The sequence below is a fragment of the Gordonibacter urolithinfaciens genome (genome assembly GCF_900199375.1).
GTDB classification, from domain to species: domain Bacteria; phylum Actinomycetota; class Coriobacteriia; order Coriobacteriales; family Eggerthellaceae; genus Gordonibacter; species Gordonibacter urolithinfaciens.
The window spans coordinates 1,316,551-1,374,221 of the sequence record NZ_LT900217.1 but is presented as its reverse complement, the minus strand read 5'-3'; the positions used below and the strand labels follow the sequence as shown (position 1 = coordinate 1,374,221).

At 66.2% G+C, this 57,671-nt stretch carries 43 protein-coding genes (2 of these 43 only partly in view); 31 read left to right on the top strand and 12 right to left on the bottom strand.

Annotation, left to right across the window (positions count from 1 at the left end; all coding sequences use genetic code 11):
* Positions 1 to 172, top strand: the 3' portion of a protein-coding gene (locus BN3560_RS05975) for a molybdopterin-containing oxidoreductase family protein (RefSeq protein WP_096227387.1). Its footprint begins 1,982 nt before the window's first position; the window shows 172 of its 2,154 coding nt (coding positions 1,983–2,154); its start codon lies off the left edge, out of view; its stop codon occupies positions 170 to 172.
* A 45-nt stretch (positions 173 to 217) separates the two neighbouring features.
* Here BN3560_RS05975 and BN3560_RS05970 read toward each other — a convergent pair whose 3' ends face one another.
* The 3 genes from BN3560_RS05970 to BN3560_RS05960 form a co-directional block, all read right to left on the bottom strand.
* Entirely contained in the window at positions 218 to 925 is a 708-nt protein-coding gene (locus BN3560_RS05970) for an NUDIX hydrolase (RefSeq protein WP_096227386.1), read from the bottom strand.
* A gap of 128 nt (positions 926 to 1,053) precedes the next feature.
* The gene (locus BN3560_RS05965; protein ID WP_096227385.1) at positions 1,054 to 1,803 is read right to left on the bottom strand and encodes an NAD-dependent protein deacylase; all 750 of its coding nucleotides are present in this window, start codon (positions 1,801 to 1,803) and stop codon (positions 1,054 to 1,056) included.
* 102 nt (positions 1,804 to 1,905) lie between these two features.
* Positions 1,906 to 2,370 (bottom strand): Hsp20/alpha crystallin family protein, encoded by a 465-nt coding sequence (locus BN3560_RS05960; RefSeq protein ID WP_087190197.1) that lies wholly within the window; start codon positions 2,368 to 2,370, stop codon positions 1,906 to 1,908.
* A gap of 1,244 nt (positions 2,371 to 3,614) precedes the next feature.
* Between BN3560_RS05960 and BN3560_RS05955 the strand changes: the two genes are divergently transcribed.
* The 5 genes from BN3560_RS05955 to BN3560_RS05935 all read left to right on the top strand — a co-directional run bounded on the left by BN3560_RS05955 (position 3,615) and on the right by BN3560_RS05935 (position 9,689).
* The gene (locus tag BN3560_RS05955; protein WP_096227384.1) at positions 3,615 to 4,310 is read left to right on the top strand and encodes a cytochrome c3 family protein; all 696 of its coding nucleotides are present in this window, start codon (positions 3,615 to 3,617) and stop codon (positions 4,308 to 4,310) included.
* Complete coding sequence (locus BN3560_RS05950) at positions 4,303 to 6,042, top strand: FAD-dependent oxidoreductase (protein ID WP_096227383.1); 1,740 nt, start codon at positions 4,303 to 4,305, stop codon at positions 6,040 to 6,042. Before BN3560_RS05955 ends, BN3560_RS05950 begins: the two co-directional genes overlap by 8 nt.
* Positions 6,043 to 6,300: 258 nt before the next feature.
* Positions 6,301 to 7,761, top strand: a complete 1,461-nt coding sequence (locus BN3560_RS05945) for a helix-turn-helix transcriptional regulator (RefSeq protein ID WP_157780552.1) — start codon at positions 6,301 to 6,303, stop codon at positions 7,759 to 7,761.
* The gene (locus BN3560_RS05940) at positions 7,758 to 8,276 is read left to right on the top strand and encodes a metallophosphoesterase family protein (RefSeq protein ID WP_096227381.1); all 519 of its coding nucleotides are present in this window, start codon (positions 7,758 to 7,760) and stop codon (positions 8,274 to 8,276) included. The genes BN3560_RS05945 and BN3560_RS05940 overlap by 4 nt, the downstream gene beginning before the upstream one ends.
* Positions 8,277 to 8,378: 102 nt before the next feature.
* Positions 8,379 to 9,689 (top strand): hypothetical protein, encoded by a 1,311-nt coding sequence (locus BN3560_RS05935; protein ID WP_096227380.1) that lies wholly within the window; start codon positions 8,379 to 8,381, stop codon positions 9,687 to 9,689.
* 146 nt (positions 9,690 to 9,835) lie between these two features.
* Here BN3560_RS05935 and BN3560_RS05930 read toward each other — a convergent pair whose 3' ends face one another.
* Positions 9,836 to 10,408, bottom strand: coding sequence for a beta-class carbonic anhydrase (locus BN3560_RS05930; RefSeq protein WP_096227379.1), 573 nt, complete (start codon positions 10,406 to 10,408; stop codon positions 9,836 to 9,838).
* Positions 10,409 to 10,730: 322 nt separating this feature from the next.
* Positions 10,731 to 11,339 (bottom strand): nigerythrin, encoded by a 609-nt coding sequence (gene ngr, locus BN3560_RS05925; protein ID WP_096227378.1) that lies wholly within the window; start codon positions 11,337 to 11,339, stop codon positions 10,731 to 10,733.
* A gap of 651 nt (positions 11,340 to 11,990) precedes the next feature.
* Here ngr and BN3560_RS05920 point away from each other — a divergent pair.
* The 4 genes from BN3560_RS05920 (at position 11,991) to BN3560_RS05905 (ending at position 18,369) form a co-directional block, all read left to right on the top strand.
* Entirely contained in the window at positions 11,991 to 13,301 is a 1,311-nt protein-coding gene (locus BN3560_RS05920) for an IS256 family transposase (RefSeq protein ID WP_227115003.1), read from the top strand.
* 194 nt (positions 13,302 to 13,495) lie between these two features.
* Positions 13,496 to 14,974, top strand: coding sequence for an aminopeptidase (locus tag BN3560_RS05915; protein ID WP_096227376.1), 1,479 nt, complete (start codon positions 13,496 to 13,498; stop codon positions 14,972 to 14,974).
* Between the two features lie 167 nt (positions 14,975 to 15,141).
* Entirely contained in the window at positions 15,142 to 16,533 is a 1,392-nt protein-coding gene (locus tag BN3560_RS05910) for a sodium-dependent transporter (protein ID WP_096227375.1), read from the top strand.
* Between the two features lie 315 nt (positions 16,534 to 16,848).
* On the top strand, positions 16,849 to 18,369 hold the full coding sequence (locus BN3560_RS05905; RefSeq protein ID WP_087190187.1) for an IMP dehydrogenase: 1,521 nt from the start codon (positions 16,849 to 16,851) through the stop codon (positions 18,367 to 18,369).
* A 134-nt stretch (positions 18,370 to 18,503) separates the two neighbouring features.
* On the opposite strand, the gene BN3560_RS05900 is transcribed toward BN3560_RS05905, so the two are convergent.
* Positions 18,504 to 19,430: a LysR family transcriptional regulator gene (locus BN3560_RS05900; protein ID WP_096227374.1), complete on the bottom strand. Its 927-nt coding sequence runs from the start codon at positions 19,428 to 19,430 to the stop codon at positions 18,504 to 18,506.
* 626 nt (positions 19,431 to 20,056) lie between these two features.
* On the opposite strand from BN3560_RS05900, the gene BN3560_RS05895 reads away from it, so the two are divergent.
* The 3 genes from BN3560_RS05895 to BN3560_RS05885 all read left to right on the top strand — a co-directional run bounded on the left by BN3560_RS05895 (position 20,057) and on the right by BN3560_RS05885 (position 23,886).
* Entirely contained in the window at positions 20,057 to 21,373 is a 1,317-nt protein-coding gene (locus BN3560_RS05895) for an MFS transporter (RefSeq protein WP_157780551.1), read from the top strand.
* Between the two features lie 315 nt (positions 21,374 to 21,688).
* Positions 21,689 to 23,026 (top strand): phenylacetate--CoA ligase family protein, encoded by a 1,338-nt coding sequence (locus BN3560_RS05890; RefSeq protein ID WP_096227372.1) that lies wholly within the window; start codon positions 21,689 to 21,691, stop codon positions 23,024 to 23,026.
* Between the two features lie 197 nt (positions 23,027 to 23,223).
* Positions 23,224 to 23,886 (top strand): LysR family transcriptional regulator substrate-binding protein, encoded by a 663-nt coding sequence (locus BN3560_RS05885; RefSeq protein WP_096227371.1) that lies wholly within the window; start codon positions 23,224 to 23,226, stop codon positions 23,884 to 23,886.
* Positions 23,887 to 23,961: 75 nt separating this feature from the next.
* On the opposite strand, the gene BN3560_RS05880 is transcribed toward BN3560_RS05885, so the two are convergent.
* Entirely contained in the window at positions 23,962 to 25,839 is a 1,878-nt protein-coding gene (locus BN3560_RS05880) for a lipopolysaccharide biosynthesis protein (RefSeq protein WP_231897354.1), read from the bottom strand.
* Positions 25,840 to 26,373: 534 nt separating this feature from the next.
* Between BN3560_RS05880 and BN3560_RS05875 the strand changes: the two genes are divergently transcribed.
* The 9 genes from BN3560_RS05875 (at position 26,374) to BN3560_RS05835 (ending at position 37,743) form a co-directional block, all read left to right on the top strand.
* Positions 26,374 to 27,315: a 2-oxoacid:acceptor oxidoreductase family protein gene (locus tag BN3560_RS05875; RefSeq protein WP_096227370.1), complete on the top strand. Its 942-nt coding sequence runs from the start codon at positions 26,374 to 26,376 to the stop codon at positions 27,313 to 27,315.
* Positions 27,312 to 28,520 (top strand): pyruvate ferredoxin oxidoreductase, encoded by a 1,209-nt coding sequence (porA, locus tag BN3560_RS05870; RefSeq protein ID WP_096227369.1) that lies wholly within the window; start codon positions 27,312 to 27,314, stop codon positions 28,518 to 28,520. The genes BN3560_RS05875 and porA overlap by 4 nt, the downstream gene beginning before the upstream one ends.
* Before the next feature lie 2 nt (positions 28,521 to 28,522).
* Positions 28,523 to 29,443, top strand: coding sequence for a thiamine pyrophosphate-dependent enzyme (locus tag BN3560_RS05865; protein WP_096227368.1), 921 nt, complete (start codon positions 28,523 to 28,525; stop codon positions 29,441 to 29,443).
* 40 nt (positions 29,444 to 29,483) lie between these two features.
* On the top strand, positions 29,484 to 30,248 hold the full coding sequence (gene yaaA, locus BN3560_RS05860; protein WP_096227367.1) for a peroxide stress protein YaaA: 765 nt from the start codon (positions 29,484 to 29,486) through the stop codon (positions 30,246 to 30,248).
* A 658-nt stretch (positions 30,249 to 30,906) separates the two neighbouring features.
* A complete protein-coding gene (locus BN3560_RS05855) occupies positions 30,907 to 31,713 on the top strand; it encodes a protein kinase domain-containing protein (protein WP_157780550.1) in 807 nt (268 codons plus the stop codon).
* Between the two features lie 86 nt (positions 31,714 to 31,799).
* Positions 31,800 to 32,822, top strand: a complete 1,023-nt coding sequence (locus BN3560_RS14530; RefSeq protein ID WP_197702175.1) for an FHA domain-containing protein — start codon at positions 31,800 to 31,802, stop codon at positions 32,820 to 32,822.
* 215 nt (positions 32,823 to 33,037) lie between these two features.
* The gene (gene leuS / locus BN3560_RS05845; RefSeq protein WP_096227365.1) at positions 33,038 to 35,611 is read left to right on the top strand and encodes a leucine--tRNA ligase; all 2,574 of its coding nucleotides are present in this window, start codon (positions 33,038 to 33,040) and stop codon (positions 35,609 to 35,611) included.
* A gap of 245 nt (positions 35,612 to 35,856) precedes the next feature.
* Positions 35,857 to 36,909: an NADH:flavin oxidoreductase gene (locus BN3560_RS05840; protein WP_096227364.1), complete on the top strand. Its 1,053-nt coding sequence runs from the start codon at positions 35,857 to 35,859 to the stop codon at positions 36,907 to 36,909.
* Positions 36,910 to 37,098: 189 nt separating this feature from the next.
* The gene (locus BN3560_RS05835) at positions 37,099 to 37,743 is read left to right on the top strand and encodes a SanA/YdcF family protein (RefSeq protein ID WP_096227363.1); all 645 of its coding nucleotides are present in this window, start codon (positions 37,099 to 37,101) and stop codon (positions 37,741 to 37,743) included.
* Between the two features lie 98 nt (positions 37,744 to 37,841).
* Here BN3560_RS05835 and nrfD (BN3560_RS05830) read toward each other — a convergent pair whose 3' ends face one another.
* The 4 genes from nrfD (BN3560_RS05830) to BN3560_RS05815 are packed head-to-tail and all read right to left on the bottom strand — an operon-like array spanning position 37,842 to position 42,466.
* Entirely contained in the window at positions 37,842 to 38,723 is an 882-nt protein-coding gene (gene nrfD, locus BN3560_RS05830; protein ID WP_096227362.1) for an NrfD/PsrC family molybdoenzyme membrane anchor subunit, read from the bottom strand.
* A gap of 5 nt (positions 38,724 to 38,728) precedes the next feature.
* Positions 38,729 to 39,355 (bottom strand): 4Fe-4S dicluster domain-containing protein, encoded by a 627-nt coding sequence (locus BN3560_RS05825; protein ID WP_096228602.1) that lies wholly within the window; start codon positions 39,353 to 39,355, stop codon positions 38,729 to 38,731.
* A gap of 12 nt (positions 39,356 to 39,367) precedes the next feature.
* Positions 39,368 to 41,665, bottom strand: coding sequence for a molybdopterin dinucleotide binding domain-containing protein (locus tag BN3560_RS05820; RefSeq protein ID WP_227115052.1), 2,298 nt, complete (start codon positions 41,663 to 41,665; stop codon positions 39,368 to 39,370).
* Between the two features lie 24 nt (positions 41,666 to 41,689).
* Complete coding sequence (locus BN3560_RS05815) at positions 41,690 to 42,466, bottom strand: twin-arginine translocation signal domain-containing protein (RefSeq protein WP_096227360.1); 777 nt, start codon at positions 42,464 to 42,466, stop codon at positions 41,690 to 41,692.
* A 269-nt stretch (positions 42,467 to 42,735) separates the two neighbouring features.
* On the opposite strand from BN3560_RS05815, the gene BN3560_RS05810 reads away from it, so the two are divergent.
* A complete protein-coding gene (locus tag BN3560_RS05810) occupies positions 42,736 to 44,244 on the top strand; it encodes a helix-turn-helix transcriptional regulator (protein ID WP_157780549.1) in 1,509 nt (502 codons plus the stop codon).
* 48 nt (positions 44,245 to 44,292) lie between these two features.
* Here the strand turns inward: BN3560_RS05810 and BN3560_RS05805 are convergent, their stop codons facing one another.
* Positions 44,293 to 45,921, bottom strand: coding sequence for a helix-turn-helix transcriptional regulator (locus tag BN3560_RS05805; protein WP_172623300.1), 1,629 nt, complete (start codon positions 45,919 to 45,921; stop codon positions 44,293 to 44,295).
* A 211-nt stretch (positions 45,922 to 46,132) separates the two neighbouring features.
* Here BN3560_RS05805 and BN3560_RS05800 point away from each other — a divergent pair, with 211 nt between their 5' ends.
* The 8 genes from BN3560_RS05800 to BN3560_RS05765 all read left to right on the top strand — a co-directional run.
* A complete protein-coding gene (locus tag BN3560_RS05800; RefSeq protein ID WP_227115008.1) occupies positions 46,133 to 46,867 on the top strand; it encodes a molecular chaperone TorD family protein in 735 nt (244 codons plus the stop codon).
* Positions 46,868 to 46,967: 100 nt separating this feature from the next.
* Entirely contained in the window at positions 46,968 to 49,169 is a 2,202-nt protein-coding gene (locus BN3560_RS05795) for a molybdopterin-containing oxidoreductase family protein (RefSeq protein WP_096227358.1), read from the top strand.
* A 1-nt stretch (position 49,170) separates the two neighbouring features.
* On the top strand, positions 49,171 to 49,707 hold the full coding sequence (locus BN3560_RS05790) for a 4Fe-4S dicluster domain-containing protein (protein WP_096227357.1): 537 nt from the start codon (positions 49,171 to 49,173) through the stop codon (positions 49,705 to 49,707).
* Between the two features lie 7 nt (positions 49,708 to 49,714).
* A complete protein-coding gene (gene nrfD / locus BN3560_RS05785) occupies positions 49,715 to 50,581 on the top strand; it encodes an NrfD/PsrC family molybdoenzyme membrane anchor subunit (RefSeq protein WP_096227356.1) in 867 nt (288 codons plus the stop codon).
* Positions 50,582 to 50,728: 147 nt separating this feature from the next.
* Entirely contained in the window at positions 50,729 to 51,376 is a 648-nt protein-coding gene (locus BN3560_RS05780; RefSeq protein WP_096227355.1) for a 4Fe-4S dicluster domain-containing protein, read from the top strand.
* 72 nt (positions 51,377 to 51,448) lie between these two features.
* On the top strand, positions 51,449 to 52,894 hold the full coding sequence (gene nrfD / locus BN3560_RS05775) for an NrfD/PsrC family molybdoenzyme membrane anchor subunit (RefSeq protein ID WP_231897353.1): 1,446 nt from the start codon (positions 51,449 to 51,451) through the stop codon (positions 52,892 to 52,894).
* Positions 52,895 to 53,117: 223 nt separating this feature from the next.
* Entirely contained in the window at positions 53,118 to 56,210 is a 3,093-nt protein-coding gene (locus tag BN3560_RS05770) for a molybdopterin dinucleotide binding domain-containing protein (protein WP_231897352.1), read from the top strand.
* A gap of 1,008 nt (positions 56,211 to 57,218) precedes the next feature.
* Positions 57,219 to 57,671: the 5' portion of a DHA2 family efflux MFS transporter permease subunit gene (locus BN3560_RS05765; protein WP_227115012.1), read on the top strand. 1,086 nt of this gene lie beyond the right edge of the window; 453 of the gene's 1,539 nt are visible here — the first part of the coding sequence; the start codon lies at positions 57,219 to 57,221; its stop codon lies off the right edge, out of view.

Below are 57,671 nucleotides of genomic sequence, written 5' to 3'. Positions count from 1 at the left end.
GCCGCACGGCTGGTGGAAGCCCGAGACGGCCCCGGGCGTCGCGGCCGGCTTGAGCGGCGCCTGCCTCCACAACGACGGCATGCTGTTCCCCGATGCGGATTGGAACCTCGATCCCGCCCAGGGCGTTCCGAACCTGCGCGGCGGCATCCATGCCCGCGTGAGGGCGAAGTAGCGGGCGGGCGTCGCTCGCTACTTCGCCCCAGCTGCTCGCGCGCCCCTAGCGGCGGCGTGCGAACGCCTCGAGCACGAGCTGCGCGCGGGTGCCGATGGGCGTGTCGTTCTCGGCGAGGAAGCGCGGGATGTCGGCGATGGGCAGCAGGAACGGCTCGATGAGCTCGGCCGGCTCGGGTTGCGCGTCGGCCACGCGCTCCACCTGTGCGAACACCACCTGCACCGTCTCGTCGGTGAGGCCGGTGGACGAGAAGCCCGCCTGCGGCAGGGGGTCGAGCGCCGCGGCGCCCAAGTCGGCGCGCAGCGCGTAGCCCGTCTCCTCGCGCAGCTCGCGGTCCACGGCTGCCGCCAGGTCCTCGCCCGGGTCCACGAGCCCGGCGGGGAATGCGATGCACCAGCTGTTCAACGGATAGCGGAACTCGCGGATGAGCAGCAGCCGGCCGTCGGGTGTCTGCGGCACGATGCACACGGCGTCGGATGCCGCGCTCTCGCCGCGCGCGTGCGCCTCCAGCTCGGCGCGGTACGCCTCCGGCCCCTTGCGCGAGGCGCTCTCGTACTCATAGGTCGAGCCGTCGGGCATCGTGTACGTCAGCACGTACTTCTTTATCCAGCCGTCGGATACTTGGCGCAGGCCGGCGAACGTGGGCGTGGGCGAAGCGGCGCTGGCGGTGGGGGCATTTGTGGCGCTGGCGGCTGCGCTGGTGGTGCCGTCGATAGTGGGGGCGGCAGGGGCATTGCGGGTGGTCTCGGGCATAGGGTTGCTCCTTCTCGGTAGCTTGACGTACCGTCCCTCTACGTTTCCGGGAGCAGGCGCCGATGTTTCACGTGAAACATTCGTTCGCGTTGCTCGCCGGAGCGCGGGACGACGGGTCGCGGTTGCGGCTAGAAGTCGAACACGTCGCCCACGTTCGCGGCTAGGCAGAGGTCGGCCTGGCGGTCGCGCGGGGTGGGGGTGCGGTTCACGATGACCAGGTGGTCGCCTTGGAAGAAGTCGATGAGGCCCGCGGCTGGGTACACGGCGAGCGACGTGCCTGCCACCACCAGGAGGTCGGCACGGGCGATGGCGTCGACGGATGCCTGGAGCGTGCGCTCGTCGAGCGCTTCCTCGTACAGCACGACGTCGGGCTTCACGATGCCGCCGCACGCGGGGCAGCGCGGCACGCCGTCGGCGGCCTCGTCGCGCAGGCGCAGCAGCTCGTCCACCGGGTATGCCGCACCGCAATCCATGCAGAAGTTCCGCAGCACGCTGCCGTGCAGCTCCAGCACGCGCTTGCTGCCGGCCTTCTGGTGCAGGCCGTCGATGTTCTGCGTGACCACGGCGGACAAGGTGCCCGCCTGCTCCAGCTCCGCCAGCTTCCGGTGCGCGCGGTTCGGCTGGGCGTCCAGCGCGAGCATGCGGTCGCTGTAGAAGGCGAAGAACTCCGCCGGATGCGCGTCGAAGAAGCTGCGCGAGATCATCTGCTCGGGCGGATGGGGGTACTTCTGCGCGTACAGCCCGTCAGGGCTGCGGAAGTCGGGGATGCCGCTCTCGGTGGACACGCCCGCCCCGCCGAAGAACACCATGCGTCCCGGCTTCGTCTCGTCCACCCAGCGCCGGAACGCCTCGATCCCGCGCCGCGTCTCGTCGTCCATGGTTCCTCCTCGATAGTGCTGCGAATGGCTTGCGTCCCATCATAGCAGGAAGGCGACCTTGCGGTCGCCTTCCGTTGCGCACTGGCCGTGTACCTCGCAGAACTAGCCCTCGATGGCGATGGTCTTCTTCTCCTCGAGCTTCGGCTGCTCCTGCTTCTTCGGCACGGCGATCTTCAGCACGCCGTCCTCGAACTTCGCCTTGATGTCGTCTTCCTCCACGTCGTCGCCCACGTAGAACGTGCGGCTGCACTTGCCGCTGAAGCGCTCCTTGCGCACGTAGGTGCCTTCCTCGTCCTTGTCCTCGGACTCGCTCTGCGTCTGCGCGTTGATGGTAAGGTAGCCATCCTTGAGTTCGGCCTGCACGTCATCCTTCTTGAAGCCCGGCAGGTCGATGGTCAGCTCGTAGCCGCCGTCCGTCTCCTTGATGTCGGTGCGCATGAGCGTGGGCGACATCTTCTGCATCGCCTGCATCGGGGCCGAGGCCGCGTTGAAGAACGCGTCGAACGGGTCGGTCATCAGCTCGCTCAGCAGGTTGCGGTTCCTCCGCATGGGTACCATCATGGCCATACTAATCACTCTCCTACGTGTCGTGCGAGGCTCGGGCTCCCTTCGGCGGCGCATCCGGCTTGTCGGTCGGATGTCGGGTCGAATGAGAAAACCTAAGCCTCTATCTGTGCGGTTTTCTCTGTACGAGACTGTTATAAAACGTTGCATTAGCACTGTCAAGCAACGAGTGCTAAAAGTTACGGTTTCGTCAACTTCCGAGTGCGAAAGCGGAGATGCCCGCAACCCTCGCCCCAGAGTATCCCCCGCCGCGCCTGCCTTCCCGCACGTCTATCTGGGGCCGCCAAAGCGAATACCCCTCGCCACATCCCTGTCATGCAGATGCTCCCTTGGGATGAAGGAGAAGGATAGGAGGCGGGGTTGCCGGTCGCGCTCGAGCAACGACTGGCTCTCCTTGGACGGTTCGGGCTTCAGCGGGAATTCGGCTGCCGAAGATGGATGTGAAATATGGGTATAGACGTGCCCAAGGCTTCGATATAAGTGGCACGCGCTTTGGTTTTTTTGCTATCATGCAAGACGAGCCGCAGGGAGCTGCTAACTCCCCACGGCTCTCGAATCGCTTCGGCGGTTTGGCTTTGGTTAGCGCTCCTTGTCCTTACGGACGGGGAGCCTTTCTATTATAGCCGCAGTTAGATGCACTGCGCTGGCGATCAGCTCAAGGATTGCCGTAAGCAAAACCAAATCGGTCATGGTTGCCACCCCCTTCCCGTTTCGCCCTGCAAGAGGGGATAAGGTTGGAGAGGGATGTGGCACCGCGCCGCCTCTGCGCTCCGTTCCCCCATCCTACCGCCGCAACCTTGCCGGGCGACCGTAATATCGCCGTCGGGGAATCGCCCTGATCTTGTCCAATCCTTGTGTATCCGCCGTTCCGATCTTGCCGGTATCTTGCATATCCGCCATGCACACCTTGCCGTTATCTTGCACGCCTCTGGCGCAGTTGCCGCATGGTGCGTCGACACCCCTGCGGCCGTAGGCGAAACGAGGCCCCTCCGCCGCTGTGGCGGGCGGCTTCGGCCGTGCACCCCCCCCGACAACGGGAGGCTTTGGCTGCGCTCTCTCCTCGGCAACGGGCGGCTTCTTCTTCGGAGGGTGGTTTCCCCTCCGTGCCATTCCCTTTCCAATTAAACCTCTCACCAGCAAAAACGTAAAAATGCCCCCACGGGGGTAATGGTCGGTTGCTCCGCTGGCCTGCATCATGCGGCCGAAGGGTTTCATCGATCGAACCAGAGAAGGAGAAGGAGGAGGACATGGTCGACAAGGATAGCGCAGACGGCGCGATCGGGGCTCCGAGTGCCCCGGCTGCTCCCGGTGCCGACAGCGGCCCGGGCGCCTCGAGTGCCCCTGGCACCCCGGCTGCCGGTGCCTCGCAGGATGCCAACCCGGCTGCCCCCGCGCCGAAACGCGCGCGGCGCGGCGTCATCGTGGCGGGCGTCATCGTGGCGGTGGTGCTGGTAGCCGGCATTGGGGCGTGGGTGTGGCACGAGCAGCCCAGCTTCTGCAACGCCATCTGCCACAGCCCCATGGACAAGTACGTGGAGACGTACAGCGAGGGCGACCCGGGCAAGCTGGTCACGCAGCACGCGGCGGCCGGCGACACATGCCTGAGCTGCCACGAGGCCGAGTTCGCCACGCAGGTGTCCGAGGCCATGGCATGGGCGAGCGACAGCTATCCGATGGACGAGGCCACGGGCATGCTGGCCACGGGCAAGGAGTTCGCCTCCGAGGAGTTCTGCGCGCGCAGCGGCTGCCACAGCATGGACGAGGTGGTTGCAGGCACTTGGGGCTTCGAGGGCAACGACGAGAAGTACAACCCGCATTCCAGCCACCAGGACAACGCGCTTGAATGCGGCGACTGCCATAAGGTGCATGAGAAGAGCACGCTCGTGTGCAACGAATGCCATGCGCTGACCGCGCCCGAGGGATGGGAGGCTCCCAATGAGTAACGAGCGCAGCGGGCTCTCGCGCCGCAGCTTCCTCAAGGGGGCGGGCATCACCGCGCTCGGCGCCGCCGCAGCGGGTGCGCTGGCTGGGTGCGGCAACGGCTACGCCGTGGATGCCGCCGCAGCCCCCGCTAACGCACGCGTCGGGGAGACGGGCACGCCAACCTGGCTGGGATCGGCGCCCGAGGTGCCCGAGGCCGATATCGCCGAGACGCTGGACGTGGAGGTGTTGGTGGTGGGCTGCCGCACCGGTGGGCTGCCGGCCATCATCTCCGCCGCCGAGAACGGCGCTCGCGTGCTGGGCATCGACCGCGTGTCCAAGGTGGCGAACCCGCGCGAGGACATCGGCGCCATCGACTCTGCTCTGCAGAAGGCGTCGTTCGCAGAGTATCCCCAGTTCGAGATCGACAAGATGGAGGCCGTGGAGGACATTGTCCGCTATGCCAACGGCTTCATCAACTACGACCTGGTGAAGCTGTGGGCGAACGAGTCCGGCCCCATGCTGGACTGGATCACCGGCATCGTGGAGCGCGACGGCCGCATGGTCATGAACTTCGAGGGCTCCATCGGCACGACGGGACAGGGCGCGCGCGACAAGGCGTGGGCCACCGGCCACAGTCCCGAGAAAACTGCCCTCTCGAAGGACGACAAGAGCTTCAGCTTCGGCGTGTCGCTCATGGAATACGCGCAGGAGAAGGGCGCCGAGTTCCGCTGGAACACCGAGCTGGTGAAGTGCGTGCAGGACAGCTCCGGCCGCGTGACCGGCGTGATCGCCCGCGATGTGAACGACCGCCACTACCTGCGCATCAACGCCAGCAAGGGCGTCATCCTATCAACGGGCGGCTACGGCAACAACCTGGAGATGATGGAGGCCCGCCAGCCGTGGAACCAGGCGCTGCGCATCGCGGCTCCCGGCAAGGGCGGCAACCCCACCGGCGACGGCATCAAGGCGGCTCTGTGGGCAGGCGGCCAGATGGACCCGATCGGCGCGGCGTGCACGTTCAACCGTGCGTGCTGCAAGCCCGACCAGACGGCTGGCAACGGCACGGTGGGCGAGTGGTTCTGGTTCGGCGAGCAGCCGTTCATGAAGGTGAACCTGAACGGCAACCGCTTCTGCAACGAGTCCGGCCCCTACGACTACATGCTGCATTCGGCCTACATGCAGCCGCACCACACGTACTGCGATATCTGGGACGCGAATTACGCCGAGCAGGTGCGCCAGATGAACGAGGTGGGCTGCTGCCGCCTGTACCCGTTCGACAACGGCGCGCCGTCGAACCGCACCATCGAGTCCATGGCCTCCGAGTTCGAGAAGCTCATCGAGGCCGGTTACATCCAGCAGGCCGACACCATGGAGGAGCTGGCCGAGAAGCTGAACATCCCCGTGGAGAACACGGTGAAGTCGTGGCAGCGCTACAACCACCTTGCCGAGCAAGGGCGCGACGAGGACTACAACAAGGAGGCGTACCGCCTGATGAAGCTGGACACGCCGCCGTTCTACGGCGTGCGCACCGGCGCCTGGTTCCTGGCCACGCTCGACGGCGTGATGATCGACACGGATATGCATCCCGTGCGCGAAGACGGCACACCGGTGGAGGGTCTGTACCTGACCGGCGACTGCTCGGGTGGCTTCTTCAGCGTGAGCTATCCGAACCTGTTCACGGGCCTGGCCTGTGGTCGCACGATGACCTTCGGCCGCCGCGCCGGCATGTTGGCCGCCACCGGCCAGGCATAGAGCTTGTGGCCGTGCCCGCCGGCAACCGCAGCCGGCTGGGCCTTCCCGCGGCTTCCGGGCGGCGCGTTCCCTTTCGCGCCGTCCGTGCCACCCACCAACCCCTGCGGCAGGCTCGGACTCTTTCCCTCTTTCACCCGAGCCTGCCGCTTTCCCTCCCTTCGGCGACGCCCCGCTACTCCTCCGGGGCGTCGCCGTCTGCTGTGCCTTGCCGGCAGCTGCGCACCTGTTGGGGAAGCCGTGCATGCTACAATGGCGGGCATGACCGCTTCCCCGGAACAATCCCCCTCCCTGTTCGCCGCGCCGTTCTGGCGGGTGTGTGCGGCGCTTCTGTGCGTGCTGCTCACCACGTCGCTCATGAATGTGGTGGTGTTCCCGCGCTTTGACGCGGTGTTCACCTACGCTCGCGACGTGTCCGTGCTGGCCAATGCCGCTACGCTCATTGCGGTGGGCCTTGTGGCCACGTTTAGGCCGCCGCTTCTGCGCATGCGGGCGCTCACGGCGGGTTGCCTCGTGCTGCTTGCGGTGGGCTCGGCACTGCTGCCGGCAGGGCTGTACGCCGGCAGCGCGGTGGCGCTTACCGCCGCAGCTTGCGCGCTGTCCATCGGGCGTGGATGGGCCATCGTGATGGTGGGTGCGGCAGCCTCGCGCTTGGAGGTGCGCCAGGCGGGAGCTTGCATTGCGTTGGCGTTCGTCGCGGAATACGCGGTGACGGCCCTGGTGTGGGTGATTCCGGCGGGGGCGGGCACGGTGCTGTTCGCGCTGCTGCCCTTCGCCACGGTGGCCCTGGTGTGGCGCTTGGCGCAGCCCGTGCTTCAAGCTACGGAGTGTGGCGAGGCGCCGGCCGATTTCTCCGTCACCCAGCCCTCCACGTTTCTGCCGCTGGCCAGCCAATTGTTCGTGTGCCTGTTCCTGTTCCGCGTGGCGTTCGGCTACTCGTTGCGCTTCGGCGAGGTGGGCGGCGTGCCGGTATCCGACTTCCTGGGTATCGTTCCCGTGGCGACGGTGGCGCTGTATGTGCTGTTGTCGCGCCGAACGTTTCCGGCCGATCTGCTGGCGCAGGTTTCTGTGCTGCTGGTGGTGGCTGGGTTCCTGGTGGTGTCGGCCGGCGGCGCATACGCGGCTGTGGGAAGCGTGACGCTGCTCGCGGCCGGCAACGCGCTGTTCGACATGGTGGCGTGGCTCGTGCTCATTGCCGTGGCGGGGCGCAACCCGCGTGCGGCCGTGGCCACGTTCGCCTGGGGCCGCGGTGTGTCCGGGCTGGGTTCCACCGCGGGTGCAGCGCTGGGCGTGTGGTCGAACGACCTGTTCGGCGCAAGGTCTCCGGCGGTCGATTTCGTCACGGGCACGCTGATCCTCGTGTTCGTGGGCTATGCGCTCATCGGGCTCAAGCACTTCAGCTTCGCCGAGACTATCGCGGGCGTCACGCCGGTGGACCAGGCGGTTGCGAAGTCGCCCGAGCAGGAGTTCGCGGAGCGTTGCCACACGCTGGCCGAGCGCTACGGCTTGAGCCCGCGCGAGCTGGAGGTATTCATGATGCTGGCGCGCGGGCGCGACCGCGCCTACATCCAAGAACAGCTGGTCGTGTCGCGCAACACCGTGAAGGCCCACGTCAAGCACGTGTACGCCAAGCTGGATATCCACACGCACCAGGATTTGATCGACCTGGTGGAGGAGGAGCGCGCCGAAAGCGGGCGCGCGTCGGAAAGGAGTGCGCTATGACCGTCATCGGCATCATCTCGGATACGCACGGACAGCTGTCGGAGGCGGCGTATGCGGCCTTGGCCGACAGCGACCACATCATCCACGCGGGCGACATCGGCAACCCGCCCATCCTCCGCGAGCTGGAAACGCTGGCGCCCGTGACGGCGGTGCTGGGGAACAACGACTTCGACGAGTACGGGCAGGCGGTCAGCCGTTTCGCGCATCCCGTCATCGACGGCGTGAGGTTCCTGGTGGCCCACTACCCGCGCGACGTGAAGATAAACTTCGCGGGCTCGGGGGCGCTCGCGCCGGGCGATCCCATTCCCCAGGTGTGCGTCCACGGGCATACGCACGTGCCCGAGATCGTCACCGGCCCCGAGGCACGGCCGGCCACGTACGTCGTGTGCCCCGGAGCCGCGTTCCGCCCGCGCGGCGGTTTTCCCCGCTGCATCGCCAAGATCGACGTGGCCGACGGCCGCGTGAACAGCGTGCGTGTGGAAGCGCTAACGGGCGAGGTGCTGCTGGAGGCGTGAGGCGGGCGGCGGGGAGCCGCTATAATAGGCTCCGAAAGGCATGCCGCACGATGGAAGGGCCGTGGCGGCGGAGCGCGAAACGCAACAACGAGAGGCGGCGGCATGGCGGAAGGGTACAGCGCGATTGCGCGCACGGTTGCTCATATTATGGAGGCGGACTACGCGGGACAGCCCGAGTGCGCCCCGTGCGGTGGAGCGTGGTCGTGGCTGGCCGCGCTCGCGGAGGCCGAAGCGGCGGGTGCGCTCGACGACGAGCTGTTCGTGCAAGGCGTGAGGCGCTACTTGGCAGGGTTCCAAGATCCAGGCCTGGCATTCGAGGCGTCTGCAAAGGCTGATTTTCGACCGACGACGTGCGGTTTCTCGGTGCGTCGCCATGGCGACGCACTCTACGTGACCGAGGTGCGCGAAGACGACCGCCTCGCGCCCGGCGACGCCGTGGGCCTGCTGGACGGTCGGACGCCGGACGAGCACTTGGCAAGCCTGCCGGGCAACCCCGTGAACGGCGACGATCCCGAGCGCCAGCTCTGGGACGAGGAAGTCGCGCGGTGCATGCGCGTGCTGGTGCGCCATGCCGACGGCGCCGAGGAGGACCTGCCGGTGGAGCGCTTCCCGCGCCCTGGTCTCGCGGCGAGCCTGCGGCCTCCGACCATCGAGCTGCATGAGGGCGCAGGACCGCGCGGCGACGAGCGCGCGGTCGTCATCGCCGCTCACCATTTCGTGGATGCGTCGGTGCTGCAGGCGATGCAGCTCCGCTTCGACGACATCCAGCGCGCCGACCGGGTGATCGTGGACATCCGCGATGCGGGGGAGGGCATGATCGGCAACGCGTTCGGCCTGATGGCGCTTTTCTTCGACCGAGAGGTCAACCTGAGGGACCTCATGGGCCAGCAGATCGTCTACACGCGCTACACCGAGCGCAACGCGCGGCTGCGCGCACGTCAGCTCGCGCGCCTGCTGGATATGAGCGACGAGGCGGGGAGGGCCTGGGTGCAGGCCGAGATCGACCACGTGGCCGCCTGCGCGGGCCAAGGCTTCGTGAAGGAGGCGGAGCTCGAGGAGGACATGCTGTTCCCGCCGGCCCCCGCGGGGCAGAGGACGCTGCTGCTCACCGACGTGCGCACGAGCGGTCCGGCCGAGCGGCTGGCGGCCATCGCGCGCCGCGCCGCCGCGCAGGGGTGCGGCAAGGTGCGCTCCGTGGGCCGCGCGACGCGGGGCAGCCTGGACTACGCGAACCTCGTGGTCGCGCCGCTCGACGAGATATTCTCGCTCGTGTATCCCATAGCCAAGACGGAGGACGCCCACGAGGGTCGCGGCCTGCGGGGCCGGGGTCTCGCGCCTGACGTGCACGTGCCGTTCACGCCCGAGGAATGCACGCGTGACCTGGTGTTGGAGCAGGCGCTTGTCGAGCCGTAGGCCGAAGGGTAGGGAAACGCGAACGAACACGCGGGATGCGAACCGGCGGGCGGGATGCGAGCGGGCGTGCGACGCCGAGGGAGAGCGCGGTGAGATGGATACGGAAGGCGCACAAGCCGTTTGCCCAGGCTCCTCGCTTGTGTCTGCTACGCCACTGCCACCAGCTCGCCGGTGACGGAGTCCATCACGAAGCCGGCTACGCGCACGTGGGGCGGCATGACGGGGTGTTTGCGGATGAGGTCGACGCTCTTGCGCACGGACTCCTCGGTGTCGCCGAAGCCGGCGAGCCAGCGGTCGAAGTCGATGCCGCAGTGGCGCGCGAACTCGATGCGCTGCTCCGACACGCCCAAGCGGCGCATGCTGTCGATCATGGCCGCCCCGCTCATATGCTGTGCCCCGCAATTCGTGTGCGCCACGACCATGATATCCTCCACGCCCAGCTCGCACACGGCGATCAGCAGCGAGCGCATGACGCTGCCGAAGGGGTGGGCCACCTCGGCGCCGGCCACCTTGATGATCTTCGCATCGCCGTTCTTCAGCCCGAGCGCCGCCGCCAGAAGCTCGGTGAGCCGCGTGTCCATGCACGAGACCACGGCCAACTTCTTGTCGGGGTACTTGTCGGTCGCATAGCGCGCGAACTCGCCGCCTTCCACGAACGCCCGGTTGTGCGCGAGCACGCTGTCGATGGTCCCGCTCCCGGTTCCGTCCTCCTGGCCCATGATGCCGCCTTCCCTCCGTTTTTTCGGTCGCCTCCATGGTAGCCCATTTGCCGTGCGGCAAAAGAAGAACAGATGTTTCACGTGAAACATCTGGAAAGATGGCGGCGGAACACGGCCCGAAAAGGTGCTTGCGACTTCGGGGATGCGACCTCGCGATCGGGACGATGGTGCGGAGGGGCCATTGTGCGGGCAAGTTGCTCCCAGTAGATACGAGGCTTAGCAGCGCTTGCAACTCCGCGCATACGAGAGCGACCGCCGGCAGGCGGTCGCTCTCGGGGAAATGTGCGCTCGGCGGGAAGGCGAGCGCGGTTGCTCGCGCGGCTTAGAACGCGGTGAACGTGGCCTTCGGGCAGAAGCAGATGGGGCACTTTTCGAAATCCTCGCCCTTGTGGATGTAGCCGCAGATGGGGCAGAGGTAGAACGCGTCGTCGTCAGCGGCGTCGAGGTCGTTGTACGCGGCCAGGTAGCGCTCGGCATGCACGGACTCGGCCAGCTTGGCGCGGGTGAACACCTGGACGGCCTTCGCATTGCCCTCTTCCTGGGCCTTCTTGATGAACGCCGGGTACATGTCGGACGTCTCGTAGATCTCGCCGCAGGCGCCGGAGATGAGGTTCAGGTCCGTGGCCTCGCCAGAGCAGTCGGGGGCGGCGGGCTTCTCAAAGTCGGGCTCGACCTCGCTCACGAGGGCGTACTCGAGGCCGATGTGGATCTGCTCGGCGGCCGACGTGGCCTCGAACAGGCGAGCGATCTGGTCGTAGCCCTGCTCCTTGGCGGCCTTGGCGAAGGCGGCGTACTTGGCGGAGGCGCCGGTCTCGCCACCGATGGCGGCCTTCAGGTTGTCGAGCGTGGTGCCGACGGCGGTTTCGCTGCCGGTGGCGATGCTGAAGTTATTGCAGTTGTCAGCGGTGGGAATCTGGGCGCGTACCTTCATAGGTGCATTCTCCTTCTCGTCTGTTCGTGCTCTCATTGTTTCTCTTAATGAGAATCAATCTCAATAAGCATCATACCGCGGACGAGAATCCGATGCAAGAGGATAATCGAATTCGCTCGCGCCTCCTTGGAACATTCACAGTTTGACCCTGAGGAAGAGCGCGGGCAGGGTGGCAAGAGGAGGTGCGGAAAGGTGAGCGCGAGAGGACGGGCGTGGTGAGAGCGGGCGAAAGGAAGCAGGTGCGGAAGGGTGGCGCGAGGAGGGAGCGCGAGGAGAAACGGGCGCGGGCTTAGGTTGCTCCGAGGAGGCGCCCTGCGGCTCCTTGCCTTCTTTCGGCACAATAATGACAGCTTTTATACCGGTAGCCCGTTGGAAACGGTTCTGTGGCATGCGATGGGATATAAACGTTAGGTGTTTTCCCTGTTCGTAGAGAACAGGTTTGATGGTCAGGCGATTGGCATGTCAAAAACCGGTGAAAACTGTGTTTGAAACGCCATATGGCGCGGCTTGGTACGTCGCGAAGGTAGCGTCCCGAATGTTGGTGTATCAATCCGGATTTGGAGGGCAGGCGAAGCCTGCCCGAGAAAAACGGCCATCGTCTAGAATCGTTCTCACCACAAGTAACGAATTCAGGGAAAGGCGATGACCGTCATGGACACTGTACTATTCAACGACCCGGAAGTGAAGGGGCTCGCCCTCGAGGCCCTCGAGGAGTGCACGGACCTGCAGGCGTTCGGCCGCAGGTGCCTGGAGATCCTCTTGAACGCGCTCATCTCGGCGAAGGCCGACGAGGCCTGCGGGGCGGCCTACGGCGAGCGCAGCCCCGAGCGCTCGAACAGCCGAAACGGCTACCGCGAGCGAAGCCTGCTCACCTCGGTCGGCGACCTCAAGGTGAGGATCCCGAAGCTGAGGACCGGCGCCTTCTTCCCCGATGACCTCATCGAGCGCTACTGCCGGGTGGACCGCGCGCTCGTGGCCGCCGTGGCCGAGATGTACGTCATGGGGATATCCACCCGCAAGGTCGAGGAGGTGGCCGGCGCCCTCGGCGTCTCCTCGATGTCGAAGTCGCAGGTGTCGCGCCTGTGCGAGTGCCTGGACGCGGAGGTGGGGGCGTTCCGCCGGCAGCGCTTCGACGGAGTGAGGTTCGCCTACCTGTGGCTCGACGCGACCTACGTGAAGTGCCGGGTGGAGGGCCGCTCGGTCTCCCAGGCGGTCGTGACCGCCATCGGGCTGGACGACACCGGCCACAAGCGCTTCTTGGGCGTGGACTGCGTCGACACGGAGTCCCATGCCGATTGGAGGGCGTTCCTCGCCGACCTGCGCGCCCGCGGAGTGGCCGCCGGGAAGGACGGCGTGCAGCTCGTCGTCTCCGACGCCCACGAGGGGCTGCGCAAGGCGATCGCGGAGACGTTCCAGGGCGCGGCCTGGCAGAGGTGCGTCACGCACCTGATGCGCGACGTCGTCGGCCACATCCACAACAAGGAGGGACAGGGGCTCGCGCGCGAGGCGATGAGGGCCGCTTTCGCCCAGAAGAGCCCGATCGTGGCGCGGGCGTGCTACCAGAGGGCGGCCGAGGAGGTCATGAAGGTCTCCCGGACGGCGGGCGAGGTGCTCCTGGAGGCGGAGGAGGAGGCGCTCGCCTACCTCGCCTTCCCGGCGTCGCACAGGACCAAGATCCGCACCAACAACGTCCAGGAGCGGGCCAACCGCGAGATCAAGCGGCGCACGGGCGTCGTGCAGGGCTTCCCCTCGCGCGAATCGCTGATACGCCTGGTGGGGGCGGCGCTCATCGAGGCGGACGAGGAGTGGTCGGCGCGCTGCGTCATCTCGAAGCCCTCGCTCGCGCACGCCTGGAGGCGCGAGGAGCGGCCGGCCCCCGACGAGGCCTCGGTGCTCGAGGCGAGGCAGGTCGCGGACAGGATAATCTCGACGGCGATTGACCCGGAGGAGGGCCAGGGGTAGGATTCGGAGGGCAAGGGTGCCGGCGGTTCCGGCGATGGCCCTTGATACACCACAAATCGGGACGCGATCGTCGCGAAACAGACGGCGCCTTTCCTCTGCAAAGAAACGATGGCAATCAGCATTTCGGCGGTGCATTTGGCGGATAATAGGCGCGATCGAAGAAAACCGGCGCACCCGATGCGAAAGGAAGCAGCATGGAACACGACGTGGCATGGAAGAAGTACGACGAGGCCGACCTCGAGGCGCTCGAGCAGCTGGCGTCCGAGTACATCGACTTCATCTCGGACAACAAGACGGAGCGCGAATGCGCCGCCGCCGCAATCGCGCTGGCCGAGGAGCGTGGCTACCGCCCGCTCGACGAGGCGGTACGCGAGGGCCGCGCGCTGCGAGCCGGCGACAAGGTGTGGGCGCAGGCGCACGGCAAGGCGCTCATCTTGGCGCACCTGGGCTCGGCGCCGCTTGCGGAGGGCTTCAACATCCTGGGCGCGCACATCGACTCCCCGCGCCTCGACCTCAAGCAAAACCCGTTCTCGGAGAGCAACGGCCTGGCGCACCTCGACACGCACTATTACGGTGGCATCAAGAACTACCAGTGGGTCACGCTGCCGCTTGCGCTGCACGGCGTGATTGCCAAGACGGACGGCACCGTGGTCGAGGTGAACGTGGGCGAGGACGCGGGCGACCCCGTGTTCTGCGTGACCGACCTGCTCATCCACCTGGCGGGCAAGCAGATGGGCAAGAAGGCGAGCGAGGTCGTGGAAGGCGAGGACCTGGACATCCTGATAGGGAACCGCCCGCTGGTCATCGAGAAGGACGAGGCTGACGGAGATGCCGCCGCGGGCGCCGACCCCGCTGCCACTGAGGCCGACGCTGCCGACAGGCCGGTGTACGAGAAGCTGGCCGAGAAGGAACCGGTGAAGGCGTTCGCGCTCAAGCTGCTGGCCGAGAAGTACGGCATTGCGGAAGAGGACTTCCTGTCGGCCGAGATCGAGGCCGTGCCGGCCGGGCGCGCCCGCGATCTCGGGTTCGACCGCAGCATGGTCATCGGCTACGGGCAGGACGACCGCGTGTGCGCTTACACGTCGCTCGCAGCGCAGCTTGCGCTAGCCGACGCCGCGCTGGAGAAGACCGGCATGTGCGTGCTGGTGGACAAGGAGGAGATCGGCAGCGTGGGCGCCACGGGCATGGCGTCGCAGTTCTTCGAGAACACCGTCGCCGAGATCATGGAGCTGGCCGACGAGGGCGGCCCGCTGCCGCTGCGCCGCGCGCTGGTGGCGTCGAGCATGCTGTCGTCCGACGTGTCCGCGGGCTTCGACCCCGCTTACGCCGCCGCGTTCGAGGCGAAGAACAGCGCGTATCTGGGCCGTGGCCTCGTGTTCAACAAGTACACGGGCTCGCGCGGCAAGAGCGGCTCCAACGACGCGAGCGCCGAGTACGTTGCGCGCATCCGCCGCGTCATGGGCGATGCGGGCGTGTCGTTCCAGACCGCCGAGCTGGGCAAGGTCGACGTGGGCGGCGGCGGAACCATCGCCTACATCCCTGCCAAGTACGGCATGGACGTCATCGACTCGGGCGTGCCGGTCCTCTCGATGCACGCCCCGTGGGAGGTCACGAGCAAGGCCGACATCTACGAGGCCTTCAAGGGCTACGAGGCGTTCCTGAAGAACGCGTAGGTTCGTTTGGCGGCCTGGCATGCGGGCTTCCGCCCGCATGCCAAGCCGTTTGCTGTGTCCTCGGCTCGCGCGTTGGCCCGGCAGGCGTTTTCCGCTACACTTTCCCGGTTGCATTCGTGCGCTCGGCGAGGTGGAACCGCCGGGCGCTTTTCGATAAGCGAGGATTCATGGTTCGAGAAAAATTCGGCTCGCGCCTGGGGTTCATCCTGATCAGCGCGGGTTGTGCGATCGGGTTGGGCAACGTGTGGCGCTTCCCCTACATCACCGGCGAGTACGGCGGGGCGGCGTTCGTGCTCATGTACCTGCTGTTCTTGGTGGTGTTCGCGCTGCCCATCCTGGTGATGGAGTTCGCGGTGGGGCGCGCCAGCCAGAAGGGCATCGCGCGCAGCTTCGACGAGTTGGAGTCGGCGGGCACGAAGTGGCGCCGTTTCAAGTGGCCGGCGCTCGCGGGCAACTACCTGCTCATGATGTTCTACACCACGGTGGCTGGCTGGATGATCGCGTTCATGCTGTTCAGCGGCGCGGGGACGTTCGAGGGCCTGGATGCGGGCGGCGTGGCGGGCGTGTTCGACGGCATGCTGGCCGACCCGGTGCAGATGGTCGCGTTCATGCTGGCCGTGGTGCTGATCGGCGTGCTGGTGACGCGCGCCGGCCTGCGCAACGGCGTGGAGCGCATCACGAAGGTGATGATGATCGCGCTGTTCGCCGTGCTCTCGGTGCTCGTGGTGCGGGCGGTCACGCTGCCGGGCGCGCAGGAGGGCCTCGCATTCTACCTCATGCCCGATTTCGGCAAGCTGTTCGCGGGAGGCTGGGGAACGTTCGCCGACGCCGTGTTCGCGGCCATGGGGCAGGCGTTCTTCACCGTGTCGGTGGGCGTGGGCTCCATGTCCATCTTCGGCAGCTATATCGACAAGCGCTACCGCCTCACGGGCGAGGCGCTGCGCATCGCGGGGCTCGACACGCTCGTGGCGTTCATGGCCGGCCTCATCATCTTCCCCGCGTGCTTCGCGTTCGGCGTGGAGCCGGGAAGCGGCCCGGGCCTCGTGTTCATCACGCTGCCGAGCGTGTTCTCGCAGATGCCGTTCGGGCAGCTGTGGGGCACGCTGTTCTTCCTGTTCATGAGCTTCGCGGCGCTCTCCACGGTCATCGCGGTGTTCGAGAACATCATGAGCTTCAGCATGGACGAGTGGGGCTGGTCGCGCAACAAGGCGTGCCTGGTGAACGGCGTGGCGCTGGCGCTGCTGTCGCTGCCGTGCGTGCTGGGCTTCAACGTGTGGGCGGGCGTGGAGGTGCCGGGCATCGGCAACATCCAGGCCATCGAGGACTTCCTCATGTCGAACAACGTGCTGCCGCTGGGCGCGCTCGTGTTCCTGCTGTTCTGCACCACGCGCCGCGGCTGGGGCTGGGACGCGTTTGTGCGCGAGGCCGACACGGGCGAAGGCGCGCGCTTCCCCCGCTGGGCCCGCGGCTACGTGCGCTTCGCGCTGCCGGCGCTCATCCTGGCCGTGTTCGTGGCGGGATACGTGCCCATCGTGCAGGTGTGGCTGGGGATGGTGTAGGAGCTTTGCCTCACCTGCTTGCGCGCCAAGAGCTGGCCGATCGCGTGAGGGCCTACGCAAACAGCGGGGAGCTCGCAACGCCATGAGCGTCGCCCTGTGGGCCCTTGTCCTCTCGCTGCGGCTCGTCCTGCGCGAATATTTCTTCATATTCGGCGCTCTTGCCCTCGGTTGCCGTTCGACCGTGGCTATAATAGCGGGTAACACCTAAGCAACGGATGCTTGACGGGGTGTCGGCGGTATGTGCCGCGCGGCGCCGATCGCATCCGCGCCGCAACCCGCCCGCGCAGACCGCGCCGACCGCAGATGGAGGAGTTCATGGCCTACTATTTCGATGAGCCGTCCCGCACGTTCAACGAGTACCTGCTGGTACCCGGTTACTCGTCGGCAAAATGCATCCCGCAGGATGTGAGCCTGAAGACGCCGCTCGTGAAGTACCGCCGTGGCGAGGAGCCGGCCATCTCGCTGAACATCCCCATGGTGTCCGCCATCATGCAGGCCGTGTCCGACGACGGCATGGCCATCGCGCTGGCCACCGAGGGCGGCCTGTCGTTCATCTACGGCTCGCAGAGCATCGAGGACCAGGCGGCCATGGTCGCCCGCGTGAAGGACTACAAGGCCGGCTTCGTGACGAGCGACGCGAACCTCTCGCCCGAGATGACGCTTGCCGACGTGGTGGCCCTCAAGGACAAGCACGGCCACTCCACCATGCCCGTGACCGAGGACGGTACGGCGCACGGCAAGCTGGTGGGCGTGGTGACGGACCGCGACTACCGTCTGTCGCGTATGTCCATGGACGAGAAGGTGGCCAGCTTCATGACGCCGCGCGAGAACATGATCGTGGCGCCCATGGATACCAGCCTGAAGGTTGCCAACGACATCATCTGGGACAACAAGCTGAACTCGCTGCCCGTGGTGGATGACGAGGACCACTTGATGTACCTGGTGTTCCGCAAGGACTACGACTCGCACAAGTCCAATCCCAACGAGATGCTGGACGCGCACAAGCGCTACCAGGTGGGCGCGGGCATCAACACGCGCGACTACGCCGAGCGCGTGCCGGCGCTGGTGGAGGCCGGTGCCGACGTGCTGTGCATCGACTCGTCGGAGGGCTACTCGGATTGGCAGAAGTTCACGCTGGAATGGATTCGCGAGCATTACGGCGACTCCGTGAAGGTGGGCGCGGGCAACGTGGTGGACGCCGAGGGCTTCCGCTTCCTGGCCGACGCGGGTGCCGACTTCATCAAGATCGGCATCGGCGGCGGCTCCATCTGCATCACGCGCGAGCAGAAGGGCATCGGCCGCGGCCAGGCCACGGCCACCATCGAGGTGGCGAAGGCCCGCGACGAGTACTTCGAGGAGACGGGCGTCTACATTCCCATCTGCTCTGACGGCGGCATCGTGTACGACCATCACCTGACCCTGGCCCTGGCCATGGGCGCCGACTTCGTCATGCTGGGCCGCTACTTCGCCCGTTTCGACGAGAGCCCCACGAACAAGGTGAACATCAACGGCTCCTACATGAAGGAGTACTGGGGCGAAGGCTCCGCGCGTGCCCGCAACTGGCAGCGCTACGACCTGGGCGGCGACAAGAAGGGCATGTCGTTCGAGGAGGGCGTGGACAGCTACGTGCCCTACGCCGGCACGCTCAAGGACAACGTGGACCTCACGCTGTCGAAGGTGAAGTCCACCATGTGCAACTGCGGCGCGCTGACCATTCCCGAGCTGCAGCAGAAGGCGAAGCTCACCGTGGTGTCGTCCACGTCCATCGTCGAGGGCGGCGCCCACGACGTGGTGCTCAAGGACAAGACGCCCTATGTGAGCAGCTCTATCCACTAGGCGAGACCTTCCCCCCTCCGGGAAGTTCTGCACAACAGCGTGTGGCCCGCCGGCCTCGGTTCCCGACCGAACACGGCGGGCCACACGCGCTTCATGGGCTTTGCAGCTGCAGACCGGAGAGGCGCCGTGCTCCTCTACGCAGGGCGCGCCTCCACGCTCGGGTTCGCCTTGATGATGGCGTGCAGTTCGTCGATGTAGCGCAGCAGCAGGGGGCTCGGGCGGCGCTCGTTGTGCATGATATAGCCCACCTGCATGCGCTCGTCCACGTCGAGGGGGATGCTGGCGATGCCCGACTGCATTTCGGCCGACAGCACGCCCGTGGACAGCGTATAGCCGTTATGGCTGGTCAGTAAGTTAGTGAGCGTGCCGCGATCCGAGATGCGGATGTTGCGCGCATGGGGCAGGTACGAAAGCGGCTCCTCCGAGTAGTAGAACGAGTTCGCCGTGCCCTGCTCGAACGAGTAGCGCGGGAAGGGCTCCAAGTCCTCGGGCGCCAGCAGCTGCGCGCCCGCCAGCGGGTGGTGCTCGCCTACGAATACGTGCACGTGCGCGTCGAACAGCGGGGCGTACGCCACGTCGGCGTCGGCGAAGGCCTTCTGCAGCACGCGCCGGTTGAAGCCGTCGGTGTAGAGCACGCCCACCTCGCTGCGGAACGTGCGCACGTCGTCGATGATCTCGCCGGTGCTGCTCTCGCGCAGGATGAACTCGTAGTCGTCTCCCTCGCACTGCTCCACGACGTTCACGAACGCCTGCACGCTGAACGCGTAGTGCTGCGTGGACACGGCCAGCCGCAGGTGCTTGTCCGTGCCGGTGGCGTAGCGCCGCTCCAGCATGTCGGCCTGCTCGATGACCTGATGCGCGTAGCCCAGAAGCTCCGTGCCGTCGTTCGTGAGCGTGACGCCGCGGTTGCTGCGCGTGAACACGGTGATGCCCAGCTCCTGCTCCAGCTCCTTGATGGCCGTGGACAGGTTCGATTGCGAGGCGTACAGGTTCTGTGCCGCCGCGTTGATGGAGCCGTACTCGGCAATGGCGATGAGGTAGCGAAGCTGCTGAAGGGTCATGGTGGGCTTCCTTTTCTTGTGGCGGTTGGCGACTCGGGGGAAGGCGTCCAGTCGCTCGGCAGTCCTGCTCGCTCGGACAGCCCACTGGGCTGTCCGGCTCGTGCGGAACTCGCTTGGTGGACGCCTTCCCCCGAGTCGCCTTCAACCTGAAGGAATGCTGCAGAAACGGGGGTTCAGCTGCTTGCGCTGGAGGTGAGGGGGTCAACCTGCGAGAGTCTTTTTATTCTAGCTTGTTATCTGATGAAGCGGTAGCGGGATTGAGGGTTTTTACGGTAACTTAGGGGGAGCTCACGTGAAGTGGGCGCTTATGCCGTACGGTTTCACTGGCTGTGAGTGCGCGAGATACGAGGCGCGCGGCTTGGCGATCGGCCTGGCGGCGGCGATCGCCGTGGCGTGGGCGCTCCATCAGGCCACGGCTTTGGCTCGCTTTTTTATTCTGTGTGCTCTCTAGCTACCCCTGTATGAAAGCGCGGTTTCTCACTCTGAACGCCATATGGCTCGGCGGAGAATTCGGTGACAATGCGAGGGAAGGATTGCCGCTCCGCGGCCGTTCGACGTTTTTCGTCGCGGTCGGGGCAAAGGGGGCCTGCAAGGGGCGGCGTCAACTCGCACGGAGGGGGAGCACTATGTCCGAAACGACGGTTGCCCGGGTCAAGTCCGAGCGCATGCGCACGCTGGCGTGCTCGACGTTCGCCTTGCTGTTCTTAGGGCTCATCTACGCGTTCTCCATGTTCGCAGCGCCCATGGGCGCCGCGTTCGAACTGGAGAAGGGGGCTGTCGGCCTCACGTTCAACATCATGATGATAGCGTTCTGCATCGGCGCCGTGATAGGCTCCCAAGTGGAGCGGCGGATCGGCGTGAAGGGGACCATCGTCATCGCGGCCGTGCTGTTCTTCGTCGGATTCGCGGGCACCGGGCTGTTCGCGAAGGGGAGCATTGCGGTGGTATACCTATGTTACGGCACGCTGGGCGGTTTGGGCGTGGGCATGGGGTACAACACCATCGTGTCCACGACGAATCTGTGGTTCCCTGACAAGGTGGGGTTCTCGTCGGGTGTGCTCATGATGGGGTTCGGCCTGGGGTCGCTCATCCTGGGGACGCTCTCGGTGAACCTCGTGCCGCTGTTCGGCCTGGGCCCTGTGTTCGTGGGCGTGGGCGCGGCCGGCGGCGTGGTGGCGGCAGCTGCGGCGCTTATGCTGCGCCGTCCGCCCGAGAACATCGTGGCGCTCATGGCGCCCGAGCAGGCGGCAGCCGGCGGTGCGGCGGGCGGGGATGGCGCCGACGAGCCGTTCCTGCTCAAGACGCCCATCCTGTACCTGTTCTGGATCTGGGCCGTTATCGTGGTGGCCATCGGCTTGGCCACTATCGGCAACTGTGCGGCCAACGCGCAGCTCGTGGGCATCGACGCCGCCTTCGCCACGCTGCTCGTGGGCCTGGTGTCCACCTGCAACGGCCTGGCGCGCGTGGTGGTGGGCATGATCTACGACCGCACGAACGTGAAGGTCACCATGTTCGTGGACGGCGCGGTGGCAGCTCTGGCCTGCGCCTGCATCATCGGCGCGTTCGCCACGGGCACCCCGGCGCTCTACATCGCCGGCGCGCTGTGCTGCGGCTTCGCCTACGGCGGCGAGCCGGTGGTGGCGTCGGCCTTCGCCCGCCAGCGCTACGGGTCGGCGAAGTACCCGCTCAACCTGTCCGTTATCAACACGTCCATCATCTACGGCTCGTTGCTCAGCATGGCCGCGCAGGCGCTGGCCGGCGGCGTGGACAGCCCGCTGGCCGTGTTCACCATCCTGGGCGTGCTCTCGGTGGTAGCGCTGGTGGACGTGCTGCCGTTCTCGAAGAAATGGGACGCCGACCTGCGGGCGCGGTGGGCAGGTGGATCGCGCCCGCAGGTCGGCGCAGACGCTGCGGCAGCGGAGGAGGCGCTGGGCGCGAAGTAGCTTGTGCGAAGCGAGCGCGGGCGATTAGATACGTTCACTTCCGCATCTTGCTAAGCTATCTGTTTTAGCGATAGCAAAGCATCAGAACATCGAATGGCTTAGAAGGTTGTATTCGCCGCCCGTTAGTGGTTTCATGCAATGTGCTGCTTTTACCTGCGAGAGCCCAGATAGCGAACGAATGTTACATGTGAAACGTTCGGCGCGGGCAGGCAGGCGCGGAAACCCCAAGCGGGCGCTCGGCGTTCGGTCGTGCAGGCGTTGTCCGCCGCGGGCGTGCAAGCAGCGGAGGAAACGAGAACCGATCAAGGAGCAACCATGGCGAAGGACATCCCCGTATCCCAGAAATACTACGATCCGGAGATCGAATGCATGCCGCGGCCCGAGCTCGAGGCGCTGCAGCTGCAGCGCCTGAAGGACATGGTGGCCTACGCATACGAGAACACGGCGTACTACCGCCGCGCGTTCGACGAGGCCGGCGTGGCGCCGGGCGATATCGAAACGCTCGACGATATCGCCAAGTTCCCGTTCATCGACAAGAAGACGGAGCGCGAGACGCAGCACGTGGGCAGCTTCTTCGGCGAGATGTGCTCCGTACCCGAGGAGGAGGTCATCTTCATGGCCACCTCGTCCGGCTCCACGGGCGTCCCCACGGTGAGCCCCTTCACGCAGGAGGACTTCGACCTGTGGCAGGATACCGAGGCGCGCCTGTTCTGGCAGGCCGGCATGCGCCCGAACGACCGCTACGTGCATGCGCTCAACTTCGCGCTGTACGTGGGCGGCCCCGACGTCATCGGCGCGCAGCGCCTGGGCGCGCTGGCCATCTGGGTGGGCGCCGTGCCCTCGGACCGCCTGCTGTTCGTGCTGAAGCAGTACCAGCCCACCGTCATCTGGACGTCGCCGTCCTACGCGTGGCACCTGGGCGAGGTGGCGAAGGAGAAGGGCTACGACCCGCGCACCGATTTCAACATCCACACCATCATCGTGGCCGGCGAGGCGGGCGGCTCCATCCCGTCTACGCGCGAGAGCATCGAGAACCTCTGGGGCGCGAAGGTCGTGGACTTCTACGGCCTGTCCGACATCTACGGCGCCTGCGCCGCCGCGTGCGAAGCGCACGACGGCCTGCATATCGTGGAGGACCAGATACTCGTGGAGACGGTGGACCCGACGACCGGCGAGGTGCTGGATCCGGGCGAGACGGGCGAGCTGGTGTACACCACGCTCATGAAGAAGGCGCGTCCCATGATCCGCTTCCGCACGGGCGACATCGGCTACGTGTCCACCGACACGTGCGAGTGCGGGCGCACGCTGGCGCGCATCCACGTGACCGGGCGCAAGGACGAGATGTTCATCGTGAGCGCCGTGAACGTGTTCCCCACCGACATCGAGTTTGTGGTGCGCGGGCTGGAGGGCCTGACCGGCGAGTATTCCATCCGCGTGTACGAGAAGGACTTCACCTGCAAGTACGAGGTGTCCGTGGAGCGCGCGCTGGGCAGCGACGAGCCCTACGACGAGGTGGCGAAGCGCACCATGGCCGCCATCAAGGCCCACGTGGGGGTGCGCCCGCAGAAGGTTATCGTGTATGATGCGGGCAAGCTGGGCACGTCGTCCGAGCACAAGGCGTCGCGCTTCATCGACGAACGCGGCTGCCAGTAGGTTCCGACGGCTTGTCAGCCGTCGGAACGGGCCGACGCTGCGGCTGCCCGTGGCACCGAATCTTCGCGCGTTGGCGAAGCCTCACGTACCGAAGTACGTTTCACCTTCGCCAACCCACGAATCTCCGGCACCACGGGCACCCTCGCTGACTGATTTTGGACCCGCGAGAAGGAAATCTTGTTGAAAGGATTCCACCTATGACCACCACCGAAACCACGTTCGCCGTCTCCGGCCAGCACTACCTGTTCAACGTGCAGACGTTCGCCCACACCGTGTTGGCGTTGGGCGGCGACTCCTTCGCCTATGCGCTGCGCGACCGCACGACCCAGGGCGTCATCGACGACGTCGCCAGCGGGAAGAGCGAGCTGGGCGTGCTGTTCGAGACCTCGGCCACGGCCGACGAGGTGAACGCCGCGCTCGACGCGGCGGGCCTCGAGTTCGTGGAGCTCATCCAGTCGGCGCCGCGCGTCGCGCTGCCGGCGAGCCACCCCATGGTGAACGCCGCGAGCCTCACGCTCGAGGACATGGAGGACTACCCGTACCTCTACTTCGAGCAGGACGAGGACTCCCCGGTCGCCTTCGCCGAGGAGGCGCTGGCCGGCGTGCCGCGCGCCAAGTCCATCGCCTGCACCGACCGCGCCTCGCTCTCCGAGCTGATCGTGGCCCTGAACGGCTACACGGTGACGAGCGGCATCCTCGTGGGCATCTCCGATGGCGCCGGCTTGAACACCGTGCCCCTTGAAACCGACGTGCGGCTGCATTTGGGCTACGTCGTGCGCAAGGGTGGGCAGCTGGGCGAAGTGGGCCAGCGCTTCGTGGACACCCTGAAGAAGAACCTGGAGAGGTACGCACGGTTCTAGGGTTCCGCCAAGTCATCACCGCCGAGGTTCGCGCGGAAGGGGTTTGCTGCACGCCGACTGAAAATCGATCCTCGCCTACTGCGGCAGTGGGCTCTCGTCGTCGGGGGTGCCGGCCGCTCCGAGGACATCCGCCGCAGCTCCCTCCTCGGCGCGCGCCCGCGCCTTCGCGTGGGCGGCTGCGCGGGCGGGGGACATGCCGCGTGCGGTCTCGCCCTCGGCTTCCAGCTCGGCCTCGATCGCGCGCACGCGGGCCTTCTCGTGGGCGGCGGCGCGTGCGGTCGTGGAGCGTCCGTGCGCGCTCGGGCTGGGGGCTATGGCGCTGGCCTCGGTTTCCGTCTCCTTGGAGAAGCCCAGGCGGATGCTCACGTACTCGCTCACCAGCAGCACCAGCAGGATGCACATCACAATGAGGTAGCCGATGACCGCGCCCGGCAGCCCCGTGAAGTTCACCAGCAGAAGCGGCACGAACAGCGAGAATCCGAACGTGATGACGTAGAGCTTCGTCACGGCGCGCTGCCGCCTCAGCACGGTGATCACCTGGTACAGAAAATCGATGGCCGCCGTCACGCCGCCCGCGGCGATCATGATGAACAGGAGGCCGCGGAACTGCTCGAAGTCCAGCCCGTACAGGAAGCTCATGACGGGGATGCCGATCCATCCCATGACAAGGGCCGTCGCTCCCGTGTACGCCACAATGATCACCATGATAAGGACGATGATCAGGTCGAACTTTCGCCGCTTCTCGGGGTCGCTCCACGCCTCCGCCATGCGCACGAGCAGTGGCTTGTAGATGAGCCCGATGGTCAGCAGGATGCCCTGCGCCGGGAAGTACAGCGCATTGAAATACAGCTGGTTGTCGTAGGAGAGCACGCCCTCCATGACGAACTTCGGCATGTTGTCGATGAGCGCGTACAGGAACAGCGCCAGGAACAGCGGGAAGCACTGCTTGAACAGCCGCGCGACGCTGGAAGGACTTACGCGGCGCGACTTCGGCGTTTCGAACAGGGCCAGCGGGAACGTGAGCACCACGAACGACAGGGCTGCGGCCACGGCCATGACGATGCAGGCCACCGGCAGGTTGCGAGTGATGAGCAGGCACAACGAGAACGCCACGAGCACCACTACCGAGCGGAACGCCTGTGAGGCGCCGGCCAGGTACAGCTTGTCCACCTGCTGCAGCCGCCCCTCGTATACGTCGGCCAGGCCGTCCACCATCTTGTACACGTACACACCTAGGCTGATGGTGAACATGTCCTGCGCGTACCCGCGTATCGAGCAGTACGCCACGCCCACTGCCACCATGAGGGCGCAGGTTATCCAGCGGTTCAGCTGGTAGTCCGAGAAGGAGTGCGCCTCGTCCAGGTCCGACACCTGGTAGGTGCGCACGCCGTAGTTGGCCAGGAACATGAGCAGCATGCCCGTGACGAACGCCATGGAGAACATGCCGGCCTGCTCCACGCCCACGAGCTGCGTGACCACCACGGTGAGCACGGGGAACACCATGCCCCACGCGCCGATGCCCAGGGAGTTCCATACGTAGTCGCGCGTGGTGCGATGCGCGGCGTACTGCTCTTCCTGGGCGGCCAGCGAGCGCTCCGACACGGCGCCGAGCAGCCGGTTGCACCAGTGGTTCACCGTGCGCGTGACGAAGTTGGGCTTGCGGGGCTTGCGTGCCTTGGCGTCGCGGGCTCCCCGTCCTGCTTGGTCGCGGTCGCTTTCGCCGCGCAGCACGTCGCCGGGTGTTTCGACGTGCCCTTCCTGCGCGCTGGGCCCGGGAGTGCGTCGGCCATGCTTGCCGCGAGGGCTCTGCGCGCCCTCGCCCGAGGGCGCCTGCTCGGCGTTGTTGGCGGTCGGCAGGACGCGCGTTTCGACCTCGCCGGAACCTGCAGGTTCCCGATGCGTCGCCGGGCGCTTCTTGCCAAACGTGGGGCGGTCCATCACGGTGCTCGCCAACTCCTTCGCGGTGCCTTCTCGTCGGTTCTCTCTCCGAGCATTATATAGTTCGTGCACGGCCGCGCCCCGAAGATTCATAGCAGCAGCAAACAGCGAGTTGAGGGCGGGCTTGCGGCGTTGAAAGGCGGTCGAGGAGGGGGTGGAAGGGGGGCGGATATGGGCTGAAGCGCTTTTCGCCGGGAAGTGCCAAGAAAGGGCTGGTTTGGCAATCGTGGGCGCCTGTTTTTTGGGCTGTTGTGCGGCGTGCGACGCCGATGGCGACATATCGCCTGATCGCGCCTCGGCCTGTCGGGGAGCTTCCAGCGCTCGGATTGCCAAACCGGCCTTTTCTCGGCAGTATCGGCCGGGAAAGCGTCATCCGGGCGAGAAATGCATCCCTTCCGGCAAAGGACAGCGCGACGAGGCGGGCTGGCATGATGGGCGGATCGCTGCCCATTTGCTGAAGAATGCGGGCAGGCCGGCCGCCGCGCCGCCGTCTCGGCACGGCCGCAGCGCTATACTGGCACGATCAAATGCAAGAGAACGGGAGACTGCATGATCGAGGTATTGTGGCACGGCCGCGGCGGGCAGGGCGCGTTCACGGCGGCGCGGCTTCTGGGCGCGGCGGCGTCGATGGCGGACGGAAGGCACGCGCTCGCGTTCCCCTCGTTCGGCCCCGAGCGGCGCGGCGCGCCCATGCGGGCGTTCACCAAGATGGCCGACGCGCCCATCGGCGACCGCAGCGCCATCGCGCAGGCCGACTACGTGGTGTACCTGGACGACACGCTGCTCGGCGACGGGTGGGAGCGCGAGCTCAAGCCCGGCGGGCTGGTGTTGGCGAACAGCACGCGCACGTTCGACGACCCGCGCATCGTGGCTCTCGACGCCGACGGCATCTCGAGCGCGGTTCTGGGCAGGCCCATTCCCAACACGGTGTTCTTGGGCGCGTTGGCGGCGCTGTGCGAGAGGGTTGAGCTGGCCGACGTCGAGGGGGCCATCCGCCAGTACATGCCCGCGAAGCTGCATGCGAAGAACATCGAGATCGTGCGGGCTGCGAGCGAGGCGGTGTCCCGCCGCGAAGAAGGCGGGCCGGCTTGTCAACCTGAGCGGGCGGAGCGAGCCGAAGAATCCGCTACGGTGCCAGTGGAAGGCGACCGGCCCCTGCGCCCCGTATCCGCCATCCCCACGCTGCGCTCCGACGCGCTCGATCCCGCCGAGTTCGCGCATTCCACGTGCTTCGAAGGCGGCTATCTCACGGTGAAGAACGCGGGCTGGCGCAACATCCGACCTGTGATCGACCCGGCCGCCTGCACGGGCTGCCTCCAGTGCTACCTCTACTGTCCTGACGGCACGGTCTTCAAAGTGCCCGACCCCGCTCCCGGCGGCGCCCCCGTCGCCATCGACTACGACTTCTGCAAGGGCTGCGGCGTGTGCGCGAAGGCGTGCCGGTTCGGTGCCATCACGATGATCCCCGAAAGCGAGGCGGATGCCCGATGAAGCGGTTCCTTTCCGGCGACGAGGCCCTTGCCGAGGGCGTGCGGCTGGCGCGCCCGCAGGTGATCAGCGCGTATCCCATCACGCCGCAGACGGTGGTGGTGGAGCGCTTGAGCGAGATGGTGGAGGACGGCTCGCTCGCCGCCGAGTACGTGCACGTGGAAAGCGAGCATTCGGCGCTCTCGTGCGCCATCGGCGCGTCGGCCACGGGCGCGCGCACGTTCACGGCCACGTCGAGCCAGGGCCTGCTGTACATGGCCGAGTGCCTGACCTACGCGTCGGGCGGCCGGTTCCCCATCGTCATGATGAACGCGAACCGCGCGACCGCCCTGCCGTGGAACATCTACGGCGACCAGCGCGACTCGCTCTCGCTTCTGGACCACGGCTGGATCCAAGTGTATGCCGAGAACAACCAGGAGGCGCTCGACCTGGCCCTCATGGCCTACGCCGTGGCCGAGGACCCTGCCGTGCGCACGCCGGTGATGGTGAACCTCGACGGCTTCGCGCTCACGCACACCTACGAGACGGTGGACGTGCCCACCTCCGAGCAGGCCGACGCGTTCCTGCCGCCCTACGACGGCGCGGGCAACAGCTTCGACTTCGAGAACCCGGTGAGCATCGGCTTCTCGGCGGGGCCGGACTACGACCGTTACTTCAAGTACTGGGAGCACCACGACATGCGGGAGGCCGCGCCGCGCGCCATCAAGGAAGCGGAGGCGCGCTTCGCCGAGGTGTTCGGGCGGCGCTACACCGGCATGATCGAGTGCGTGGACTGCGACGACGCCGACGTGGTGTTGGTGACGCTCGGGTCGGTGGCGGGCCTCGTACGCGGCGTGGTTGCCAAGCTGCGCGCGCAGGGCGTGCGCGCCGGCATGCTGCGCATCCGCTATCTGCGCCCCATGCCGAGCGTGCTCATTGCCACCGCGCTCGCCGGCGCGAAGGCCGTGGGCGTGCTGGAGAAGGACGTCTCGTTCGGCGCTGAGGGCACGGTGTACACCAACGTGAACTCGGCGCTGCAGCAGGCGGGAGTGCGCGTTCCCTCGTACAACTTCATCGGCGGCCTGGGCGGCGACGACATCTCGGAAGCCCAGGTTGAAGGAATGTTCCGCGTCCTCGCGCAGGCGGCCGAGGGCACGGCCGACCTGCCGCATGTGTCGTTTTTGGGGATCGACTCGCCGGCGGATGCCGTCTCGGAAGGAGGCCGATAGCCATGGCCGTCACCGCTAAGAACATGACCGACGACGAGCTGTTCTTCGGGCACAAGGCGTGCGCGGGCTGCGGCGGGTCGCTCGCCCTGCGCGCGGCGCTCAAAGTGCTGGGGCCGAACGCCGTGGCCGCGCTGCCCGCGGGCTGCATGAGCGCCGTCGGGTTCAACTTCCCGCAGCTCGCCTTCGCCAACAACGCGATGATCACGCCGTTCGCTGCCACGGCCAGCGTGCTCACCGGCATCGAGGCCGGCCTGCGCGCGCAGGGCAAGAAGCCCGACGACTGCACGGTGGTGGGCTTCGCCGGCGACGGCGGCACGGCCGACATCGGCCTGCAGGCGCTCTCGGGCGCCATCGACCGCAACGACGACGTGCTCTATATCTGCTACGACAACGAGGCGTACATGAACACGGGCATCCAGAAGAGCTCGCTCACCCCGTTCGGCGCCAAGACCACCACCACGCCGGCCGGCTCGAACGTGCACGGATGCCTCACGCAGAAGAAGAACCTGTTCGAGATCGTGGCGGCGCACGGCATCCCCTACGCTGCCACGGCAAGCGTCGGCTACCTGAACGACTTCATCCGCAAGGTGGAGCGGGCGCGCGACATCCGCGGCACCCGCTACATCCACGTGATTGCCCCGTGCCCCACCGGCTGGGGCTGCGGCGTGGACGAGATGGCGGACATCGCGAAGGATATCGTGGACACGGGGCTCTGGTACCTCGCCGAATACGAGGGAGAGCAGGTGTCCGGCCAGCCCGGAGGCCGCTTCCGCCTGAACCGCGACCCCAAGCAGTTCGCCAGCGTCGAGGCCTACCTGCGCCGCCAAGGCCGTTTCCGCGCGCTTTCGGACGACGAGATGGCCGCCGTCGAAGCCGCCCGCGACGCGAAGTGGGAGGTCATGCGGAGGGAGTGGCGCGACTGACGCCCGAATCGTGCAGCGGAAACAACGAAAGGGAGGAGCCATGCGCTTCATCGTTTCGCCGGCCAAGAAGATGAACGTGGTAGACGACGCCTTTGCGTGGCACGGTCTGCCTCGGTTTATCGACGATGCGGAGCAGTTGCTCGAAGCGTTGCGCTCGCTGTCGTACGGCGAGGCGAAGGCGCTCTGGGGATGCAGCGATATGCTGGCGGAGCTCAACTTCGAGCGGGTGCGCACCATGGACCTGCGGGCCGAGGGCGCGCTGACACCGGCGGTGGTCGCCTACGAGGGCATCCAGTACCAGCACCTAGCGCCGCGCGTCATGAACGAGGCGCAGCTGGCCTACGTGCAGGAGCACCTGCGCATCCTCTCGGGCTTCTACGGGATGCTGCACCCCCTTGACGGCGTGGTGCCGTACCGCCTGGAAATGCAGGCGAAGCTAGCTGCAGGCGGCGCGCCTGACCTCTACGCCTTCTGGGGCGACCGTCTCTATCGCGCGCTTGCCGACGAGGCCGACATCATCGTGAACCTCGCATCCGTCGAATACGCCAAGGCCGTCCTCCCGCACGCCAAAATCGCGGGCGCGCGGGCGCCGCGCATCGTGACCTGCCTGTTCGGCACCGTCGACACGCAAGGCCGCCTCAAGCAGCGTGCCACCGCCGCCAAGGCCGCTCGCGGCTCGATGGTGCGCTGGTGCGCCGAGCGCAACGTCCAATGCCCCGAGGACCTGCGCGCCTTCGATCAGCTCGGCCACGTCTACGACGGGGCCCGCTCCACCGACGACTGTTTCGTGTTCGTGCAAGGTTGAGCTTGCGGGGCTCTTCCTTGGCTTCGCTAGGCTGTTCCCAGCGAACTTCATTTCGCCGGAAAGTGTCTCCGCGCGATTCCATTTGAATCCTTCGTCGGCGTTAGCACCGACGCTCCGTAAAGTTGCGCAACCCGTACAGGCGCCTCAACAGGCTATAGTGCGATAAAGGAAGGCTCCCGAAAACCAAACGGCCCGCATGGTCGACCATAACTCCAGAGCAACCTAAAGCGGTTCACGTGCGACCGCCTGCGTTAGCGCCCCTTGCTAGAGACGAGCCTGCGTAAGGGCCCTGTACGGAGCACGCGTCTTGACGGCTGATGGCGCGTCGGCGAAATGGAGGGTGGGTATGCATGTCCATTCTGCGCATCATCTCGATACCCCCGCCGTGCCCCAGCCTTTCCTGTCGATCGAGCTCGTGTCGAGAAGCAGCCGTTCAAGCGTGCATGTATGCCGCTTCTCGGACATGCTTCAGAGCCGCGCCTACTGCCTGAAAACACTGCGAGCGGACGGCCGCTACTTGGAGCATCAGAGAAGCCTTCTCGCGCGGTTGGTTGCGGGGTCGCGTAAAGCCGCGTCAGAGGAGAGAGGAGCTGGCGCGGTAGCGAGCAGGCGCGCGGCGAACGGAGAAACTGCTAGCGGCGACACCGAAGAAAGAGGAGTGACGGCATTCGGTGCACGCTTCGCTGCGACCGGGGTGCTTCGCGACTCGCGCTTGCGCCCTTCGCACGGGAAGTGGCTCTACTTGGTTTCTGCCTGGGCTGAAGGCGCTCCTCTTTCTCGTATTATTACGCAGCGTGCTCGCGAGCGTCGGCCGCTTCTTCTGGCGGACTCGTTGTCGCTGCTGCTCGCAGTGGCGACCGACCTGCACGATCTGGGACGCTGCGGGGGCTCCGGCGCCGCCCTCATCCATCAAGATCTCAAGCCCTCGAACATCATCGTATCGCCTTCTCCCGTCGAGCGAGCTACCGTCATCGATCTCGATACGGCCTTCTTTCTGGGCGAGCCGACGGACGCCGTGCCCTGCGGCTCATATGGCTACACGGCTCCGGAGGGTATCATGCGCACGCCCGGATGGGAAAACGAGAACCTGGACGTGTTCTCTTTCGGCATTGTGGCGCACGAAGTGCTCACGGGTCGCTGGCCGTATCCCTTTCCGCCGCGCCTGCGTGACGACTTCTCTTTCTGGTCGGCGTACTTCCGCGGGGGAGGCGTTCCGCGCGTCGATCCCTGCCTGCCCGATGATGTGCGCCAACTGGTTCGGTCGTGCGTTGCGCTCGATCCGGGCCTGCGTCCGAGCTCGTCCGAACTGATCGAGCAGGTGGGTCGGTTGGCGGCTCTTTATGCTGGTTCCGGCGCGTCTTGCCCCCTTGCCGCTGCCGCCGCACCGCTTCCTACGCCAGCGTCGACTGCCTTTCCCCTGCTTGATTTACCGCCCGATGAGCCAAGCAATAGTGTTGCGCAATAGGCCGACCTCGCCAAGACGAATAACCTAATAACGATTTACCGGTGCAAACGTATGCTTGACAAAGCAGTTGAGATAAAGGGGACAAGGTGCGGCTGACGACGAACACCGAACAGGCACGGTCATTCGACGTGTCGGGCGAGGATCGGGGATGGCACACGGCGTTGTACTATTTTGCCGAGCATATCCGATCGCTCTCGCGCGGCCGGGTGAACCACAAGGTCCTCTATTCCTACCTTGGGACGAACGGCCACTACATCAACCATGACAATCCCACCATCAGGAAGCGCACTGCGGCGGTGCTGTCGCGACTCGTCCACTCGCGACGCTATGTGGAGGACTTCCGTGCCAGCTACGAGAGAAACCCGCAGGTGTTCGACGATGCGGCGCGGCTGCTGAGCGCCGATCTCTGCAATGGCCCCGATTGCACTGTCGGGGACCTTGTCATTTACTTCTGCGGTCCCTTGTGGACCGACGTGCAGCGCGGGTTGGAGCATGAGCGCGAGGACGGGCGTGTGGAGCTGCGTCTCGATCGCATCGCGAACGAGATGAACTCGCTGTTCGTTTGGTGCGAGCAGCAGCCTGCTGTGCGTAGCGAAGATATGCTGGTTGTGCTCGCATCCTCGTACTTCCACCTCATGACGTTCGGCCATTTGGACGAGCGCTTCGTGTGCGAGCTGGCCGATGAGACGCCTCTCACCATCCCAGATGGCAAGGGCAACGATCCGGATCGAGCCGTTCGGCGCGAAGGCTGTGCCTGCCTCGTCAAGTACGCGAGCGACGAGCCTGATGCCTTGGGCAACTGGTGGACAGTCGCATCCGACCGCCCGTTCTCCATCGGCCGTTACACCGATTGCGACATCATTGAGACGGATCCCTGCGTTTCGCGTCGGCATTGTCGTATCGTAGGGGAGGGTGGAAGATGGCTTCTGGAGGACCAAGGCTCGGTCCATGGGAGCCGCGTTCTGCGCGAGGGCCGCGTTGTGTACGACAGCGCCCGCGACGGTGCCGAGCCGTTCGAGCTCGAGTTCGGCGACCACCTTGTGCTGGCCGGTGCATCTTCGTACTGGTTCGGAGCCCTGCTCGCCGATGATCGCCACGCGCGGCGCTGATCAAGGTTCCTGCGATCCCCAATCTACTCGGAACCCGGGGACTTTGCCCCGCCTGATCGGCTCGAATTTGCGTGGAGAACCCCCGGTGCAGGGGAAAATCACTATAATGGGAGCATTCGCGAATCGAGCCCCCTGCGCGGACGCGCGCGGGCGGCATCGCCTTGCCGTGGCGCTCCCGTCCGACAGGGCGAGACCTGACGAGGAAAGACACCGCCATGAAACCTTACAACCCGCATGAGATCGAGCCCCGCTGGCAGAAGGCGTGGGCCGACGCCGACCTGTACAAAGTGACCGAGGACGCCTCCAAGCCGAAGCGCTACGTGCTCGAGATGTTCCCGTACCCCTCGGGCGACATCCACATGGGGCACGTGCGCAACTACACCATCGGCGACGTCATCGCGCGCTACTCCAAGATGCGCGGCTTCGACGTGCTGCACCCCATGGGCTGGGACGCGTTCGGCCTGCCGGCGGAGAACGCGGCTATCAAGCACCACAACCATCCGGCGAAGTGGACCTACGAGAACATCGATACGCAGAAGGCGTCGTTCAAGCGCATGGGCTTCAGCTACGACTGGGACCGCACCGTGGTGGCGTGCGACCCCGAGTACTACCGCTGGGGCCAGTGGATCTTCCTCAAGATGTGGGAGAAGGGCCTGGTGGAGCGCCGCAACAGCCCGGTGAACTGGTGCCCCAACTGCGAGACGGTGCTCGCGAACGAGCAGGTCACCGAAGGCGAGTGCTGGCGCTGCCACGGCGCGGTGGAGAAGCGCGACCTCACGCAGTGGTACCTCAAGATCACCGACTACGCCCAGGAGCTGCTGGACGACCTCGACCAGCTGGACGGCTGGCCCGAGCGCGTCAAGCAGATGCAGGCGAACTGGATCGGCCGCTCCGAGGGCGCCGAGGTCACGTTCACGCTGTGCGGGCCCGACGGCGAAGCGCCCGCCGAGCCGACTGAGGACGACCTCATCACCGTGTTCACCACGCGCCCTGACACGCTGTTCGGCTGCTCGTTCTTCCTGCTGGCCCCCGAGTACAAGGGCCTCATGGACCTCGTGGCCGGCACCGAGTATGAGGCCGGCGTGCGCGAGGTGGTGGAGCAGGCCGCCAAGGTGAGCGCCGTGGAGCGCGCCCAGGGCGACCGCGAGAAGCACGGCGCGTTCACCGGGCGCTACATGGTGAACCCCGTCAACGGCGAGAAAGTGCCCGTGTGGGTGGCCGACTACATCGTGAGCGACTACGGCACCGGCGCGGTCATGGCCGTGCCCTGCGGCGACCAGCGCGACTTCGAATTCGCGCGCAAGTACGACCTGCCCATCATCCCCATCATCTTGGGCGAGGACGATCCGCTGTTTCCCGAGCTCGACGGCGTGCAGGAGCGTCGCGTGACGAGCGTTGACTGGGATCACGCCTACGACGCCGAGGGCGTCCTCGTGCAGTCCGGCAAGTACACCGGCATGACAGGCGGCAAGCACAGCCCGGCCGTGGACGCCATCATCGCCGACCTCGAGGCGCAGGGCCTCGGCCGCACGAAGGTGGAGTTCCGCCTGCGCGACTGGCTCATCAGCCGCCAGCGCTACTGGGGCAATCCCATTCCGGCCGTCCACTGCCCGGAGTGCGGCCTGGTACCCGTGCCGGAAAGCGACCTGCCGGTGCGCCTGCCCGAGGATATCGACCTCGCCGCCGGCGAGACGCTGGCCACGCACGAGGCGTTCGTGAACACCACGTGCCCCGTGTGCGGCGGCCCGGCCAAGCGCGAGACGGACACCATGGACACGTTCACGTGCTCCAGCTGGTACTACCTGCGCTACACCGACCCGCACAACGACGAGCTGCCGTTCGCGCCCGAGAAGGCGAACCGCTGGCTGCCGGTGGACCAGTACATAGGCGGCATCGAGCACGCCATCCTGCACTTGCTGTACAGCCGCTTCTTTACGAAGGTGCTGCGCGACCTGGGAATGGTCGACTTCGACGAGCCGTTCGCGAACCTTCTGTGCCAGGGCATGGTGAAGGACGAGCACGGCGAGACCATGAGCAAGTCGAAGGGCAACGTCATCGCTCCCGAGGACATGATCGCCGAGTACGGCGCGGACGCCGTGCGCGCCTACATCCTGTTCATGGCCCCGCCCGACAAGGATCTGCTGTGGGACGAGGGCGGCTTGGCCGGCATCTACAAGTTCATGAACCGCGCGTGGCGCATCGTGTGCGACCTGGTGGGCCAAGCGGGCGACGAGACGCTCTACCAGCCGGGCGCGAGCGAGGCCGAGGGCGTCGAGGCGCTCAAGACCCTCGTGCGCGAGCGGCACCGCGTGGCGGGCAAGGTGGTCGACGACTTCGACCGCAACAACTTCAACACCGCCATCGCCGCCATCATGGAGCTGTGCAACGCGGCGGCCGACTACCTGCGCAAGTGCTCGCCCGAGGAGCGTGCGGCCTGCGAGGGCTCCCGCGCCATCGACCCGGAGGTGGCCGAGGTCATCGTGAAGCTCATGGCCCCCATCGCCCCGCACTGGGCCGAGGAGCTGTGGAGCGCGGTGCTGGGCCGCGAGGGCTCCGTGCACACGCAGCCGTGGCCCGAGTTTGACCCCGAGCAGGCCAAGGCCGACGAGGTGGAGCTGGCCGTGCAGGTGAACGGCAAGGTGAAGGCCAAGATCACGGTGGCCGCCGATGCTGCGGAGGACGACGTGAAGGCCGCCGGCCTCGCCGCCGTGGAGGCGGCGCTCGCAGGCAAGGACGTGAAGAAGGTCGTCCTCGTCCCCGGCCGCCTGGTGAACATCGTGGCGAAGTAGCGGGCATCCTGTTTCGTATTCTGGCTGCAGAGGGCATCCCGGGCGTGTTCGGGATGCCCTCTTCCTCTTCAGGCAGGGGAGCTTGCACCATGAACCGCCCTCGGGAGCAAGTGGCAGTTCTTGAAGCCCGGCATAGGCGGTGTCTTGACGTACGTGGCTCCCGATTACATGCCGCCTTGCGCGGCGAACTGCTAGAATCATTGCATTAATCCGCTGAAAACGGGCACGAGGAGAGCGAGGGCATCATGGGCACGCTGTTCGAGGAGATGTGCATCGGGAGCCTGCGGGCGAGGAACCGGTTGGTGCGGGCGGCGACCTACGAGGGGTTGGCCACCGACGACGGGCACCTCACGCCGGAGCTGGCGGCGGTTTGCGAGGATCTGGCGGCCGGCGGGGCGGGCACCGTCATCTTGGGGTACGCGTACGTGACGCCCGACGAGCAGCCGAACCCGCGCATGCTGGGAATCTACGACGACTCGTTCGTGCCGGAGTACCGCGAGCTGGTAGAACGCCTCCATTCCTACGGCGCGCGCGTTGTCTCGCAGATCGTGTACGGAGGCTCCGCAACGAAGCTCGATCCCCCGAGCGCGCGCATCCTGGGTCCGTCGGCGGTGCCCAACCCCAAGACGGGCATCGTCCCCGTCGAGGCCTCGAGGGGCGACATCCGCCTGCTCGTGGAGTCGTTCGCCGCGGCAGCCCGTCGTGCGCGCGACGCGGGGTTCGACGGGGTGGAGCTGCATGCCGCCCACGGCTACCTGCTGAGCCAGTTCCTGAACCCGCTGCTCAACCGTAGGACGGACGAGTACGGCGGCCCTGTTGAGAACCGCGCGCGCATCGTCGTGGAGGCGCTCGCGGCCATTCGGCGGGAGGCAGGCGCGGAATATCCCGTGCTCGTGAAGCTGAACAGCTCGGACGGCGTGGAGGGCGGCCTGACCGAGGACGACAGCCTGGAGGCGGCGCAGCTGCTGGTGGAAGCCGGCGTTTCGGCCATCGAGGTGAGCGGTCCGTGGCGTGCCTGCCGCGCGCGCGATTTCGCCGGCGAGCCGTTCTTCGCCGCCTACGCGCGGCGGCTGGCGCGGGCCGTGCCGGTGCCGGTGATCCTCACGGGCGGCAACCGCCGCGTCGACGCGATGGAGCGCTTGGCCGACGAGGGTATTGCCGGGTTCGGCCTGTGCCGTCCCCTCATCTGCGAGCCCGACCTGCCGAACCGCTGGGCGGCCGACCCGCAGGCGGTTTCGCGCTGTGTCTCATGCAACGGCTGCAGCGCCACGCCGGGCCACCGGTGCGTGCTGCGCTAGCTGGCTGCGCGAGGAGCGGCCGGGCGCCGCAGAGCGTTCTTGCCGGCATCGAGGCATCGGTTCAACCGTTGTTTGTGGACAAGTCCGTGAGATTCGATGGCGGCCGTGTTGCGGCAGCCTGCCGCTTGCGTGCGTTTGCTATCATCAAACCTTATGACACGTAACAAGAAACATGGATGGTTGAGGCGTATGGTCGGGTTCGTGGTCGGGTGCGCGGTCGTTGCGGCGTTGGTCGTGGCGGGAACGAACCTCGCCACGGTTACCACGACGAAGGACGCCATCGTCGACACCGAGACGGCCGCGGCTTTCGGTGCCGATGCCATCGTGGTGCTGGGCGCCTCCGTGTTCGCCGACGGCACGCCGTCGGGCATCCTCCAGGACCGCCTGGACGACGGCATCGCGCTGTACCGTGCGGGCGCCGCGCCCAAGATGATCATGAGCGGCGACAACTCCACGGTGTCGTACAACGAGGTGAAGGCCATGAAGGACTACGCCATCGCCCAAGGCGTCCCCAGCGAGGATATCTTCTGCGACCATGCGGGCTTCTCCACTTACGAGAGCATGTACCGCGCCAAGCACGTGTTCGGTGCCGAGCGCATCGTGGTGGCCACGCAGACCTACCATCTGTACCGGGCCCTCTACTCCGCCCAGGGTCTGGGCGTCGAGGCCCTGGGCGTGCCGAGCGACTACCACGCCTACAGCAAGCAGGCCCAGTACGACCTGCGCGAGATCCCCGCGCGCACGAAGGACTTCTTCAAGACGTTGTTCAAGGCCCCCTCGACGTTCGTGGGCGATCCCATCAGCCTGAACCAGTCGGGCGACGTGACGAACTAGCGCGCCAGGTGCCCCAAAGACAGCATCCGCAGCCGCCGCGGGAGGGAGAAGCCGGCGGCTGCGGACGTGTCGAGCGAAAAGCTCGCCAGATCGGGGTGCTAGAACAGCACCACCGGCACGGCGGCCATGATAACCAGGTAGCGCAGCAGGAAGCCGCCCACCAGCACGCCAACCTCGCCGGTGACGGCAAGGCCGGTCGAACCCGAGCCGTCATTCGCAGCCTTCTTGGCCTTGGACGCTTGGAGCAGCTCCAGGCAGAAGGGCAGCGCCAGCCCCACCAGAACCAATCCCAGCCAGAACGGCACGGCGTACGCGCCGAACGCCAAGCTGGCAACCGAGGCCGCTGCGGCAAGCGCCGCGCTGCCGCCCGTGCCGGACACGACGCCCAGAAGCGCGGCGATCAGCACGGCCTCGACAACGGGAAGCACGAGCCCCGCCTTCCTCAAAAAACCGAGGGATTCCAAGCCCTCCGCCTTCATGAGGTGCGCGACCAGGAGTACGGCCGCGAAGCCGGTCGACGTCGCCGAGACCAGGAACAGCAGCGGCAGCACGATGGGGTTCCACAGCGGGAAGCCGGGGGCGTCGCCCAGCAGCATGCCGGTGTACACGGCCACGGCTACGGCGCACACGAGGCCCACGACGTCCAGCGCCTTGGGCGTGGCCTTCTTCACGAGCATGACCACCAACGCGATCGCGCTCACCGCCATGAACGCGACGAGGATGACCACGCCCCACGCCATGATGGACGAGAAGTTGCCCAGCAGCCCGAAGAAGCGCAGCGGGTTCATGAGCCCCGCCTTGGCATCCACCATGAGCAGCACCGTGCCCACGCCCACCGCGATGGGCGCGATGACGTAGCCGATGGTGCGCAGCTTCACGGCATCGGGTCTCACGAAGCCCGCGAGCGCGGCGAGCGCGAACGCGCCGGCGCCCAATCCTGCCAGAAACAGGTACGTTGCGATGATTCCATCCCATACCATGCTGATCACCCCTCGTACGGCTTGACGACGTTGCCGCCACGGTGGATGGCGGATGTTGCGGGCAGGCCCTCAACCTGCGAAAGTCCCACGTAGAGAACCGACGGGTTCAATCCGAGGTCGGCGAAGAGCGCTTCGCCCCCGACGTCCGCGACCTTTTTCGCTATATCGCTCGACGGGTCGTCCAGGTCGCCGAAGTAACGTGCGCGGGTTACGCAGGTGGACACGCAGGCAGGCAGCAGGCCGTGTGCGGTACGGTGGTGGCAGAATGTGCACTTGCCCACCTCGCCCGTGTCGTCATCGACCCATCGCGCCTGGTAAGGACAGGCGGCCATGCAGTACTTGCAGCCGATGCACTTCTCGGCGTCAACCAGCACCACGCCGTCCTCCGTGCGGTAGCTGGCGCCTGTCGGGCACACCTTCACGCAAGGGGCATCGGCGCAATGGTTGCACAGCTTCGGTTGGTTGGCGCGGCGAGCCTGCTCGCCGGTTCCCACGTCCCAGCTTTCCACCCAGGTGTTGAACTTCGTGAGCGGCACGCCGTTCTCCTGCTTGCAGGCGACGGCGCACGCGTTGCAGCCGATGCAGAGGGATAGGTCGATCAGCATGCCGAAACGCTTCGTTGAGGTGCTCATGATCACTCCCTCCTATGCCTTCTCGATCCGGTACATTCCGCCGCTGCGGCCGGGCGAGCCGGCATCGCTGTCGACGTGGGGGTAGATGACCCCCTCCTCGAGCGTCGGGTCGAGCATCGTCTGCAGATGGATGCCGGCGCCGATGGCGGGGTCGCCCTTCGCCAGCGTGCCGTCGACCTCGCGATCCTGGGTTCCATAAGCGCGATGCCCGTAGCCGAAAGCCACGCCGAACGTGCCGCGCGCAATGCCGGCGCGTACCATGGCCTCGCCTTCCATTATGTCGCCCGTGGGGTTCGCGATACGCACGATGTCGCCGTCCCCGATGCCCAGCGCCGCCGCGTCCTCCAGGTTGAGTTCCAGGTAGTTCTTCTCGCACAGGTCGCGCATGAGCGGGCTGTTCGCCTGCATGGATATCGAGCGGAATCGGGGTTTGTAATTCGTGGATCGGAACGGCCATTCCTTTTCGTCGTACACGTCGGCGATGGGGGTTCGGTCGCAGAAATCCTCGGGCACGTAGCGCAGGGCCGCGTCAGGATAGGCACCTGAATAGGGGTTCTTGTTCAAGGCCTTCTTCTCGCTGTAGTACTGCACCAGGTACTCCTTGGCGTACGCGCTGCGGCCGTCCTTTTGGCTGGTCTCGATGGGCCAGAAGCGCCCGCCGCGGGATAGCACGTTCAGGACCTTCGGCCACTCCTCGGCCGTGACCGCGTCTTGCCATGAGGCGGGGAGTTCATCGAGCGCCTGCAACCGCACGTCCTCGTCGCTCACATCGGCCACCGGCTCGATGGCGTAGGCCAGGTTGGCCACGGCCTTCAAGAAGAAGTCGGCTGCATCGTTCAATGGATAGAAGGTGCCGTCTGCGCTCTCGATAGCGTTCTCGCCGAAGCCGGGAAGGTTGCAGGCACGTGCAACGTCGACGCAGAAGGCCTCGAAGCTTGCGAAGCGGCCGTCGGCAAGCTCGACGGTGCTTGGCGGTTTCGCTTGCCACCGCACCGTGTTGCCCTGGCCGCGCCAGTAGCCCTCTTGCGTGACTACGCCGAAGCTCTCGAACGGCGTGGTGTCGGGCACGATATAGTCTGCCAATTGCGCATGCTCGCCGATGAATGCGTCGCAGGCAATGTGGAGCGGCACCACATCGGGGTCCTTGAGCTTCTCGATGACGCTGTCGCGCAGGGCGCCCGAGGTGGCCTGCAGCGTGTTCGTCATCCAGGAGACGAGTATCTTCGCGCGGTAGGGGTACTCGTTCACGATGGAGACGAGCGCCTGGTTATCCGAGGTGGAGGGAACGTTGAGCCAAGGAAGCTTGGGCTTCGGGTCCTTCTCGCCCGCCGCTACGCGCGCCTTGTACTCGTCGGTCTGCGAGAACAGCTTCTGGGTGCGGCAAAGGTACGTGGCGTTCTTGGTGGAAACGGCTGGCTTGCCCTTGACGGTGGCCAGCTTGTAACGGGCCCCGTCGGCCGTGGTCTTCACGCCTATGCGGTAGCAGTTGCATCCGCCGGTCATCTGGTCGGAGCCGATGAGCCCGTTGAGCGCCGGATAGGCCAGCACGCCCTGGGTGCCGTTGGCAGTGGCTGTCCCGCCGAACCCGAGGCGCGCCGACGCCCTGGTCCCATGTGCGGTGAACTCTTTCGCTATACGTTCCATGGTGGCGACTGACGTGCCTGTGATCTGGGCGTACTCATCCATCGTGTGCTCGTAGGCGTTGTCTTTCAAGAAGAGGAAGCTGCTGCGCACCTTCACGCCGTTTACCTCGCCCTCGTACTCGATGGTTGCGGCGTCGCATTGGGTGTGCAGGGCGGGTTGCCCCGTGGCCTGGTCGATGACGACATAATGTTGGACGGGAGCGGTGGCTTTCGGGTCGGGTGCCGGCTCCTCGAGCCCCGCGTCGGCGGCGCGCATGAGCTTGCGGTAGTTCGGGTGGTCCTCGTCTACGATGACGAGGTGGCTCGCGTTCGTGTACGAGGCGAAACCGCCTGCGAACGCGCTCTGGTAGTTCGGGTAGGATAGGAACGTGGCGTTGTAGGTCTTGTCATCGAGTATCTTCTGGATGATGCCGAGTGCGAATGCTGCGTTCGTTGCCGTTTTGATGGGTATCCAGGTGATACCCTCGACGGTGGGGGTCACGCAGCCGTTGCCCAGCACCGGGTCCACCACGTCGATGGTGCATTTGCCGGTTTTCAGGCGATCGAGGGTTCGCTTGGCGATTCCCTGGAAGCTCTTGCCGTTTGCTCCGGGGAATGCTCCTATGAATAAGACGTACTCGCCCTCCTCCAGGTCGGGTTGGGTGTTGTTCGAAGCGGTCTCTGCCAGCGCACGCGCTGTTTGGGAGCCGCCTCAAGTGGAGCCGTGGCCATACTGGTTTAGCGAGCCGAAGCAGTTGGTGAAACGGGTTCCGATGGTGGTGCGGCCGTCGCCTCGTCCGCCCAGCATGACGAACTGGTTCGACACCGGTCCCAGGTCGGGGCAGTCGGGGTTCAAAGGCGTCACGGTATCATGGAGAGCTTTGAAGCCCTCGACCTCGCGATCCTCGCCCGCGTCGGCGAACAGCTTGCCGCCCTCGGTGACCTCCTTGATAAGGTCGTCCCAGGTGATTGCCTTCCATTTGCCTTCGCCGCGCTTGCCGGCGCGCTTGAGCGGCGCGGTAATGCGGTCGGGTTGCGCGTATACGTCCTGGGTTGCCTGCCCCCGGCCGCACACGGTGCCGCGGGTGAGGTTTCCCTTGCCGGGTGCGAACCCCATGGCCTGGTAGGCCTCGCTGAGCGGCTCGTCGAAGTTCAAGAACGGGTATGCGCAGCTCGGGTGATAAGGGTTTCCGCCCACCGAGATGAGGCGACCCGTTTGCCGGTCCAGCTTGAGACGGTTGCCGCACGAGCTATAGCAGCCGAGGCATGCGCTGTAGCGCACGATCACGTCCTCGTTGACCTCAAGCTTGCCCGTCACGGTATCGACGGTTGCCTCGAGGGGCTGACCGTTCTGCTGTTCGGGAAACGCGGTTTCCTCTGCTTGTGCCTTAGGCACCTGGCCGGCGATCCCCACGCCAGCGATCGACAGGGCGCCGAGGCCGCCAGCAGCTTTCAGAAAGCTCCTGCGATCTAGGTTGGTCCTTGCCATACTCCCTCCTTCTCCTCTGTTGAGTGCGTCGGTTGCGCTTGCATCCGACCCTGTCATCATCCACGGCAGGGAGCCCGCGCGCATCACCGCATTGCCGTAATGCTTGGCGCAGAAGGCCTCGCAGGCCTAATCATGATGTGACTATTTTCGCATCGTCCCAGGTGGGCAGTTGCCACGCCACCGACATTCTTGCCAGTTTGCGCTACTATTGGATGGGGAAGAGGTCGTGCGCCGAACCTCGGAGATCTGCCTTGAGGGGGGACAACGGCATGGTTCAGTATCTTGCAGGGCACATGAAGGGGTACCGGAAGCAGGCGATAGGGTTCGCTTTCTTCTTGGCGTGGAACTACTTTTCCTTCTTCTCGTGCGGGCTGGTTCCCGTTATCCGCGTGGTGCGCAGCAGCGAGCGTGTTTGGGTTTGGGCGGGCCTGCTCATTGCCGTGGCGTCCCTTGTGCTCATGGTTGCCTCCTCGCGAACGCGGCTTGCGGGCAAGAAATCGTTCGGGGTAGTGGCGGCCCTTTTCGCCTCGGTGGGGACCGTGGTTATCTGGACGAGCTTCTTCTACGAGTCGACGTACCAGACGGTATCTGCCGTTGGCGGCATGGTTGCCGGCGTCGGCTTCGCTATGATGGCGTTGGTCTGGGGAGACCGGATGAGCCGCTACAACGAGGCTGCCATAGAATTCTCTGCGCCGGCTTCGTTTATCCTGTCGTTTTTCCTTTACTTCATCCTCCTTGCCCTTAAAGGGCCCGCATCGATGGCAGTGAACGCCTTGCTCCCCCTGCTTTCCATGTACTTCGCCTTTCGTGCTGCCGATTTGTCCACGGGTGGGGCGGATGTGGGCGTCAAAGTAGATCGGCTGATAGATGGACGCGAGCTTGCTTCCGCTCTGGCGGGAGTCGCAACGTTGAGCCTGCTGTTCGCGATGCTCTGGTTCCAGTTCGCGTATTTTCGGCTGCTCTCGACGCCTGATGTGGTAGGCGATCGGTTCCTGCACTACCTCGTGCCGTTCTCGTGCTCGTCCGTGCTCTCCATCATCGCCCTGCTGTCGTGCATCAAGCTGTCGCGCCAGCTTAACTTCACGCTCATGTTTCGCTGGGGGCTGCCGCTCCTGCTGCTCAGCTATGCGCTGCTGTACTACGACTACGACGACCCGGTGCAGCGGATCGTGGCGTATACGGTGAACTTCATCGGCATGTTCGGCGTGCAGTTCAGTTTCTGGATTGCCGCCCCGAAGTTCGTTCGGCGTTCCAATGTTCCTGCTTACCTGCTGTTCGGCGCGTTGTTCGCTGCCGAAGGGGTGGGGATATTCGTCGGCACATGGTACGGACTGGCCGTTATCGACGGCGTTACCGCTGCGAACGTGATGAACGAGTCGCTGCTGTTCTTCGTGGCTGTGCTGCTGGTTGCCATGGTGGTGGGCTTCAATCCGCGCTGGTCGTTCTTCCGCATGAGTCCGCGCTGGTCGGGCCGCGATGATAAGGCGGAGGGCGGGGCTGCTGACAGTACGTCCACTGCCGACGACATCAGCGCCTTGTTCGCGCAGCAGGCGGAGGAGCTGCGGGCGACCTATGGCCTGTCGAACAGGGAGACGGAGGTGGCAGAGCTGCTGCTGGCCGGAAGGAGTCGGCCTTACATTCGCGATGAGCTCATCATTTCCTTGAACACCTTGCATGCGCATGCGCGCAATATCTACGCCAAATGCGGAGTACATTCTCAGCAGGAGTTCATGGATCTACTGCGGCCGGCCGGGAAGCGGGAGGGAACCGAAGGGTGACGGGGCGGGCATGCAGCGGGCGCGATGCGCGCCCGTGCTGGCGCCTTGCTACCCGTACCGCTCGATCAGGTCGATGACCTGCTGCTTCGAATGAAGGTCGGTCTTTTCCAATATGCGGCGGATGTGGGTGCGCACGGTGCTCTCGGACACGAAGAGGGCCTCGGCGATCACCTTGGCGGAGCGGCCGCGAGCCAGGAAGGGCAGCACCTCGGCCTCGCGGCGGGTGAGGCCGTAGTCTTCTGCGATGGCGGTGTAGAGGACCTGCTCGGCATCGTCGGCGGCCGTCGGGGTAGGGGCTTCGGGTGCGGCAGGTGACGGTGCCGGTTCCGGTGCTGCGGAAGCGGTCGCGGCTGGCATGGCGGGCGCGTGCGCGGCCGCGGTGGCGGGCACCGCAGGTGCGAAGACGGCCGCAGCATCTGCGGGAGTGGCGACGGGCGCGGGCGCCCCTCCGACCTGCGGCGGGACTGCCACTCCGTCCAAGTACGCATCGTCCCGGTTCTTGCCGTCGCCTGCCGCCAGGCGGCGCTTGCGGCGCAGCGCGTTGAACAGCCCCAACATGACCAGCACGTACAGCGCGCCGATGGACACGCCCACGATGAGCGCCGACGGCTTGCCCGGCACGAGCGTGATGAGGAACCCGATGCCCATGCCCACCAGGCGCAGCAGCACGGACAGCGAGCGCACGATGCCGCCCACGATGTAGCCCGACACGGCGAAGTCGTAGGAACAGGCCGCCACGAGCGACCAGATGATGACGTCGAACAAGCCGTAGCTGGCGCTCATGATGATGTTGAGCGCCACGGGGTTCGTCTCCCAGAAGAACGGCAGCACGGCGAACAGCACCACGATCACCGGCACGATGATGCGGTAAGCCAGGTCCAGGTTGATGCGCGTGCGCGCGTACAGCACGAGGCCCACGAGCGCCGCAGCCACCGCAAGGTTGGCCACGAGAGGGCTGAGGTGCGCCTCGTTCACCGACCCCACCGAGAACACGGTGAGCTCCCATACGAAGCCGAACAGGCACGAGAGTACCAGGCTGGCCACTATCAACCCCAGCAGCGAGCCCAGCGCGGCAAGCGAGCGGCGCGTCCCGCCCGAGGGCGCGGCGCGACCGTCCGGCTGCTCCGCTCGGCATCGCAGCAGGCATGCGTACGAAGCCAAGGGCAGCGGCAGCATGAGCACGATGGCGGGCACGCCCAGGTTCTCGCTCAAGAGCGACACGGCCAGGAACAGCGCAGCGGTGAGCAGGAACGTCACCGGCAGGTAGAACGACGTGCGCGCCGGATGCATGCGCCCGTAGCAGTCGGCCCAGCTTCCCCAGAACAGGCCGTAGCCAACACCCGCCACCACGGCCCCTCCCAACAGCAGCGGCAGCAGCGCGCCGCCTCCTGCGCGCCCGGCGGCGAACACCAGCAGCAGGCCGGCGACCACGAGCACGGGCAGGGGCCAGATGGGCAGGCGGTCGATGCGCACGGGGTCGTTCTCGACCCAGGCGGCCACCGCCAGCATGGTGGTCATGTTAGCAACGAACGACACGATGACCACCAGCGACTCGTATTCCGGCGTGTTGGCGGAGCCCGACAACAGGATGGAGCTGCGGAACGTGAGCATGCTGCAGGCCCAGAAGAAACCCATGCCCACATGGCGCAGGCGCATCGTCTTCCACACCATGCGCATGCTGCGCCGATCGCGTGCGACGGACACCGGTTCCCCTATCTCGTATGGTGCCGTAGAGGTGACGAGCGCGTAACGCCTTCGCTTCGCCCGTTTCGGCACGTTGCTTTCAACAAAGCGTTTAGCAGGGGAAAGGGGCAAATCATCAATTATTGATGACAACCGTTTCCCGCCTCGCGCCTACGATGGGGGCATCGAGGAAAGGATACCCGCCGTGGACGCGACTTCGAACGTAGTCACCGTATTATCGCTCATTGCGCCTTTGTTTTCCGTTCTCACCGAAGCGGAATACGGCGACGTATCCAAAATCGCCATGCAGCCGGAGGCGCACGATGCGGCAACGATGCTCCTCGATGGGGCGGGCCGGAAAGCAGTGTGCGCGGCCGAGGACGATGCATCGAGCCCGTTTCCCGACGCGGCGTTCCCAGGCGGAGCCGGAGGCGCCCTCTTCCCGCATCCTTTCGCGCTGCCTTCGTGGGAGGTGCGCTCAACGCTGCAGAACGAGGTGCTCCTGCCCGGCATGCCGCTGGCGGCGCTGCCGGTGGAATCGCTCTACAAGCCGTGGTCGTCCGCACCGGGCAACGCCTTCGGCGCCCAGCGCGGCCTGTACCTGGGCGATGCGGCGCGCCACCTGCAAAGCGTGTACGCGACGCTCCAGATAGAGGTTCCCGCGCATTTCGCCGCCACGCCCGACCATCTGGCGCTCACGCTCGACCTGCTGGCCCTGTTTTTGCAGAACGGCAATGCCCAGGCGGCGTCCGACGTCGCCCGCGACCACCTGGACTGGCTGGACGACTACGACGCCGCGCTGTGCCGCAGCGCCGATGGGGCCGCCCGCTCCGAGCGGCTCGACAACGCCCGCCGTGCGGCGCTCGCGGAGGGCATCGCCCACCTGCGCGCCCTCGTCGCGCTGGCCGGGCGGGCTGCGACGAAGACAGGTGCAGGGTGAGGCAGGGGGACGGGATGATGCTCCGTCGTGGATAGGGCGTCATCCCGCCCCCTGCCTCACCAAAACCGATCAGCATGAAAAGACGAAAGGGAGGAATGGGATGTTCGAAGACGTTTCAAGGCGAACGTTTCTGAAGGGGACGGCCGCCACGGCCGCCCTCGCCGCCGCGGGGTCGCTCTCGCTCGGCGCCTGGCGCGCCGAGGCGCAGGCCGCCGAGGCGGATGGCGCGGCGTCCGGCGAGGTGAAGACGGCGCCGTCGCTCTGCAACGGTTGCTCCAGCAAATGCGGCCTCGTGGCTACCACGGTGGGCGGCAGGCTGTACACGCTCAAGGGCAGCGAGGTGCACCCCTACTCGAAGGGCCGCATCTGCGGCCGCGGCCATGGCTTGGCCCAGTTGGCGTACTCGGACGAGCGCGTCACGCAGCCCCTGCGCCGCAAGGAGGGCGGCGAGTTCGAGCCCATCGACTGGGACACGGCCTTCCGTGAGATCGGCGAGAAGGTGCAGGCCATCATCGCCAAGGACGGCCCCGAGTCCCTCGCCATCATCCAGGATCCGCGCCCGTCGGGCAAGTACTACTCCAAGCGCTTCATGAACGCGCTGGGCAGTCCGAACGTGTACGCGCACTCCTCGTCGTGCAACCTGTCGAAGGAGAGCGCCTACCAGCAGACCATGGGCGCGTCGAACTACTCCACCGACTTCGCCAACGCGAAGATGGTCATGTTCATCGGCCGCAGCTACGGCGACGGCATCCGCCCCTCGTCCGTGCAGAGCCTCGCATCGGCCAAGGAAGCCGGTACGCGCATCGTGAGCGTTGACCCGCGCCTCAACAACTCCGGCATCTTCTCGAGCGACTGGGTACCCATCAACCCGGGCACCGACCTGGCGTTCATCCTGGCGCTCTGCAACGTGCTCATCGAGGAGGACCTCTACGACCACGGCTTCGTGGAGCAGAGCACCGCGGGCTTCGACGAGTTCGCCGCCCAGGCCAGGAACTACACGCCCGAGTGGGCCGCCAAGATCACCGACGTGCCCGCCGAGCGCATCCGGGAGTTGGCGCGCGCCATGGCGAAGGCCGCCCCCGCCGCCTCCATCGAGGCGGGCTGGCGCGCCGTCATCGGCTGCTCGTACCAGAACTCTTTCGAGACGGCCCGTGCCGCCTCGGCCGTGAACGCGCTCCTGGGCTCCTACGGCGCCAAGGGCGGCGCGCTGCTCACGTCGTCGCCGGCGGCCGGCAAGCTGGCTGACGCCCGCTTCGCCGACCCGCCGAAGCCCCAGGCCAAGCGCGTGGGCAACAAGGAGTACCCGCTCGCCCTCGACAGCGCCGGCACGAACCTGGCCGCCCTCAAGGCGGCGCTCGACGGAACCATCAAGGGCCTCTTCTTCTACAACTCCAACGCCGCGAAGGGCTACGCGCAGCCGAAGATGTGGACGGAGGCGCTGCAGAAAGCCGAGCTCGCCGTGACCATCGACGTGCAGATGTCCGAGACGGCGCTGCAGTCCGACTACGTGCTGCCCGAGGTCACGTACCTGGAGCGCCTGGAGCTGCCCGAGTGGATCGGCGGCAAGAAGCACTTCGTGGGCATGCGCACCGTGGCCATCGACAAGGTGCTGCCAGACGCCAAGACCTGCGACGAGATATTCAACGGCCTGGCCGAGGCCTGCGGCGTGGGCGAGTACTTCCAGTTCACAGCCGAGGACCTGGCCGCCGCCCAGCTGGCCACCGTGGGCGTGGACCTCGACACCATGAAGCGGGAGGGCGTGGTGGAGCTGCCCGACCCCAACTTCCAGTACGGCACGCCGAAGTTCAAGACGCCGTCGGGCGAGTTCGAGTTCTCCTCCGAGGCCGTGGGCGCTGCGGGCCTGAACCCGGTCATCGGGTGGATCCCGCGCAAGGTTACGCCGAAGGATGGCGAGTTCGCCATCGTGGGCGGCAAGCAGGGCATCCACTCCCATACCATGACGCAGAACATCGCCTGCCTGAACGCCATCTCGCGCGAGTACCACATGGAGCGCCTGTGGATATCCGCCCAGGACGCCGAGGATTTGGGCGTGCAGACGGGCGACACCGTGGAAGTGGCATCGAGCGAGCACGTGGGCCAGGTGGAGGCCCGTGTGACGCAGCGCCTCAAGCCCGGCGTGGTGTTCCTGCCCACGCACTACGGCGGCGACTCGCCGGCCCAGACGCGCGCGTACCGCTACGGCATCGCGCTCACGGATTTCATCCCGTTCGACATGGAACCGGGCGTGGGCTCCATGATGAGCCAGGAGGTTGCGGTTACGGTGAAGAAGGTGGAGGCATAACATGGCACGCTACGGAATGCTTATCAACACGAAGAAGTGCGTGGGCTGCTACGCCTGCCGCCTGGCCTGCCAGGCCAAGAACCATCTGGAGCCCGGAGAGTCGTTCATCAAGTTCCACGAGCTGGAGACCGGCACGTACCCGAACGTGTACAACGAGATCGTGCCCACCCAGTGCCAGCACTGCGAGGACGCGCCCTGCGCGGCCGTGTGCCCCACGCATGCCACGTACGTCACGGACTCCGGCGTGGTGCTGGTGGACCCGGAGAAGTGCATCGGCTGCAAGTACTGCATGGCCGCGTGCCCGTACCAGGCCCGCATCGTGCAGGAGTCGACCGGCGTGGTGGAGAAGTGCCGCTTCTGCTGGGAAAACGGTGAGCCGGGCAACCCGCCCGCCTGCGTGGGGACGTGCATATCCGGGGCGCGCGTGTTCGGCGACCTGGACGACCCCGAGAGCGACATCTCGCAGGCTATCGCGCAGTACCATGCGCAACCGCTCGCAAGCAACCTGACCGCTTCCAAGATCTACTACGTGAGGTGATGAAACCATGGTTTGGGGACCTTTGATCGCATGGTATCTGTTTCTGGCCGGCGCCTCGGCCGGAGCGTTTCTGACGGCCGCGTTCGTAGAGGCCAAGTATCCCGACAGCAACAAGATGCGCATCGCCGGTCGTATCATCGCGCCCGTGTTCTTAGGGCTCGGCCTGCTCATGCTCATGATCGACGCCGAAGCCGGCCTGCACAACCCGCTGCGCTTCTTCTGGCTCGTGTCGAACCCCGGCTCCGTCATGACGCTGGGCGTGTACTTCATCTGCGTCTATATGCCGGTAGCCTTGGCGGCGGCCGTGCTCGAGATACTGAAGAAGAAGGTGCCGAAGTGGCTCACGTGGATCGGCATCGTGTTCGCGTTCGCTGTGGCGGCCTACACCGGCTTCCTGCTGGGCGTTGTGAAGGCGTACCCGTTGTGGAACAACGCCATCCTGCCCATCCTGTTCGTGGTGTCGGCGCTGTCGGCGGGCCTCGCGGCCACGTCGCTTGTGGGCCTCGTCACCGATCGCGAGCGCTTCGAGCACATGTGGCTCATCAAGAAGTCGCACGTCATCCTCTCGGCTATTGAGATGGTGGTGTTGTTCACCATGCTCGTCATCGTGAGCGCCGGCAGCTTCGAGGGTGCGGCATCGGTGCACTCCCTGATAGCGGGGCAGTATGCTCCGGCGTTCTGGGGCGGTATCGTCGTCTTGGGCTTGGTGGCGCCGTTCTGCATCGAGGGCTATCCGGTGTTCATTGCGAAGCGGGTGGAAACGTCTACCACGTCGCTGGTGGTGAGCCTCATCGGTGAGGCGGGCGTGCTCGTGGGCGGTTTCCTTCTGCGCCTGCTGGTCATCTTGGCGGCGTTGCCGGTGCTGTTCCTCTGACCTTTCTCGGCCTCGGCCCGCATTCCCCTCGGCAGCCGATGGCCGTTACCGCAGGCGGTCTCCTTCCCCCTGGGACCGCCTGTTCTCCTTTGGAGCACCGCGGCCCTCTCGGGTCGTGGTGCTCCCCGTTAGGAAAGTAGGTGCCGCATGGAAGATTCCTCCCGCCCGCATTGGGGCATGGTCATCGATCTGGCGAAATGCGTCGGGTGCGACTCGTGCACCGTGGCGTGCAAGGCCGAGAACCGCACGCCGCCCGGCGTTACGTACAACGTGGTGCTCGAGCAGGAGACGGGGACGTTCCCCAACGTGCGCATACAGGCGGTGCCGCGCCCGTGCATGCAGTGCGAGAACCCGGCGTGCGTGTCGGTGTGTCCCGTGCAGGCCACGTACCGCGGTGAGGACGGCATCGTGGTCATCGACGCCGATCGCTGCATCGGCTGCAAGTACTGTATCGCCGCCTGCCCCTACGGCGCACGGTCGGCCGACGAAGGCTCGTCGTACGCCGTCGAGATGCAGGCGGCCGACCAGGTGACCGCGCCCGAGTACGGCGTGGATCGTGGGGCGCGCGGGAAGTATCGCGGTACGTACGGCACGGTGCGCAAATGCACGTTCTGTGCGCACCGTATCGCCGAGGGCGAGGCGCCTGCGTGCTGCGAGACGTGCATCGGCGACGCGCGGTACTTCGGCGACTTGAACGACCCGGCGTCGAAGGTGGCGCAGCTGGCGGCCTCTCCGCGGGCGTTCCGCCTGCGCGAAGAGCTGGGTACGAACCCGTCCGTCTACTACCTGAAATGATCGAGGTGAAGAGCTATGACATCGAGCGCTGAGCGAAAGGCGCGAAAAGCGCGGGGTTCACGCGAGCCGCGGTTGCAGGCTTACGCGTTGCCGGCGGCGTTCTCGCGCCGCGCGACGGTAGGTTGGGCCGTTATCGTGGGCGTGCTGTTGGCAGCGGGCGCGTACTTCATGTTCGACCGGCTGGCGAACGGCCTGGGCATGGCCGGGGCCACGAACGCCGTGCCCTGGGGTTTGTGGGTGGTGGTGTACATCTGGTTCTCGGGGCTGGCGGGCGGTTTGTACCTGCTGTCGGCTTTGGTGTACCTGCTGAGGCTGCCGCGCTTCGCGCCCATCGCGCGCCTGTCGCTGGGCTTGAGCATGGTGTCGCTTGTGGTGTCGATGATCTTCATCGGCATCGACTTGGGCGCCATCCGGCACTCGCTGGGCACGCTGCTGTTCTTCCACTGGTCGTCGCCGCTGGCTTGGGAGATCAAGGCGTACGTGTTCTTCATGGTGATCGCCATCGTGCAGTTCGCGTTGGTGCTGCTGAACGACAAGCGCACGGCCGAGGCTGCGGCGGGCGGCGACGGGGTCGCGGACGCGCCGGGCGCGGGAGCGTTAGGTGCGGAGTTGTCGGGTGTGAAAGCATCGGCGGCGGGCGCGACGAGCCCCGACGTGCTCAGGCGGCGGGGCAACGTGAACTTGGCCATCCGCGTGTTGGCCGGCGTGGGCGTGGCCACCTCGTTTGTGGGGCCTCCGGGCGGCACGGGCATGTTCTTTGCCGCGGTGAAAACCCGCGGGCTGTGGGAGGGCGGCATCACGTCGGTGCTGTTCTACGTCATGGCTATCGTGACGGCGGCCGCGTTTCTGGTCGTTGCGTACCGGTTGCTGGCACGCTTGCGCGGGGCGCAGCCGGACGGCGGCGTGCTCGTGGGGTTGAACCGCGTGCTGGCCGCGTCGTTGTTTGCGCTGGCGTTCTGCATATTCTTCCAAGTGGCGCCGGCGCTGCTGTCGGGAGACCCGGCGGTGGCTGCCCCCGTACAGGCAATGGTGGCAGGTCCTTTGGCGCCGCTGTTCTGGCTGGGTGAGATCGGGCTGGGCCTCGTGGCGCCAGCGGTGCTGCTGGCGGTGGGCGCGGCGCGCTCGCGCGGCGCTCGTGATGGCGGCGCCGTTGGGGCCGATCGCGGCAGTGCTGGCGGCGCGTGGGCCGTGGCTGCCGCGCTGGCGGCTCTGGCGGGCGTGCTGGCGTTGCGCTATGTGCTGGTGGTGGCCGGGTTTTCGGTGCCGCTCTTGGCTGGTATGCCCACGCCGGTCTATGTGCCGAGCCTCGGCGAGGTGATGGTGGCGCTGTTTGTGCTGGGGCTGGCTGTGGGTTGCTACGGCTTGGCAGTAAGGTTGCTGCCGCTCGAGCGCATGGGTGCGAGTGAGGGAGAAGTTTGGCTGGAGAGCGCGTATACAAAGGCGGTGCCCGATGCGGATGCGTCATCGTGCGGCGAAGGCTCGAGGGCTAAGGAGGTGCGCGATGGAAGCGCAGCGTAACGACGGCCGGTCGAAGGAAACATGCGGTGTCGGCGCGGAATACGCGCCAACGGTAGCAACGCCGTCTGCGTGCTCTTGTGCGAGCGGTATGATCGAGCCGAATTCCGCAAGCGTGTTCGGCACGCCGTCGCGGCGCGCGGTTGTGGGTGCGGGCTGCGCGGTGGCGTTAGGCGCTTTGGCGGCAGGAACCGGATTGGGGGCTTATATGGCAAGCGACGATCCTATGACCGACACACCACATGGACGAGGCACCGCCACCGGCGCGTACGCGGCCGACGACGTGATCCTGTCGATGTGCAACAACTGCAACACGTACTGCACCATCAAGGTGCGCGTGTGCGATGCGGCCGACGGCCCGCAGGCCAACGAGGGGGCCACGGCGCTCGTGCGCAAGATCGCGGGCAACCCGTACTCGCCGCTCAACTCGCAGCCCTACGCGCCCGTGCCTTATGGCACGCGGCCCGAGGAGGCGCTCGCTCCCGGCGACGGCATGGCGCGCGAGGGCCGCGCGACCAATGGCGGCATGATCTGCCTCAAAGGCCAGTCGGGCGTCCAGCTCGTGCACGATCGGTTCCGCATCACCCGTCCGTTGCGCCGTGTGGGCGCGCGCGGAAGCGACGAGTGGGAAACAGTGGACTGGGACACGGCGCTCGACGAGATCGTGCACGGCTCGCCGACCCTCGGCACGCCCGGTATTGCGGAATGGTACGCCTGGGCGCCGAAGAAGCAGGTGGAGGCCGAAGTCGCGCTTGTGGAGTCCGGCGAGATGACCCAGGACGCGTTCGACGTGAAGTGGGCCGACATCCTCATCGACACGTCGCACCCCGACCTGGGCCCGAAGTCCAACCTGTTCTGCTCGGCCGGCGGCGATCGCATGTTCCTCATCGGCGACCGCCTCACGCAGCAGGGGTTCGGCTCGGTCAACAACTTCAACCACGGCGGCGTATGCGGCATGACCGGCGTCATGGCCAACGTGCGCACGCACCCCACGACGAACCACAAGCGCATGTACGCCGACATCGACCACTGCGAATGCCTCATCATCTGGGGCACCGAGCCCATGACGGCCAACAAGGGGCCGTCGTGGCTGGCACCGCGCCTGTCCGTCGCGCGCGAGCGCGGCATGAAGCTGTACGTGGTGGACCCGCGCCAGGGCCGCAGCGCGTCGAAGGCCGACGTGTGGCTGCCCGTGGTGCCCGGCAAGGATGCCGAGCTCGCGTTCGCCATGATGGCGTGGATCATCGACAACGGGCGCTACGACGAGGCGTACCTGCGCGCGCCGGGCAAGGCCGCCGCAGCGGTCATCGGCGAGCCCACCTGGAGTGACGCGACGCACCTCGTGGCAGTCGATTTGCCGAACGCACCGGTGGTCACGGCGAAGTTGCTCGGGCGCGCCGGCGAGGCCGGGTCGGACGGCGAGGCGCTCAAGGACGACGCGCGCTTCGTGTTCGCGGACGGCGAGCTGGTGGCCGCCGACGCCGTGGCGGGTCTGGCTGACCTCGAGGTGGACGCCGAGATCGAGATCAAGGGCAAGCCCGCGCGCGTGCGAAGCGTGTTCTCGCTGCTCAAGGAGCGCGTGGGCGAGCGCACGATGGAGGAGTACGCCGCCGAGGCCGGCATCGACCCCGCCGTGGTGGCCGACGTGGCCCGCGAGTTCACCTCGCACGGCAAGCGCGCCTGCGTCATGAGCTACCGCGGCCCGGCCATGCACGCCAACGGCTTCGACGCCGTGCGGGCGGCGGGCTACCTCAACTTCCTCATCGGCAACCACGACTGGAAGGGCGGGCACCTGGCGGCGGGCGCGAAGTTCGCCCCGTTTGAGGGCCGCTACGATTTGAAGAAGGTGCCCGACGCGCACGCGGGCTGGGGCATCCCCATCACGCGCCAGAAGGTGGAGTACGAGAAGACCAGCTACTTCAAGCAGGCCGGCTATCCCGCGCCGCGGCCGTGGTACCCGCTGCCGGGCAACCTCTCGCACGAGATCGTGCCCGCGCTGCGCGCCGGCTACGTGTACGACCACCTGGGCGCGCTGTTCATCCACCGCCATTCGCTCGTGGACTCCACGCCGGGCGGCGACCGCCTGGTCGACGTGCTGGGCGACCAGGCCAAGATCAACCTGCTCGTGTCGTTCGACGTGGAGATAGGCGACACGTCGCGCTACGCCGACTTCGTGCTGCCCGACAAGGTGTACCTCGAGCGGTTCAGCCAGGAGAGCATCTATCCCAACCAGCCCTACCAGCTCATCCAGCTGGGGCAGCCGGCCGTGCGGGCGTACGAGGGCCCGCGCTCGGTGGAGGACGTGTACCTGGACCTCATGGCGCGCCTCAACCTGCCGGGCGTGGGCGAGGGCGCGGTGCCGGTGGGCAAGGACGGCGCGGGTGGCACGGCGGCGCTGTCGAACGAGTACGACTACTGGCTGAAGATGGCCGCGAACATCGCCTACACGGGCAAGGAGCCCGTGCCCGACGCCGACTCCGAGGAGCTCGCGCTGTTCGAGCGCGCCCGGACGCGCGCGCTGGGCGAGGCGTTCGACCTGGCGGCGTGGAAGGCGGCCGTCACCAATGAGGAATGGCCGAAGGTGGTGTACGTGCTCAACCGCGGCGGGAGGTTCGCCTCGGCCGATCCGGCGAAGGGCGACGGCTACGAGGGCGAGCTCATCAAGGCGCGCTACGGCGGGCTGTGCCAATTCTACGATCCGAAGACCGCCTCGCTCAAGAACGCTCTGACCGGAGAGAACTTCGACGGGCTAGCGCACCCCGCCCCGGTGGCGTTCGCCGACGGCACGCCGATGGAGCACCCGCCCGAGCGCCCGCTCGCCTTCATCAACTGGAAGGCCCGCACGAACGGCTCGCATCGCACCATCGCCGCGCCCTGGCTGCGCGAGACGACCACCGAGAACTTCGTGTGGATGCACCCTTCCGACGCCGAGGCGCGCAGCCTGGCCAATGGCGACGCCGTGGAGATCGAAGGATCGGTCGGGGCGATGGCCGGCCATGTGCGCGTGACCGAGGGCATCCGTCCTGGCGTGGTGGGCTCGAACTACTCGTTCGGGCACAAGGGCTACGGCGCGCGAGCGGTGACCGTCGACGGCCAGCAGGTGGGTCCCGCGCCCGATTACCTGGAAGAGGAGGGCGTCCTCGACGGCGATGAGCCCGGCAAGCAGAAGACGGGCTTCGCCGGAGGCCGCGGCCGGGGCTTCCGCATGAACGAGCTTCTGCCCGACGATCCCACGCTCGCCGGAGGCGGCGGCCTCTGCGACCCCATCGGCGGCGGCGCGGCCCAATTCGACCTCTGGGTGGAAGTGCGGAAAGCGTAGAAGGCGTGCGGGCGCGGGAGCGAACCCCCCTCGCGCCCGCACGCTGCCGACGATGGCGATCGCCGGTCCTTCGCCTTTTGAGCGGTTGAAATGCACCGTTTTGCCCGCTGTGAAGCGATTTGATGCCGACGACGACGCTTTCCGGCGGCTTTCCGCGAGATGCGCGCACGTTTGCGCAGGTCGCGAGACGTCAGCTTGCCTCGTGACGGCTCGATGAGCTTCACAGCGGGCAAAACGGTGACTCGAAGGTGCCCAAAACCCGAAGAACGTCGATTCGGAACAGAATGCAAGGGAAATGCGGCGGCATCCCTTGAACCCTGCCGCCCCGGAGGCAGGTCGCCCGAACGCGCTAGCTTATGTACCGACCGCTTCGCTTGCCGCGATGTCTCCCGGAACCGCTCGACAACGACCGGCGTTAATAGGTACATGATAGTTATGCACATGGTTTGCGAAATATAAAAAACTGCCCAATTTCCGGTTTGCAAAATCCCTGAAACCATCCATTCTCCGGTCTGCAAAATCCTCGACAGTGGAGTAGTGTACTGTCCGGGGTACATGGCGGCATTCCTCGGTGCGTCTTAATGCTATCCGCGTCGATCTCGCCAGATGTTCGAAGTTCTTTGATGCGTTTTCCGATCAGATGCCTCGGACACCACTTGTCCGATCTTGTGGAAATCGCTTGAAGCGGGCCGCTTTCTCGAAGATACGGGGGTTTCGGCTTCCGGTATACTTGCCCGCTATGAAATCGCTTCTGAACCTATACGAACGCTACGCCAGCCTCGCCCAGCTTTCGCGGCGCCGCTCGCGCACGGCCGCGTTCCGCGCGCATGGCGAAGTGGACTACGGCGTGTGGCAGGGTTGGCGCTGAACGAGCCCCCTCGGGTGATGCGCGTCCGCTGACGCGTCCCCGGCAGCTTTCATTCCCCTCGAAATCCCATACTCGACGATCGACCGCCGCTTCGGCGCGGCTTGGTCTTCGACGCGTTCGCAAAGGAAGTTGATGCGCTCTTGAACGAGCAACAATTGATAGCCCAGCAGCATAAGGTGACCCGCAAGGAGATCACCGTCATCGGCATCGTGCTGGCCGGTGCGTTCCTTGCCATCCTGAACCAGACCGTCCTGTCGCCCGCGTTGCCGAAGCTGATGGACGCGTTTTCCATCTCGGCCGGCACTGCGCAGTGGGTGACGTCCATCTACATGCTGGTCAACGGCATCATGGTGCCTATCACCGGGTTCCTCATCGACCGTTTCTCCACGCGCAAGCTGTTCTTCGTCTCGCTCGTCTCGTTCATCGTGGGCACGGCGCTGTGCGCAGCGACCCCCTCATTCGAGCTCCTCATCGTGGGCCGCGTGCTGCAGGCGGCCGGCGCAGGCGTGCAGCTTCCGCTCGTGGGCGTGGTGCCCATGCTCATCTTCCCGCCCGAGAAGCGCGGCACGGCCATGGGCATGGCCGGTATCGTG

Bases quoted from the DNA above. Each gene is read 5' to 3' on its own strand.
- BN3560_RS05970 (WP_096227386.1), bottom strand. From the start codon at position 925: ATGCCCGAGACCACCCGCAATGCCCCTGCCGCCCCCACTATCGACGGC.
- BN3560_RS05965 (WP_096227385.1), bottom strand. From the start codon at position 1,803: ATGGACGACGAGACGCGGCGCGGGATCGAGGCGTTCCGGCGCTGGGTG.
- BN3560_RS05960 (WP_087190197.1), bottom strand. From the start codon at position 2,370: ATGGCCATGATGGTACCCATGCGGAGGAACCGCAACCTGCTGAGCGAG.
- BN3560_RS05955 (WP_096227384.1), top strand. From the start codon at position 3,615: ATGGTCGACAAGGATAGCGCAGACGGCGCGATCGGGGCTCCGAGTGCC.
- BN3560_RS05950 (WP_096227383.1), top strand. From the start codon at position 4,303: ATGAGTAACGAGCGCAGCGGGCTCTCGCGCCGCAGCTTCCTCAAGGGG.
- BN3560_RS05945 (WP_157780552.1), top strand. From the start codon at position 6,301: ATGACCGCTTCCCCGGAACAATCCCCCTCCCTGTTCGCCGCGCCGTTC.
- BN3560_RS05940 (WP_096227381.1), top strand. From the start codon at position 7,758: ATGACCGTCATCGGCATCATCTCGGATACGCACGGACAGCTGTCGGAG.
- BN3560_RS05935 (WP_096227380.1), top strand. From the start codon at position 8,379: ATGGCGGAAGGGTACAGCGCGATTGCGCGCACGGTTGCTCATATTATG.
- BN3560_RS05930 (WP_096227379.1), bottom strand. From the start codon at position 10,408: ATGGGCCAGGAGGACGGAACCGGGAGCGGGACCATCGACAGCGTGCTC.
- ngr (WP_096227378.1), bottom strand. From the start codon at position 11,339: ATGAAGGTACGCGCCCAGATTCCCACCGCTGACAACTGCAATAACTTC.
- BN3560_RS05920 (WP_227115003.1), top strand. From the start codon at position 11,991: ATGGACACTGTACTATTCAACGACCCGGAAGTGAAGGGGCTCGCCCTC.
- BN3560_RS05915 (WP_096227376.1), top strand. From the start codon at position 13,496: ATGGAACACGACGTGGCATGGAAGAAGTACGACGAGGCCGACCTCGAG.
- BN3560_RS05910 (WP_096227375.1), top strand. From the start codon at position 15,142: ATGGTTCGAGAAAAATTCGGCTCGCGCCTGGGGTTCATCCTGATCAGC.
- BN3560_RS05905 (WP_087190187.1), top strand. From the start codon at position 16,849: ATGGCCTACTATTTCGATGAGCCGTCCCGCACGTTCAACGAGTACCTG.
- BN3560_RS05900 (WP_096227374.1), bottom strand. From the start codon at position 19,430: ATGACCCTTCAGCAGCTTCGCTACCTCATCGCCATTGCCGAGTACGGC.
- BN3560_RS05895 (WP_157780551.1), top strand. From the start codon at position 20,057: ATGTCCGAAACGACGGTTGCCCGGGTCAAGTCCGAGCGCATGCGCACG.
- BN3560_RS05890 (WP_096227372.1), top strand. From the start codon at position 21,689: ATGGCGAAGGACATCCCCGTATCCCAGAAATACTACGATCCGGAGATC.
- BN3560_RS05885 (WP_096227371.1), top strand. From the start codon at position 23,224: ATGACCACCACCGAAACCACGTTCGCCGTCTCCGGCCAGCACTACCTG.
- BN3560_RS05875 (WP_096227370.1), top strand. From the start codon at position 26,374: ATGATCGAGGTATTGTGGCACGGCCGCGGCGGGCAGGGCGCGTTCACG.
- porA (WP_096227369.1), top strand. From the start codon at position 27,312: ATGAAGCGGTTCCTTTCCGGCGACGAGGCCCTTGCCGAGGGCGTGCGG.
- BN3560_RS05865 (WP_096227368.1), top strand. From the start codon at position 28,523: ATGGCCGTCACCGCTAAGAACATGACCGACGACGAGCTGTTCTTCGGG.
- yaaA (WP_096227367.1), top strand. From the start codon at position 29,484: ATGCGCTTCATCGTTTCGCCGGCCAAGAAGATGAACGTGGTAGACGAC.
- leuS (WP_096227365.1), top strand. From the start codon at position 33,038: ATGAAACCTTACAACCCGCATGAGATCGAGCCCCGCTGGCAGAAGGCG.
- BN3560_RS05840 (WP_096227364.1), top strand. From the start codon at position 35,857: ATGGGCACGCTGTTCGAGGAGATGTGCATCGGGAGCCTGCGGGCGAGG.
- BN3560_RS05835 (WP_096227363.1), top strand. From the start codon at position 37,099: ATGGTCGGGTTCGTGGTCGGGTGCGCGGTCGTTGCGGCGTTGGTCGTG.
- nrfD (WP_096227362.1), bottom strand. From the start codon at position 38,723: ATGGTATGGGATGGAATCATCGCAACGTACCTGTTTCTGGCAGGATTG.
- BN3560_RS05825 (WP_096228602.1), bottom strand. From the start codon at position 39,355: ATGAGCACCTCAACGAAGCGTTTCGGCATGCTGATCGACCTATCCCTC.
- BN3560_RS05815 (WP_096227360.1), bottom strand. From the start codon at position 42,466: ATGGCAAGGACCAACCTAGATCGCAGGAGCTTTCTGAAAGCTGCTGGC.
- BN3560_RS05810 (WP_157780549.1), top strand. From the start codon at position 42,736: ATGGTTCAGTATCTTGCAGGGCACATGAAGGGGTACCGGAAGCAGGCG.
- BN3560_RS05805 (WP_172623300.1), bottom strand. From the start codon at position 45,921: ATGCGCATGGTGTGGAAGACGATGCGCCTGCGCCATGTGGGCATGGGT.
- BN3560_RS05795 (WP_096227358.1), top strand. From the start codon at position 46,968: ATGTTCGAAGACGTTTCAAGGCGAACGTTTCTGAAGGGGACGGCCGCC.
- BN3560_RS05790 (WP_096227357.1), top strand. From the start codon at position 49,171: ATGGCACGCTACGGAATGCTTATCAACACGAAGAAGTGCGTGGGCTGC.
- nrfD (WP_096227356.1), top strand. From the start codon at position 49,715: ATGGTTTGGGGACCTTTGATCGCATGGTATCTGTTTCTGGCCGGCGCC.
- BN3560_RS05780 (WP_096227355.1), top strand. From the start codon at position 50,729: ATGGAAGATTCCTCCCGCCCGCATTGGGGCATGGTCATCGATCTGGCG.
- BN3560_RS05770 (WP_231897352.1), top strand. From the start codon at position 53,118: ATGACCGACACACCACATGGACGAGGCACCGCCACCGGCGCGTACGCG.